This is a genomic window from Rhodococcus sp. NPDC019050 (assembly GCF_055664235.1).
This window is the reverse complement of the sequence record NZ_JBVOON010000008.1, coordinates 1-56432: the sequence shown is the minus strand read 5'-3', so window position 1 is coordinate 56432 and position 56432 is coordinate 1. Positions and strand designations below refer to the sequence as shown.

Here is a 56432-nt window from a genome sequence, read left to right as displayed (position 1 = left end):
GCGGCGGTTCAGGCTGCCGAGCAGATGCCCGGTGCGCGTCGCAAGTCGGCCCACGCCGCCATTTCGTCCGAGCTCGACGGCATCGAAGCCGACCTGCTCGCCCGGCTCGGGGTCCGCTGATACAGAAGTGAACACGAACCCGACCCTCCTCGGCACCACCGCAGGCATCACGACCGCGACGCTGGCGGTGGCTGCGCACGGTGCGGCAGGGGGTGGTGTGCCGTCCGGCCCCGCCTCGGCGCTGCTCGTCGCCGTTGCCGCGGGGGTCGGGGTCGTGGGCGCGCATGTTCCTGCCCTGCCGCCTGTGGTGCTTCTCGTCCTCGGGCAACTCGGCACACATGCCGTTCTCTCCGCCCTGACGGAAGGCCATCCGCACACGTCGGGGTCGATGTTCGTCGCACACCTTGTCGCAGTCGCCGGTTGCGCGATGCTGCTGGTGGCCGCCTCGCGGCTCTTCGGCGCGTGCAGCACCGCAATTCGGGCTGTGACGCTACGACTTGGGGCTGTCCGGGCCCCGGCGTCCCTCGTCCCGACGAGGACCACCGACCCGCTGATCTGGGGTCGCGCTCCCCCGGCCATTTCCCGGAGGGGGCCTCCGGTCGCGGCGTGAGGCCCGACCGAATTCCCCTCTCGAGAAAGCTCTACCTATGAAGAATTCCTTCACCCGCGCCCTCGTCGGCGCGGGCGACACTCCTGCACTCATGCGACGCACGCTCGTGCTGCTCGCAGCGTTCGTTGCCGCGCTGACGCTGTCGGCAGGTCCCGCAGCCGCGCATTCCGTGGTGCTGTCGAGTTCCCCGGAGGACGGCGAACAGATCGCGCAGGCACCCGAGCGGGTCACCGTGACGTTCAACGAGACCATCCAGGAGCAGTTCGCGAGCATGACCGTCGTCGGCCCCGACGGCAACCTGTGGTCCGAAGGCGACCCCGTCGTCGACGGTGCCACGGTGAGCGTCGCCGTGGACGGCCTCGGGCCCGTCGGCGAGTACACGATCGCATTCCGGGTGACGTCCACCGACGGCCATCCCGTCAGCGGCACCCGCGTCTTCACCCTCACGCAGGAAGGGACCGGGAACGCCGGTGAACCTGCCGCGGGCGTCTCGGAGACCGTAGACGAGAACGAGGGTGACACGAGCGGACCCGCAGTGTGGTGGTTCGTCGTCGCCGGTGCGGTGGTGATCGCCGCCGGTCTGGGCTTCGCGCTGCGCAAGCCGAAGGCCTGATCGCATGATCTCGGTACGCCGGCGATGGCTCCTGGGGGCCGTCGCCGGCGTTCTCGTCGGCGCCGTCGCCGGGGTGGCGTGCGGTTGGGCGCTCGCGGCACCGGAAGCGTCGAGCTGGGTTCGGGCGCTGTCGGTGGCGGCGGGGTCGGCCGTGCTCGGTATCGCGGTCCTCGCCGCGATGGTCCGCGACGAGCGCCGCCCCGGATTCACCTCCGACGACGTGTGGCGCGCGACGGCCGCGCTGAGCGGAGTGTGGCTCGTACTCGAATCCGTCCACCTCGTACGGGAGGCAGCGTCGGCGGTCGACGTTCCGGTGGCGGGCCTGCGCGCCGGTCTGTTCGCCGAATACGTCTCGACTCCGGGTTCCGGACGGGTCGAAGCGGCGGCGTGGTTGTGCATCGCGGTCTGCGTCATCGTCGCGATGGTCTCGTACCGGCGATCGGCGACGTGGTCCACCGCGCCGGTGCTGGTGTGCGCGGCGCTCGCCTTGATCGCACGACCGGCGACCGGGCACATGGCTCAGCAGACGCTCGGATCGCTGCTCGATGCGATTCACGTCCTGGCAGCGGCCGTCTGGTTCGGCGTGCTGGCGGCGCTGGCGCTCCTCGTGCGCGGGCGCGGCACGTGGGCGCAACTGCTTCCGCGTTACTCCACTCTCGCCCTGCGGTGTGTGGTCGTCCTCGCGACGACCGGCGTGATCGATGCCGCCGTCCGGATGGGCTCGCTCGATGCCCTGTTCGGCACGGGTTACGGCCGCATCGTGCTGGCGAAGGCCGCAGTGCTCGGTCTATTGCTGGTGCTGGCGTGGACCTGGCGTCGCACCTGGGTGCCGCGCGCTGCGGCCCATCGCGTCACGGCCGACGAGTCGCTGCGCAACGCGGTCGTGGAGGTGTGTGGCATCGCCGTGGCGTTCGGACTGGCCGCCGCACTCGCCACCGCGCCGTGATCCGGGACGGATCACATCTTCGGCGTCACCCTCCCCGCGCCAGACCGGCGGCCCGTCGCAGGTCGCCGACGAGCGAGCGCAGGGCATCGTCACGACCCGACCGCGCGCGGAGCACCGCAGACGGATGGATGGTCACGACCACCGCCGGATCGTGGCCGTCGCGGTACTCGTCGGGTAGGCGCAGGATCTCGCCGCGGTGTGCGGTGAGCCGGAAGTCGGTGCCCAGCAACGCTTGCGCGGCGCTCGCACCCAGGCACACGATCACGTCGGGGCGTATCGCGTCGAGTTCGGCGAGCAACCAGGGCCGGCACGCCGCGATCTGACCACCGGACGGCTTCTTGTGGATCCGGCGTTTGCCGTTCGTGGACCGATCGAAGCGAAAGTGTTTGACGGCGTTGGTGGTGTAGACCGAACCGCGATCGACTCCGGCCTGCTCCAGTGCCTTGTCGAGCAGGTATCCGGCGGGTCCGACGAAGGGCTCTCCGGCGCGGTCCTCCTGGTCGCCGGGTTGTTCGCCGACGAGGAGCATCCGTGCGCTCTCGGGTCCGGCACCGAAGACGGTGCGGTCGGCCGCTTTGTACAGGTCGCACCCGCGGCAACTGCGTGCCGCCGCCGCGAGAGCAGGCACGTCACGCGCCTCGGGAAGGTACTCCTGGGCACCGGGATAGATCACCACGACGACGGGATACCCCCGCCCGGTGCCGATCCACGTCCGCGGCGCGCTTCGAGTGGGACGGGCCGCCCATCCGGCGAGTTCGTCACCCGGGCACCACCGGTCGCTGCCGGACGGTCCGGCCCAGGCCGAGGACGACGAGTACGGCGGTGATCGATCCCGCCGCCATGATGGCGGCGAGCACCACCACCTGGAAGCGCCCTGCCTCCACCGGGGGACAGTCCCCCGAAGATCGCGCCGACGAAGGCGCCCGGCAAGGTCACCAGGCCGGTCGTCTTGGTCTGATCGGTCGGCGGGATCATCGCCGCGTGCACCGCGAGCCGGGCATGCTCCTCTGTCGCCTGCCGCATCGTCGCGCCCAGTGCGAGCCACCCTTCGACGTCGAGCCATCGGTCGTCGACGATCTCGTGGAAACGGCGGCCCGCGAGACTCGCGACGGTCATCGCGTTGCCGATGACGATGCCGCCGAGCGCCAGCGCGTACCGCGGCGTCGCCTCCACCGCGCCGCTCACGAAGATCACCACGAGGGCCACGCCGACGCCCAGCACCATCGCACCGGCGACGATGGCCCCGACGCGCGCACTCGTCCCGACGCGGCGGGCAGCGGTCCAACCTGCGACCGAGAACATGACGACCAGGACGACGCCGACCCATCTCGCGTCGGCGATGACTCCGGTGAGCACGACGCTGATGACGGCGAGTTGGAGTCCGCCCCGCGCCAGGGCGTACAGGGACGCAAACCTGTGCGGGACCCCGAACACCCACAGCACCGACGTGGCCACCGCGGCGAGCGCGAGGACACCGATCAGCGTGCGGAGCAGCAACTCGGGGTCGTCCATCATCGGAACGAGCGTATCGACCCGGGCATGCCAGAGGGGCACCGTGCGCGATACGGTCGAAGCATGGCACGCAAGACCGCTGTCCGCCGTCAGGAACCCGAGTCCGACGACTATCTCTTCGAGCCCACCGAACGCAGGATCCGGGGAGAATGGTTCGACCGGACGATCGTCGACAGCGATCGAGCATGGCTGGTCTGGGCGCCGGGCAAGCCGGTGCCTTTCTACGCGTTTCCCCGTGACGACGTCCGACTCGACCTGATCGGTGCGTCGCTGTCCCCGAGTCGTAGCCGGCCGGACGTGTGGCAGTGGTACGACGTCACGGTCGGTGACCGGCGCGCGTATGCGGCGATCTACCAACTCGACGTCGAGGGCCTCGAAGACCGTCTGGTGTTCCAGTGGTTCCGCCACGGCGAGACCGGACCGGGCGACGAGGTGGACGAGGGCGAGCGCTGGTTCGAGGAGGAAACCGAAGTGTTCACTCATCCACGCGACCCGCATCATCGGGTCGATGCTCTGCGCAGCGGGCGCCATGTACACGTCGAGATCGACGGCACCGCAGTCGGCGACACCCGCAATCCGGTGCTCGTCTTCGAGACGGGATTGCCGACCCGCTACTACCTGCCACCGGACGACGTCGACTTCTCGGTCCTCGAGGAATCCGAATGGCGGACGAGTTGCCCCTACAAGGGGACCGCGCGGTACTGGTCGTTCAACGGTCAGCCACCGACGGAGAACGTCGCGTGGTCGTATCCCGAACCGTTCGCCGAGGTCGCGGACATCGCCGGTTACCTGTGCTTCTACGACGACGCGGCCGACATCACCGTCGAGGACTGAACCCCTGCGACGCGACGGGTAACAACGTTCTCATTCGGAGAGAACTGCATTTGCATCGGAAGATTTCTGCACTAATGTAAAACTTCATGACTGCAGTGGGGCCCCGGGCCGCGGACGCGAAAGGTTCCCATCGCGAGCGCAAGCGGGCACGTACCTGGGCGACCATCCACCTCGCCGCAGCCGAAGCCGCTGCCGCGCACGACCGCCTCGCGGACGTCACCGTGGAAGCCGTGGCCGAGCAGGCCGAGATCTCCCCGCGCACCTTCTTCAACTATTTCAGGTCCAAGGAGGACGCCGTCCTCGGTCAGCAGTCACCGGTCATCCACGAGGAGATTGCCGACGCCTTCCACATCGAGGCAGGCGACGATCTCGTCGAGAAGGTCGCGTTTCTGTTGCTCGCGGTGTTCCGGACCTCGGTCCACCGGCTCATCGGCTACGGCGAGTACGTCACGCTGCTCGACCGCCATCCGGAACTGGCGCGCCGGCGACTACAGCACATCGATGCCGTCGAGGCTCTCGTCGCCGATCTCGTCACCGCGCGCCTCGCCGATTCGCAGACGCGGGGCATCTCCCGAACCGGACCCTCCGGCCACACGACCGAGGAGACCGCACTCCTGATCGTGACGGTCGCCGGAGCCGTGATGCGCACCGCGATGCGACCCGTGCTCGACCTGAAGGACGGGACGGAAGACGACGCCGATTCGATCCTGCGGCGCACCTGCGCACTGTTCAGGGAGGTCTCGCGCCCATGAAAAACGGAACCGAATCATCGCACAACGGACTCGAGTTCGACCGCCGCACAATCACATTCATCTTCGCCGGACTGATGGCGACGATGCTGGTCGCCTCACTCAACCAGACCGTCCTCAACCCCGCCCTACCCACCATCGTCGGCGAACTCCACGGGGTGGACAAGATGCTGTGGATCGTCACGGCATACATCCTCGCGTCCACCGTCACGATGCCGATCTACGGAAAGCTCGGCGATCTGTACGGCCGCAAGCCGCTGCTGATGACCGCCCTGACCATCTTCATGGTGGGGTCGACCATCAGCGCGTTCGCCGGAGACATCACCTGGCTGATCGTCGGCCGGGCCGCGCAGGGCGCAGGCGGCGGTGGACTGATGGTGTTGTCGCAGGCGACGGTAGCCGACGTGATTCCCGCCCGGCAGCGCGGAAAATACCTGGGCGTCATGAGCAGCGTCTTCGCGGTGTCCTCGGTCGCCGGTCCCCTGCTCGGCGGGTGGTTCACGGAGGGGCCGGGATGGCGCTGGGTGTTCTACATCAACCTCCCGCTGGGCATACTCGCCCTCATCGCGGTCGCGCTGTTCCTCCGGTTACCCCGCACGCGCAGTTCGCGACCCCGCATCGACGTCGCCGGAATGACGGTGCTCTCGCTCGCCACGACGCTTCTCGTCCTCGTCGCGACCTGGGGCGGATCCCGCTACCCGTGGACCTCGCCCGCGGTGCTTGGCCTCATCGCGGCGACACTGGCCGCCGCGGTGCTGTTTCTGTTCATCGAAAGCCGTGCAGCGGAACCCATCCTGCCGCTGCATCTGTTCCGCGACCGCAACTTCGACGTGAGCACCCTCGCCGGACTGCTCAACAGCGTCGCGCTGTTCGGCGTCGCGGCATACATGCCGACCTACCTGCAGATGGTCGCGGGACGCAGCGCGACGGTCGCGGGCCTGCTGATGTTCCCGATGATGGGTTCGATGCTGGTCACGTCGACTCTGTCGGGGCGACTGGTGAGCCGGACCGGACGCTACAAGGTGACGCCCATCGTCGGCTCGGTGCTCGTCGCGGTGGCGATGCTGCTGCTGTCGCTGCTCACCGTCGACACCCCGATCTGGGTCCTCTGCTGCTTCCTCGCCGTGCTGGGAATCGGGTTGGGCGCGTCCATGCAGATCATGGTGCTCGTCGTGCAGAACTCCTTCCCGGTGGAAGAAGTCGGCACCGCGACGGCCGGCAACAACTACTTCCGGCAGATCGGGGCGACCCTCGGCTCGGCCGTGGTCGGCAGCGTGTTCGCGAGCCGACTGAGCCTTCTTCTCCTCGAGCGGGTCCCGGAAGGACAGTTGCCGGGAGACGGCGCCAATTCCCTCACGCCGACCGCGGTGCGCGCATTGCCCGACGCCGTGCAGCAGCCGATCGTGGAGTCCTACAACGACGCTCTCACACCGATCTACCTGGTGATCAGTCCGCTGGCGATGGTCGCGGCGATACTGCTGTGCTTCGTCGTCGAGAAGCCACTCGCGACGACCATCGCGCGGCGTACGGACCGGGCACTCAGCGACCCGGCAGCCACGCCATCGCCTTGACGAGCGGGGGCAGCATCTTGGCCCAGACCTGCCTCGGAAGGCCACGCGGGCCGTCGAGGTTCAGCACCCGGGTGACGGCGACGGTCTGCGACTCGGTGTACTTGAGAAGCCCTTCGGCGCCGTGCCGGCGGCCCACGCCGGAGATCCCCACGCCGCCCATCGGAGCATCCATGCTGCCCCACGCCGGCGCGTAGCCCTCGTCGACGTTGACGGTGCCCGCGCGGACCTTCGCTGCGATCTCCTCGCCCTGCGCCTTGGTCGCCGCCCAGACGGACGCATTGAGCCCGTACTCGGTGTCGTTCGCGCGCCGGATCGCCTCGTCGACGTTGTCGACGGGGTACACCGACACGACGGGGCCGAAGGTTTCGTCGCGGTAGCACTCGGCGTCTTCGGGAACGTCGGTGAGCACGGTCGGTTCGTAGAACAGCGGACCGAGATCGGGACGGGCCTTGCCGCCCGCCACCAGAGTCGCGCCCTTCGCCACCGCGTCGTCGACGTGGCCCGACACCGTCTTGACCTGGGTCTCGTTGACGAGGGATCCCATCTCGGTGTCGAAGTCGTAGGAGGGTCCGAGCTTGATCGCGCGCACCCGGTCGCCGAACATCCGCAGGAACTCCGGAGCGATCGACTTCTCGACGTAGATGCGTTCGATGGAGATGCACAACTGCCCGGAGTTCGAGTAGCACGCGCGCACCGCCGCGTCGGTGACCTTGCGCAGGTCCGCGCCCGCCGTGACGATCATCGGATTCTTGCCGCCGAGTTCGGCGGAGAAGCCGATCAGTCGCCGACCGGCCTGCTCGGCGAGCAGTCGGCCCGTCTGCGAGGAACCCGTGAACATCAGGTAGTCGGAGTTCTCGACGATCGCCGTGCCCACCACCGATCCGGGACCGGGCACGACCGCGAACACGTCGCGCGGCACACCTGCCTCGTACAGCAGTTCGGCGACTGCCAGTGCGCAGTACGGAGTCTGGCTGTCGGGCTTGAGCACGACCGCGTTGCCCGCGAGCAGTGCGGGGATCGCGTCGGACACCGCAAGGGTCATCGGGTAGTTCCACGGCGCGATGACACCGACGACACCCTTCGGATGGTGCAGCACCGTGGTCTTCGTCAAGCCGGGAAGCATGCCGGTCGCACGACGGGGCTCGAGCAGTTTCGGGGCGACCCGCGCGTAGTGGCGCGCCGTCATCGAGATGTCGAGCACCTCCTCCTGCGCGGACGTACGGGACTTACCCGTTTCCGCCTGAGCCATGTCCATCAGGCTGTTGCGCCGCGCGAACACCAGTTCGCGGTACCGGAGGATGATCGCTGCGCGCTCGGCGACGGGCATCCGCGCCCACGCCGCCTGTGCTGTGCGCGCGCGGGCGATGGCGGCCTTGGCGTCGTCGGCCGTCCCGACGGGAACGGTCGCGATTTCCCGTCCCGTGAACGCCTCCACGACAGGCCGGGTGGGCCGGTCCGCCGCATCGGGAATGGCGATCAGGTCGGCGAGTCGCGCAAAGGTCGCAGCGCTCGGAGCAGGCATAAAACACCCCTACCGGTGAGTAGTTCTCGGAGTTACACCAAACGTACCCCGGCTCGGTGGCCCCTGTCACAACCGCCACCCCGCGCGGGGACGGGCGGTGGTACCGCGAAATCGGGCATGTCGACCGGGCCGGCTTCCTAAACTGACACATATGACCACATCACAGGGGCTATCCGATGAGAAGGTCGATTGGAGCAAGATCGAGAACCGGGCACCGTCCATCGCCCAGTTGTTTCTCGACCGCGTCACCTCCACACCCGAGTCCGAGGCGTTCCGGTTCCCGATGGGAGCGGAGGAGTGGATCGGGGTCACGTGGGAAGAGACCTACGATCGTGTGCGCCTGCTGGCCGCCGGTCTCGTAGCCCTCGGCATCGAACCCGAGGACCGTGTCGCCCTCGCCTCGTCGACTCGGTACGAATGGGTGCTCGCAGATCTCGCCGTGATGTGCGCCGGCGCCGCCACGACCACGGTGTACCCCACGACGAGGGCACCGGATGTCGCCTTCATCGTCGCGGATTCGGGCAGCCGCATCGTGATCGCGGAGGACGCCGCGCAGGTCGACAAACTGGTACGACACCGGGACGAGTTGCCCGACGTATCCAAGGTGGTCGTCGTCGACGGCCACGGGGACGGTGACTGGATCATCGGTTACGACGATCTGGAGGATCTCGGCCGGTCGCTGCTCGCCGACAACCCGGAGGCGGTGTCCGACCGTATCCGGCAGATCGAGCCGGACCACCTCGCGACGCTCATCTATACGTCGGGCACCACGGGGAAACCCAAGGGTGTGCGTCTGCCGCATTCCGCCTGGACGTACGAGGCCGCCGCGATCGACGCCATCGGCCTCCTCGGTCCCGACGATCTCCAATATCTGTGGCTTCCGCTCTCCCACGTCTTCGGGAAGGTGTTGCTCACTCTTCCACTGCAACTCGGTTTTCCGACCGCGGTGGACGGCAGGCCCGACAAGATCGTCGAGAACCTGGCGGTCGTGCATCCCACCTTCATGGGTGCGGCACCGCGGATCTTCGAAAAGGCCTACGCCCGAATCCAATCGATGATGGATCAGGAGGGCGGCGCGAAGAAGAGGATCTTCGATTGGGCCGTCGGGGTCGGGAAGAAGGCGACACAGGCGCGCCAGGACGGCCGTGCGCCGGGAAGACTCGACAAGGTCGTGCTTCCGCTGGCCGATCGACTGGTCTTCTCGACCGTCCGTGAGCGGTTCGGCGGCAGGTTGCGGTTCTTCATCTCGGGATCGGCTCCGCTCGACCCCGCCATCGGAAAGTGGTTCGACGCGATCGGCATTCCGGTCCTCGAGGGGTACGGCCTCACCGAGACCTCGGCCGCGTCGTGCGTCAACCGGCCGGATTCCAACCGGATCGGCACCGTGGGCCGTCCGGTGCCGGGCACCGAAGTCACCATCGCCGAGGACGGGGAGGTGCTCATCAAGGGCCCCGGAGTCATGACCGGGTATCACAACCGCCCCGACGCGACAGCCGAGTCGCTGACCGACGACGGCTGGTTCCGCACCGGCGATATCGGCAACCTCGACGACGGTTACCTGACGATCACCGACCGCAAGAAGGACATCTTCAAGACGTCGCAGGGCAAATACGTCGCTCCGTCAGCGACCGCGGCGACGTTCAAGGGAATCTGCCCGTACGCGTCCGAGATCGTCGTGTACGGCGAAGGGCGTCCGTATTGCGTAGCGCTGGTGGGTCTCGACCCGGAGACGATCACCGAATGGGCCGGCAGAAACGGTCTCGACGGCGCGAGTTTCGCCGAGATCTCGCAGCACCGGAAGACTCACGGCCTGATCTCGACGTACATCGAAGAACTCAATCTGCAACTCAATCGCTGGGAACAGGTCAAGAAGTTCACGATCATCGACCGCGAACTGTCGGTCGCGTCCGGCGACCTGACGCCGAGTATGAAGTTGCGCCGGAAGGTGGTGATGGACACGTTCTCGGACAGCCTGGTGGGTCTCTACGACTGAAGGCATATGCTGTCGATATGAGTAGCGCACGACCTAATTTGTTGCAGCGTCTCGGATACATGGTCGGTCGCACGCTGCCGCCCGAGATGCGCGAGTGGGTACGCGACGACATCCTCGGCCCCGGAGGTTCGCGTCGCTACCTCCTCCGCTGGAATCTGCCGGTCATTCCGCCCCTGATGCTGTTCCTGCTCATCCCGGGACCGGTGTGGATCCCCTTCGCGATGATGCTGCTGCTCTACCTGCCGTGGATCTACTTCTCGGCGGCCCTCATGCCCGTGTGGCAGCGCCATCGCCTGCAGCAACACGGAATCGACCCCGAACTGCTGAGCGCGAAGGCCCGCGACCGGGCCGCCCGGGAGCGCGAGGACTACGAGCGCCGTATGGGCCGCGCCGTCTGACGTTCGCCCCGGCGACCCTCGCCGGGAAGTCAGGACAGAATCTCGACCAGCGTGGTCTCGCTGTCCCCCGTCATGAATTTCTCGACGCTGTCGAGATGACGCCGCCAGAACGCTTGCGCTGCACCCGGTTCACCCGTGCGCAGCAATCCGACGAGTTTGCGGCTCGCGCGCAGCGCGGTCGACGCTCCGGGACGTTCGGGCTCGTTGCGCGTGGAGATGTACAGGGCCGCGTGCGCATCCATGATGTCGAGGAGCATCCCGGCCAGCGTCTCCAGCGTTTCGTTGCCGCCGAGTTCCATGACCGTGCGGTGCACCTCGGTGTTCGCCTTCGCGAAGGCGTGGGGGTCGTCGAAGACAGCCTCAGCCTCCTCGACGACGGCTGCGAGCCGATCGACCTTCCCCTCGGGATCTGCAGCGATCAGACCCACCGCCGCGACCTCGAGTTCGGTGCGGGCGCGGTAGACGTCGGCAAGGGGAACGCCTCGGTACTGCAGCAGCAGACCGGCGTAACGGGCGGCGACGGACCTGTCGGGCGCCTGGACACGGGCCCCGCCGTGGGCACCGCGCAGGACGGTGATGATGCCCTCCGACTCGAGGATCCTGAACGCTTCCCGCAACGTCGGGCGCGATACTCCGAAGCGCTCCATGAGCGCGGCCTCGTTGGGGAGCGGTTCGCCGGCCTTCAGTTCGCCGGTGATGATCTGGCGGCGAAGATTCCCCGCGATCAGTTCACCTGCCTTGGGCACCCGCACGATCGTCGAACGTCCGTCGAGTGGCATGTCCCCGTCCTGTACTCCTGTAGGCGTGTTCACCGGCAACCGTGAACCTTTGTGAAGGATACAAGGATCTACCGCTTTGCCTCTTTCAAGAGATCAATAATCCACCTGTATCGGTTTTCGGGTGTCGTCCATCCCGTCCGGACGCGGACCGGGGTGCCAATTATCCTCAGCACATGAGCGAAGCCACTGCACACGCATTCACCGCAACCGCCGACCTCGCAGACGAGATCGGCCCGGACATCCGTAGCTGCGACACGCAGTTCATCCAGTTCGGTGGACGCACCGAGTTTGCGGGACCCATCACCACGATTCGGTGCTTCCAGGACAATCTGCTCGTCAAGCAGACGCTGTCCGAGCCCGGAAACGGCGGGGTGCTCGTCGTCGACGGTGGCGCAAGCATCCACACGGCACTCGTCGGCGACATCATCGCGGGCCGGGGAGTCGACAACGGGTGGGCCGGGGTCATCGTCAACGGTGCCGTCCGCGACTCCGCGATCCTGCGCACCCTCGACATCGGGGTCAAGGCGCTCGGCACCAACCCCCGCAAGAGCACCCAGACCGGATCCGGCGAGAAGAACGTGCCGGTCGAGATCGGCGGGGTGACCTTCAACCCCGGCGAGATCGTCTACAGCGACCACGACGGCGTCGTCGTGCGCGCCGAGAACTGACGGCGCCCGGCGGCGGTCGTCAGGCGTCGCGCGCGACCCGCGCGCTCGTCCCGCCGATCTCCACCACGTCGCCGGGGTGCAACTGACGGCCACGTCGCACGTCGACCTCGCCGTTCACCGACACCAGGCCGTCTGCGATGACCTCCTTCGCCTCGGCACCCGACTCGATCAGGCTCGCCAGCTTGAGGAACTGGCCGAGCCTGATCGTCTCGTCACGGATCGGTACTTCGAAGACATCGGACATGCCGACCATTGTCCCGCACACTGGTTCGATGAGCCGCTCCGCCATCCTCTGGTTCCGACGCGACCTCCGGCTGGGTGACCTGCCGGCCCTTCTTTCCGCCGCCGCCACCGCCCCGCAAGCGGTGGCGTTGTTCGTTCTGGACGACGCTCTACTCCGTCCTGCGGGGCCTCGGCGGCGTGCCTTCCTCATGCGTTGCCTGCGCGCCCTCGACGACGACCTGTCGGGGCGTCTTCTCGTCGTCCGGGGCGACCCAGCGGACGTGGTGCCCGCGGTGGTGCGCGAGTTCGACGCACCCGAGGTGCACATAAGCGAAGATTTCGGTCCGTACGGCGTGCAGCGCGACGCGCGTGTGGCCGAGGCTCTCGGGGACGTGACACTGGTTGCCGGTGGCTCTCCGTACGCCGTGTCGCCCGGCCGCATCGTCAAGGCCGACGGGAGGCCCTACAAGGTGTTCTCCGCGTACCGGCGCGCCTGGCTCGACCACGGCGCACGTCCTCCCGCTGACACCGGTGCCGGAACGGTGGAATGGCTCGACGTGGCAGGTGTCCGCTCCCGCGTGCCTATCCCCGAACCCGAAGACGTCACGCTGCCGCCGGCGGGTGAACAGGCCGCTCTCGCGCGCTGGCGGGAATTCGCCGCGGACGCCCTCGAACGCTATGCGACCGACCGGGACCGCCCCGCCCTCGACGGCACGAGCCGATTGTCGGCGCACCTGAAGTTCGGGTGTATCCATCCCCGCACACTGCTCCACGACCTGCACGATCACCCGGGCGACGGAGCAACCACCTTTCGCAGCGAACTCGCCTGGCGCGACTTCTACGCCGACGTCCTGTACCACCGTCCCGACACCGCACGCCGGAATTACAACCGGGCGTTCGACGCAATCCGCTACGACACCGGTCGCGAGGCCGACGCACTGTACTCCGCATGGTGCGAGGGCCGGACCGGGTTTCCGATCGTCGACGCCGGAATGCGCCAATTACTCGCCGAAGGCATGATTCCCAACCGGGTGCGGATGATCGTCGCCTCGTTTCTCACCAAGGATTTGCACATTCCGTGGTGGCGCGGCGCCCGGCACTTCATGAGGTACCTCGTGGACGGGGATCTTGCCTCCAATCAGCACAATTGGCAGTGGACCGCGGGGAGCGGTACCGATGCCGCACCGTACTTGCGGATATTCAATCCGACATCGCAGGGCGAAAGATTCGATCCGGAGGGTGATTACGTCCGTCGTTGGGTACCCGAACTCCGGAGTGTCGTGGGCAGCCGGGTTCATTCGCTGCCGGACGGCCCACCGGAGGGATATCCCGCGCCCGTGGTGGACCACGCTCACGAACGCCGGGTAGCGCTCGAACGGTACGGGAAAATTCGATCTGTGAATGGACCCATCCGCCGGTCGGGTCGCGCCGAATAAGAACGGGCGGATCGTCCGCCTCCGACAATAAGGAGTCACTGTGCGCGCACTTCTCGAAGCTGCATTCATGGCCATCCACACCCCGCTGGTCGAGGGATATCTGTTCCTCTTCAGCGTGATTCCCGCCTGACCGGAATGCGGCGCCGGGAATGCCGGCGCCGCACACCGGATCCCGACAATTGCGGCGCCACAACGGCGGACACGGCCAGGAGGAACCATGGGCATCGAGTACAGCAGCATCGTCGACGCCCCTCGCGACGAGGTGTTCGCGTGGCACGCCCGTCCCGGCGCGGTCCACCGTCTGATCCCGCCGTGGCAACCGATGAGCGTGGAGTCCGAAGCCGATTCGCTCGCCGACGGACGTGCCGTCCTCCGTCTGCCCGGCGGCCTGCGCTGGGTCTCCGATCACCAGCCCGATTCGTACGATCCCCCTGCCCGTTTCGTCGACGCCCTCGGACACGACGGGCTCAAGTCTCTGCCGCCCACTCTGATTCGGTCGTGGAGGCACGAGCACCGCTTCGACGTCGTCGACGAATTCCGGACCCGCGTCACCGACCGGGTGGACACCCCGGTCCCGGAACGCGCCCTCACCCAGACATTTCGGTACCGGCACCGGCAACTCGCCGACGACCTCGCGAGCCACCGCAGGGCCCACACCGAGGGCGTCTGTCCCCGAACGGTCGCGGTGACCGGGTCCCACGGCATCGTGGGCAGCGCCCTCACCGCATTCCTGAGCGCCGGTGGTTACCGGGTGGTCCGTCTCGTCCGGCGACCCGTCCGCAGCCTCCTCGAAAAGCAACTGGACCAGGAAAGATACTGGGATCCGATGGATCCCGCCCCCGACCTGCTCGAAGGGGTCGACGCTGTCATCCATCTCGCAGGCGCCTCGATCGCCGGCCGGTTCACCGAAGCTCACAAAGCGGGAATCCGCGACAGCAGGGTCGCGCCGACCTGGCGCCTCGCCGAACTCGCCGCCGGAACCAGCAACGGTCCGGCAAGTTTCGTGTGCGCCTCCGCCATCGGTCTCTACGGTTACGATCGCGGGGATGCCGCACTCGACGAACACTCGTCGCGCGGTGCGGGTTTCCTCGCCGGTGTCGTGGCGGACTGGGAAGCGGCAACCCAACCGGCCGAAAAGGGCGGCATCCGAGTCGTGCAGGTGCGCACCGGAATCGTCCAGACACCGCGAGGCGGCACCCTGCAATTGATGCGACCGCTCTTCGCCGCCGGACTCGGCGGAAAACTGGGTAACGGGCGGCAGTGGCTGTCGTGGATAGACATCGACGATCTGCTCGACGTCTACCATCGCGCGCTGACCGATCCGTCCCTTTCCGGTCCCGTGAATGCGGTGGCCCCGCAACCGGTCCGGAACGACGAGTACACCCGGGTTCTCGCGAGCGTGCTCCACCGCCCCGCACTGCTCTCCGTGCCCGGCTTCGGACCGCGGGCTCTGCTCGGCGACGAAGGTGCCCGCGAAATCGCCGAAGCGAGTCAGTTCGTCGTACCCAAGGTGCTCCTCGACGCCGGGCACCGCTTCCGCCGGCCCGAACTCGAGTCGTCGCTGAGACATCAACTCGGACATATCGTGAACGGGAAGTGACGACGGACATGACCGGGGCCCGCGTCCTCGTCACCGGCGCCACCGGATACATCGGCGGACGTCTCGCACCGCGACTGCTCGAGGCCGGCTACCGGGTCCGGGTGCTCGCACGCAGTCCCGACAAACTGCGGGACGTGCCGTGGGCGGACGACGTCGAGATCGTGCGCGGTGATCTCGCCGACGTCGAATCGCTTCGCACAGCCTGCCGGGACATCGATGTCCTCTACTACCTGGTCCATTCGATGGGTGGTCGTGACGAATTCGTCGAAGCGGAACGGCGGGCCGCGGAGAATGTAGCGACCGTCGCGCGGGAGTCCGGAGTCGCACGACTGGTCTACCTCGGAGGGCTGCACCCCGAATCCGGCCGACTGTCACCGCATCTCGGTTCACGTGCGCAGGTCGGGCAAATTCTTCTCGAATCGGGCGTTCCCACTCTGGTTCTCCAGGCCGGCGTCGTGATCGGTTCGGGCTCGGCGTCGTTCGAGATGATCCGGCACCTGAGCAACCGGCTTCCCGTCATGACCACACCTCGGTGGGTGAACAACCGCATCCAGCCGATCGCCGTCCGCGATGTCCTGCACTATCTCGTCGCCGCAGCCGACGCACCCCTCCCCCACAGCGGTGCCTACGACATCGGTGGTCCCGACGTGCTCCGCTACGGCGAGATGATGCAGGTGTATTCGGAGGTCGCCGGGCTGTCCAAGCGTCGTATCGTCGTGCTGCCCGTGCTGACCCCGCGACTCGCCGGGCTGTGGATCGGCCTCGTCACGCCCATTCCCCCGGGGCTCGGAAGGGCCCTCATCGAATCGCTCGGTTCGGACGCCGTGATGCGCAATCACGACATCGACGCCGTGATCCCTCCCCCGGCGGAGGGACTCACCGGTTATCGAGATGCCGTGCGCCTGGCCCTGAACCGGCTCGAACACGGAGAAGTCGAAACCACCTGGTCGAGCGCATCCCCCGTCGGTGCTCCGGCCGAGGCGCTGCCGTCCGACCCCGATTGGGCAGGCGAGGTGGTGTACATCGACGAGCGTTCGATTGAGTCCGATACGTCGGCCGACCGTGTGTTCGCCGTCGTCGAGAGCATCGGCGGCGAAAACGGTTGGTATTCCTTTCCGCTCGCATGGACGGTGCGCGGCTGGCTCGACCGGTTCGCCGGCGGCGTGGGATTGAATCGGGGGCGCCGCGATCCGCGGAGGCTCCACACCGGCGACGCCCTCGACTTCTGGCGGGTCGAACGCATAGAGCGACCTGAACTGCTCCGGTTGCGCGCCGAGATGCGGGCACCGGGCGGAGCGTGGCTGGAATGGCGGATCGAGCGGCTCGCAGCCGACCGGACGAAACTGACGCAACGAGCGATCTTCTTCCCCAAGGGAATTGCCGGGCGACTCTATTGGTACTCACTGTTGCCGTTCCACGGCATCATCTTCCGCGGCATGCTCGAAAACATCGCCGGCGCGGCGTCACGATCCGCCGCCTGACCCTTCGGTGGGCGAGGAAAGCGGTGGGCAGGGAAAGCAGTGCGCACGGAAAGAGGGCCCGCCGTGACGGCGGGCCCTCTTCCTCCCCGACAGGAATCAGACCGTGCAGAGCGGCCTGATGTCCTGCATCCCCTCGGTGGTCGGCGAGGTCAGCATGAGGCACGCGTTGTACCCGCTGTTCTCGACGACACGTCGGATTTCCTGCCACCCAGCAGGATCGACGACCGGCGACCGTGACAGGACGAAACCGGACAAGCGAGTCGAATCACCGACGAACGCCAGCGAGTAGTCGTCTGCCAGGTAGGTGACGATGTAGTTGCTCGGCCCGTCCAGCGAGTCCTGGGTCGGAATCCCCGGGAACGACACATGGAGTTGCGCAGTGTCGTTCACCCTGGCATTGCCCACGATGCCGCGACGCTGACCGGTGAACGTGGTGCAATTGTTCTCCACCCGGACATTGCGTTCGTCGAGCAACGTGTAGTTCGCCGTCGTGTCACGTGCGCAGTCGAGGTTGAACGGCGCCGGATTGGCGGCGAGCTGATACCACTGCCCGACATACTGGTTCACGTCCAATTGTGGAACGGGCGTGAGCGGCGCGGCCTGCGCCGGTGCTGCGAAAGCGAACGCACCCGCGGCGGCGATGAAAGCCGCCGCGAGTCCCCGAACGCTGTTTCGAATCTTCCGCATCGATACCTGACCTTCCCGAGACGTGTTGGAGTGGTGCTTACTGCGGGGTCAGCACGCTGTCGATCAGGTAGACGACGCCGTTCTCGGTCTCGATGCCGCCGCAAATGACGTTGGCGCCGTTGACCGTCCACATATCGCCTTCGCCGGTGACCTCGACGGTCTCACCCTGCACGGTGGTCTGGGTGCCCGCGACATCGTCGATGGTGAGCTCACCCGGGACCACGTGGTAGGTGAGGATGTCCGTGAGCATCCCGGAGTCGGTCTGGAGGGTTTCCACCGTGGCGGGATCGAGTGCCGCGAAAGCATCGTCGACCGGCGCGAATACGGTGAATTCGCCACCGTCGAGCGTTTCGACGAGGTTGACGTCCGGGTTGAGCTGGCCGGAGAGCGCCTGCGTCAGCGTGGTCAGGATCGGCACGTTGCCCGCGGCCTCGGTAATCGTCTGTGTCGACAGTTCTTCGACGGATGCGGGACCGGTGGGGTTCGCCTCGACGTAAGCGGCACAACCGGGACCGACCGGGCCCGCTGCTGCGGCCTGCGCGGAGGTGCTTCCCATGCTTCCCGTGGTGGTCTCCATGGCCGAACTGGTGGTCGTCGTGGTCGACGACGAATCCGAATCCGATCCGGAGTCGTCCGAGCAGGCTGCGACACCGAAAGCGGACATCGCACCGATTCCGATGACCGCCAGGCTCTTACGTGTAGCGATGTTCATGACTGAAATTCCCTTCGTAAGCCGTGGCCTGGACGACCACGCCGATCGATGTGTCAGGGGTCATTCGGTACCAGTGTGAAGGCGGATTGGTCGGGGCGTGGAGTTTTTCCTCCGACGCCCCCGACCAATCCGCAGTGCGGGCTGCAACGAAGAACGGTCATGGAGACTCCTCCGGGCCTTTCGCGGGCTCACGTGCTGGTACTACCGGGTGGCAGGCCCGTCGGTGCCGAACAGGCACGCCCGTGGCACCTTCCGCAGATCCGGATGTCCGCTTTCACGAGCACGCTGCGTTCGCGCCTTCGGCCGCACGACATCACCGTGGAGCAGGTCCACTACCGGTATCGCGGCTGGAACGGCACTCACATGAGCCCCGTCCGCGACGCGCTGGAGGCTCTCGACCGCGCGAACAAGCGAGGGCAGACCCGGATCGGCCTCGTGGGCCATTCGATGGGCGGCCGGGTCGCGGCGCATCTCGCTTCGCAGGAGGGTGTGGAGTCCGTCGTCGCGCTCGCGCCGTGGTGGCCCGAGAACGACGCCGAACACATCCCGGCGGGCCGGCATCTGCTGGTCGCCCACGGCACCGACGACCGTTCGACCGACCCCCGCGCCACGCAGAGTCAGACGATGGCCGCCCGCGACCGTGGTGTGAAGGCGCGCTGGCGTCCGCTGCCCGGAGCCGGACATTTCATGCTTACCGACCCCCGTTGGTGGGCGACCACCACCACCGACTTCCTGGTCTGCACTCTCGCCACCGAACCGTCGACCAGGCCCGGAGACGATCGTGTTTCCTGATATCCCGAAATTCCTCCGTCCCCACGGCGGCGATATCGGCTTTCCGAATGGCGTCGTTGCGAAGGATCGTCGTTCCCGTAATTCCCGGAGGTGACCGTGGTGCTGTACGCCGATGTCTTGAGCCGCCGGTTTCGTCCGGCTAGGCTCACGTTCGATGAGCGGACTGAGCCGATGACCGGCGTCGGTAGGGATACCGACACTCTGGGGGCGCTACTCACGCGTGTCGCCGCGCAGGATCAGGCCGCGTTCGCGGAACTCTACGACGCCACGCGCGCCCGCGTATTCGGCATGGTCCTGCGAGTTCTCCGCGATCCCGGTTACAGCGAAGAGACGACGCAAGAGGTCTACCTCCAGGTGTGGCGGTCGGCCGGCAATTTCGACGAGAACCAGGGATCGGCGTTGTCGTGGATCATCACGCTCGCGCACCGGCGCGCGGTCGATCGGGTACGAAGCGAACAATCCGGGGCCGACCGCGAGTCGCGCTACGGGTCGTCGAGCGTGGATTCCGCGTTCGACTCGGTCAGTGAAGAGGTCACCCAGCGCGACGATCGCCGGCGGATCACCGACTGTCTGGGCTCGCTCACCGACCTCCAGCGCAAATCCGTCGAACTCGCCTATTACGGTGGATACACGTATCGCGAAGTGGCGGAAGAACTTTCATCCTCTCTACCTACTGTCAAGTCGCGGATCCGCGACGGACTACTCCGACTGAAGACCTGCTTGGGGGTGACTTCCGATGGCGCTTGAAAACGATCGTGACCTGCTCGAGATGGCGCCGGTGATCGCTCTCGACGCGGTTGCGCCCGACGAGCGGGACGAAGTTTCCGCACAACTGGACGATGCCACGCCCGACACAGCGGCGCGTTTCGCTGCCGACGTCCGTGAGATCCGCGAGACTCTCGCCGCGATGTCCGCCGCCACTGCGACCGAGCCGCCGGCCGGACTGCGAAACCGGTTGCTCGATCTGGTCGCAGCGGACGCGCCCGGCGGCCGTTCCGCGGAGCCCACGGCTCCGGAGGACACCGATCGCGCCGGAGGGGGCTCGTCCGACGTCGTCTCTCTCGAAGAACGTCGCAGGCAGAACAGGCGGCGGAACTTCCTGTTCGCCGCGGCCGTGGCTGTCGTCATCGCACTCGGCGGTGTCGTGGTGGCGAACCAGTGGTCGCAGACGACCGAGAGTCCACTCGCCGAGCGAGTGCTCGCTGCCGATGATGTGCGCACCACCACCGGCACCCTCGAAGGTGGCGGCGCGGTGACGGTCGTCTTCTCCCAGGAAGCCGGCGCCGGTGTGCTCGTGATGAACAACGTGGCGCCACCTGCCGACGGGACCGTCTACCAGATGTGGCTGATCGGACCGGAGGGTCCGCAGTCCGCGGGCACCATGGCCCCGGCGGATGTGGCACCGTCGACGACCGCGCTGCTCGAAGACATCTCCGGCGCCACCGCCCTCGGGTTCAGCGTGGAACCCACGGGTGGATCCACCGCGCCGTCGTCGATCTTCGCCGAACTGCCATTGGGCTGACGAGATGTCACCTACGGTCACCGACGACGACCGTGGCGTCGAACTCGTCCGAGAAATGTGTTCGCGCGTGGAATTCCGCGCGCTCCAACACCTTTTCCGCGACGGGTGCCTGACGCGCCGCAGTCTCGATCAGCAGCCGGCCTCCGGGCGCAAGCCATCGGCCCGCCTCGGTGACGAGGCGGCGGTGGATGTCGAGTCCGTCCTCGCCGCCGTCCAGTGCGACACGCGGTTCGGAACACCGCGCCTCGCGCGGCATCGACTCGATCGCGTCCGACGGTACGTACGGAGCGTTCGCGACGAGCACGTCGACGCGCCCGCGCAGCGAATCGGGCAGGGACGCGCACAGGTCGCTCTCGAACACCCGCTCGGGCGGCAGGTTGAGCCGCGCGCATCGCACGGCGACGGGATCGACATCGGACGCGTACACCTCGCACCCGGAAAGAGTCGCGGCGAGCACCGCCGCCACCGCGCCGCACCCGCAGCACACGTCCACGACGACCGGATCGGGTGGCGCGGCCTGCGCGGCGCACCTCGTCAGGAACTCCGTGCGGCGCCGCGGGACGAACACACCGGGTGTCACCGCGATACGCATGTCGCAGAACTCCACCCAGCCGAGGAGATGTTCGAGTAGCTCCCCGGCGATCCGCCGCGCAACGAGAAGGTCGAGTTCACGCCCGGAGCCTGCGGCGTCGGTGAGCAGGCGCGCTTCGTCCTCGGCGAAGACGCATCCGCCGCGACGCAGCGCCGCGACGACGGCGGACGACGGTTCGGGCCCGGGCAGGTGTGCCCCAGGCTGATCCGACTGCGCGAAAGCCATGGTGAACCCTATCGCGCGGCGTCAATCCGTTTCGGGGGATGGATGGTCGCCGCTCTGGGTACTCCCGGTCGCGTGAGGAGACGTGTCGTGATGCGCGCGGACGATTTCGATGAGCAGGCTACGCAGCGTTTCGGGGTCGGATACCGGCACCGGCGGCACGGCATCCTCGTCGGCGCCGGGGAGTCCGTCCCGCTCGAGATCGAGGACCCTCCGGTAAGCGGTCGCGCCCGCGGCGGTGATCGTCACCCGCATTCGCCGCTCGTCGTCCGGATCGACGGCGCGGGTGGCGAATCCGCCGCGCACGAGATGGTCGACGGTGCGGCTCATCGTCTGATCGGTCACGCGGCACGTCCGTGCCATCTCCCTCTGCGACATCGGTTGAGCCGCAATCGAATGCAGCGCAATAACGCCTGCGTGGGTGAGTCCCCGCCGGCGAAGCCGCTGTTCCCACGCTCGCTCGACGAGGCGGGCAGCGGTGGACAGCAATCGTCCGGTGGGCCATGCCTCGAGATCGTCGCGTCCTCCATCGTTCAGCACGCTGAATAATTTAGTATTCGATTATTCGTTCACGCCAGGAGGAATCTTGAGCACTGCAACCGCACCCCCGCGCAAGACCGGCCGTTGGAGATGGCTGCTACCGGCACTCCTCCTCATAGCGTGGCTCGTAGCCGCGGGTGGAGGCGGGCCGTTCGCCGGCAAGCTCAGCGAGGTCGCGTCGACCGACGCGAGTTCGTTCCTCCCGGCGTCCGCCGAGTCCACCCAGGCCGACGAACTGTACGCGCAGTTCAGCAGCAGCAGCTTCATCCCGGCAATCGTGGTGGCAGAACGCGACGGCGCGATCACCCCCCAGGACATCGAGTTCATCGCGACCCAATCGGCCGGACCGCCGCCGATCCCGTCCGAGGACGGCAGCGCGGTTCAGATGATCGTCCCGATCGATTCCACGGGTGAGATCGGGGACGCCGTCGAGGACCTCCGCGGAGCCCTCGAGAACGCTCCCGAGGGTCTGAATGTCTACGTGACGGGACCGGCCGGTCAGGCCGCCGACCTGTCCTCGGCCTTCGCCGGGATCGACGGTCTGCTGCTGCTCGTCGCAGGTGGCGTCGTGCTGGTCATCCTCGTGGTGGTCTACCGGAGTCCGATCCTGCCGTTCGTCGTCATCATCTCGGCGGTCTTCGCGCTGGCTCTTGCGAGCCTGGTGGTGTATCTGCTCGCCGATGCCGACATCATCGCGCTCAACGGGCAGAGCCAGGGCATCATGTTCATCCTGGTGTTCGGCGCCGCGACGGACTACGCGCTACTGCTCGTCTCCCGCTATCGCGAAGAACTGCGGATGGAGCAGGACAAGTACACGGCCATGCGGATCGCACTCCGAGGGGCGATCGAACCCATCGCCGCGTCGGCGGGCACCGTCATCCTCGGCGTGCTGTGCCTCCTGCTGTCGGATCTCAACTCCAATCGCGGTCTCGGCCCGGTCGCGGCGATCGGCATCGCCGCGTCGTTCCTCGCCTCGATCACCTTCCTTCCCGCCGCCCTGGTCCTGCTCGGGCGCGTCGCTTTCTGGCCCACCCGGCCCAAGTACGAGCCCGGCCTCAACCAGAACGACATCGAGAGCGGTCACCGCTTCTGGGGTCGCGTCGCGCAGTGGGTCGGGTCCAAGCCTCGGCCCATCTGGATCGTGTGCACGCTCGTACTCGTGGTCTTCGCAATCTTCGCGCCCCAGTTCAAGGCAAGCGGCGTCGCGTCGTCCGAGGTGTTCCTGCTGCAAACCGATTCGAAGACGGGCCAGGAAGTCCTCGGCGAGCACTTCGACGCGGGCACCGGTTCTCCCACGACCATTGTCGCGCGTGAAGAGTCGCTGGACGCGGTCGTCGACGGCGCCGCCGGCGTCGAGGGTGTCACCGAAGCCCGGCCCGTCACCGGTCAAGGCGACGCACCGCTCGTGGTCGACGGTCGCGTTGCTGTGCAGGCCACCCTCTCGAATCCCGCGGATTCGCTTGCCGCAGAGCAGACCGTCGAACGGATCCGCGAGGCGACACACGCCGTGCCGGGCGCCGAGGCGCTCGTCGGTGGTCCGACGGCCGTCGACCTCGACACCAAGGACACCGCAACCCGCGACCGCACCCTCATCATTCCCGTGGTGACACTCGTGGTGCTGCTGGTGCTCATCGTGCTGTTGCGGGCCCTCGTGGTGCCGATCCTGCTGATGCTCACCGTCATCCTCTCGTTCGCAGCAACTCTCGGCGTCTCGTCGCTGCTGTTCAACCACGTATTCGGTTTCCCCGGTGCAGATCCGGTGGTGCCGTTGTTCGGCTTCGTGTTCCTCGTGGCGTTGGGTATCGACTACAACATCTTCCTGATGACCCGAGTCCGCGAGGAGACCAGGAAGGTCGGTACCCGGCAGGGCGTGTTGCGCGCACTGACCGTCACCGGCGGCGTCATCACGTCGGCGGGTGTCGTTCTGGCCGCGACGTTCTCGGCGCTCGCGGTGATTCCGTTGCTGTTCCTCGCGCAGTTGGCATTCATCGTCGCGTTCGGCGTCCTGCTCGACGCCCTGCTGGTGCGAGCGCTCCTCGTGCCCGCACTGTCCATCGACATCGGCAAGAAGATCTGGTGGCCCAGCGCGCTCGCCAAGCACGAAGCGAACGAGCACACCGATACCGGCACCGATACGCCCGGAGTCACAACCACACCCGATTCCGGGGGAACCCGATAGGGATTCACTCCAAGTGGCCGACCCTCCGGTCGGTCACTTGGAGGGGTTCCGCCGACGGACCCGCACCGTAGCGTTACGGTCGGTGCATGTCTGCGGATCCCACCGCGCCGCCCTCGCCGTCGCCTGTCGCGACCGAGGTGCGGCGCCCCCAGGAGCCCCATCCTTCGCTGTCGGCGCGCGTGAGCAGTCACCTCGCCGCCGTCCCGCACATCGCCGGTCTGGTCCTCGGTGTGTACGCGACAGCGATGGCGCTGTGGTCGATCTCGCCCACGCTCCGCTTTCTGATCCGCACGCCGCGTGAGTACATCGACCAGTACTACTTCGATGCTCCCGACACCAGCCTCTCGCTCGCGCTGGTCATCGGTCTGCTCGCCGGTGCGATCGCGGGACGCAAACGAATCGCCTGGTGGATCCTCACGATCTACCTCGGCGGCTTCATGATCACCAATCTCGTCACGGCGATCGTCGACGGCGACGCAGCCCATCTCGTTGCCATGGTTGTGCATCTCGCGGCCGTGGCGGTACTGCTCCTCGCGTACCCCGAGTTCTACACGAGGGTGCGACGGGGCGCGGTGTGGACTTCTCTCGCCGTCCTCGTCGGTGGACTCGCCGCCGGCACCCTCGCCGGATGGGGACTGGTCGAACTCTTCCCGGGCACGCTTCCACCCGCCGACCGATTCCTCTGGGCGCTGAACCGCGTCGTCGCATTCAGTTTCATCGACAACGATCAATTCGCCGGTCGCCCGCACGGATTCGTCAACACTGTCCTGGGATTGTTCGGTGCCCTGGCACTGCTTGTCGCTCTCGTGGTGTTGTTCCGGTCGCAGCGATCCGCCAACGCACTCACCGGGACCGACGAATCCGCGATCCGGGGTCTGCTGTCGCACAGCGACGATTCGCTCGGCTACTTCGCGACTCGGCGCGACAAGGCGGTCGAGTTCGCCCCGAGCGGCAAGGCTGCGGTGACGTACCGGGTCGAACTCGGGGTGTGCCTCGCGAGCGGTGATCCCGTCGGCAACCCGGAAGCGTGGCCCCACGCGATCGACGAATGGCTCGACCTGGCGCGCGCCTACGGCTGGACTCCCGCTGTGCTCGGTGCGAGCGAAGAAGGGGCGACGGCGTATCACCGTGCGGGACTGACCGTTCTGGAACTCGGCGACGAGGCAGTGCTGTCCACGGACGGTTTCACCCTCTCGGGACGAGAAATGCGCCCGGTCCGCCAGGCCGTGAGCCGAGCCCGCAAACACGGTGCCACCGTGCGCATCACACGCCACCGCGATCTGTCACCGATCGAGATGTCCGCCGTCGCACGACGTGCCGACGCGTGGCGTGACACCGAGACCGAGCGTGGATTCTCCATGGCACTCGGACGTCTCGGTGATCCGCTCGACGGTGACTGCCTGCTCGTCGAAGCCGTGGTCGACGGATCTGTCGTCGCAATGCTGTCACTCGTGCCGTGGGGATCCGACGGAGTCTCCCTCGATCTCATGCGGCGCGACCCGCACGCGCCCAACGGTGTGGTGGAAATGATGGTGTCCGAGTTGTGCTCGCGTTCGGCAGAATTCGGGGTGCACCGGGTTTCGTTGAATTTCGCGGTGTTCCGGTCGGCGTTCGAAGAGGGTGCCCGGCTCGGCGCCGGACCGATCATGCGCCTGTGGCGCTCGATCCTCCTGTTCTTCTCGCGCTGGTGGCAACTCGAAGCCCTGTACCGCTCCAACGTGAAGTATCGGCCCGAGTGGGTTCCGCGGTATCTGTGCTTCCGCGAGACCCGGGAGATCCCGCGGGTGGCACTCGCCGCTGCGGTCGCAGAAGGATTCCTCACCCTTCCGAGCTTCGGACGGCGCACGAAACGCACTCACACCGGCACACATTCGTCGTTCCCGCCGGGCGTGGATTCGGTAGAGGCACTGCACGACGACGGAAGCGCGCCCGACTCCGCCCCGGAACGCGAGCACGCCGACGACGCCTCGGTGAAGCGTCCCGAGCAGGACCGGGTTCGGATGGCGACGCTCGAACGCATCATCGAGCACGGGGTGGATCCGTATCCCGTCGCGATCGCCCCGACCCACACGGCGGTGGAAGCCCACGATGCTCGCAGTGGCACCTCCGTCGTCGTCGCCGGGCGCCTGATGCGCATCCGGGATTTCGGCGACGTGCTGTTCGCGGTTCTGCGGGATTGGTCGGGCGACATCCAGATCCTCGTCGACAACCAACGCGTCGGTGGCCAGCGGTTCCTGTTCGACCTCGGTGACCTCGTGGAGGTGACCGGCCGGATGGGACGCAGCCGCAGCGGGGAGATCTCGGTGCTCGCCGACTCCTGGCGGATCGACGGCAAGTGCCTGCACCCGCTGCCCGACAAGTGGCGAGGGCTCGTCGATCCCGAAACCAAAGTGCGACAACGTTATCTCGATCTCGCGATCGACACGCACGCGCGTGGGCAGCTCGCCGCGCGCAGTGCGATCGTGCGGTCGCTGCGGGAGGAGTTCCAGGCCCGCGGGTACCTCGAAGTCGAGACGCCCATCCTGCAGGCGGTGCACGGCGGTGCCAACGCGGCGCCGTTCGTCACGCACATCAACGCCTACGACACCGATCTGTACCTCCGGATCGCCCCGGAGCTGTATCTCAAACGCTTGTGTGTGGCGGGCATGACGAAGGTGTTCGAGATCGGGCGTGTGTTCCGCAACGAGGGCGCCGACTTCAAGCACAATCCCGAGTTCACGATCCTCGAGGCCTACGAGGCGCACAGCGATTACGAGAAGATGCGCGTCGTGGCCCGGGAACTCGTCCAGGCCGCCGCGCGCGCCGCGCACGGACGCGACATCATCCTGCGCCCGGGTCCGGACGGCACACCCGTGGAAGTCGACATCTCCGGGGAGTGGCCGGTCAAAACGTTCCACGACGCCCTCTCCGAAGCGCTCGGTACGTTCGTCGACGCCCAGACACCCGTCGACGTACTCCGGCGTCTCTGCGACGAACACGGCATCTCCTACAGCACGGCCTGGGACGAGGGGCAAACCGCTCAGGAGATGTACGAGCACCTCGTGGAGGCGCGTACCGAGTTCCCGACGTTCTACACCGACTTCCCGGCGTCGGTCTCGCCCCTGACCCGGCCTCACCCGCGGAAACCGGGCGTTGCCGCGAAGTGGGACCTCGTGGCGTGGGGCGTCGAACTCGGCACGGCCTACAGCGAACTCACCGACCCGGTCGACCAGCGTGCCCGGCTCACCCGGCAATCGTTGCTCGCGGCCGGCGGTGACGAAGAGGCGATGGAACTCGACGAGGACTTTCTCGAAGCCCTCGAATACGCGATGCCCCCCACCGGCGGACTGGGGATGGGTGTCGACCGCATCGTGATGCTCGTCCTGGGCGGCGGCATCCGCGAGTCGCTGGCGTTCCCGTTCGTCAAGCCGAGGCGGTCCTGACAGGCGGTTTCACGTGAAACGGCTGCACCTGGCATCGTGAGGCCGTGCAGCTACTCCTGATCCGCCATGCCGAGCCCGACAACGCCCGCTCGGACACGGGACTCCCGGTCGATCCGGCGCTCACCGAAGAGGGACGACGGCAAGCCGATCGCCTGCCGGACGCACTTGCTCCGTACCGGATCACGCGTCTGTTCTCGAGTCCGCAGCGTCGCGCCGCACAGACCGCCGAACCGGTCGCGGCCACGCGTCGGCTCGAGGTCGAATCGGTGGAGGACCTCGCCGAGTACGACTACGGGCTCGACCACTACGTCACCATCGAGACGGCGAAGACCGTCGCGTCCGACGCCTACGAGCGCATCCGGGCGGGTCTGTTTCCGGAATTCGTCGACGCGGAACTTTTCCGCACGCGTGTGTTGCGTGGGCTCGACCACGTCGTGGCGTCGTGCGAGCACTCCGACACCGCAGCCGTCTTCGTGCACGGTGGAGTCGTCAACGTGGTGCTCGAACACCTGCTCGGTCTTCCCCGGCCGCTGACGTTCCCCATCGAATACACCTCGGTGACCCGCATCCTGGTCTCCCGTAACGGCGCGCGTCGTGTCGCGTCCGTCAACGAGACCGGTCACGTGAGGGACACGCTCCGGGTGTGAAGGCTCCCGGTGAGAAAGGCTCCGGCCGGTCGACGCTACTGCCGGGTACCGCCCGTCTCCAGGCGCATGACCACCCGAGGTGCCCCACCGAGTTGTCCCCGGACGGCTGCCACTTCGGCGAATCCGGCCTTCTCGAACATCGACCGCAGCGCCGCGTCGTCCGTACCCGGGCCGTCCACCACCGGGTAGGTGTCGGTGTTCCGAAGTTCGGCGACCTCGGAGCGGGGCGCGACTCCCGCCCACCCGACCACTTCACCGTCGAGGTAACCGAGGATTCCCGGGGCCGGACGGTGGCCGCACATCTCGAATACCCGGTCTCGTCGCGCCTCCGCGTCGAGTCCGGTCGCCTCCGCACCGAGGCGATAGGTGAGGCACCAGCACGCCAGGGCGTCCGGGCGTCGTTTGGGACCGAGCATCTCCACGACGTCGCCGAAGCGGTGCCGGTCGGCCGGCCGGAACTCCATGCTCACGGCCTCGCCGTGCGTGGGCGCGGCGTTCACGGGACGAGTGGGATCGTTGTGACTGCCATCTCCATGGGTCTCATGGTAAACGCGTAACCCGACACGCCGGTGTCGGTGTTTACACTCCGTTATGGACAACCGTGGTGCGCGCGCCGGCGCCTCCCGCGAGGGCTATCTGGCACTGCGCCGGGTGGAACGGCAACAACAGCTCATCGAGCACCTCACGCACGCCGGCACCTCGACCGTCCGCGCTCTCGGTGAACTCCTCGGGGTGTCGACGCGGACCGTGGAACGAGACATCGAACGACTTCGCGACGCCGGGGTGCCGTTCGTTTCCCGGCCCGGCCGCACAGGGGGCATCTCCCTCACGCTGCCGCGCGCGGCGGCCCCGTCGAACTGGACGGCGCCGAGATCGCCGCGATCCTCTCCGCCCTCGTCGCCGTCGGCGCGAACTCGAGTGCCTCGGCGTCGTCGGCAACGGTCAAACTGGTCGCCGCTCTCCAACCCCGCACCGCCCTGCAACCCCACGCCGAGCGAGAGTCGAGTCTTTCCCCGGCGACCGGCATCACACCGCCGGGGCGGCGGCACTGACGAACCCCGTTCCGGGTGCGGTCACCTCGAACCCGGTTGGTACGGTCACCGCCGGAGGTGCCACCGGATGGATGCGGACAGAATCGACGAGCTCGTGCAGAACGGGCTCAGTACACAGGCCGAGCTCGAAGCGGTCCTCGGGATCCCGCATCCCGCGATCGTCGACAAGGCCCGCCCACATCTGACGCCGCTCATCCGGAACTTCCTGTCCCTCGCGCGCTTCTTCACACTCGCGACCGCCGACGCCGCGGGCAACTGCGACTGCTCACCGCGCGGTGACCTCACATCGTCGGTTCTGGTCGTCGACGATCACACGATCGTCCTGCCCGACCGGCCCGGCAACAGGCGTGCCGACTCCTACCGCAACATTCTGGAGAACCCCCACGTCGGCTTGCTGTTCTTCGTTCCCGGTGACGAAGAGGTCCTCCGGGTGAACGGCCGTGCCACGCTCTCCACCGATGCCGAACTCCTGGAGAAGTTGTCGCTGCACGGGAAACCGGCCCAGCTCGCAGTGATCGTCCGGGTCGACGAAGTCTTCCTGCACTGCGCCCGCGCACTGTTGCGGGCGAGGCTCTGGGACTCGGCAACATACCCGAGCCGCGAGGTCGTCCCGAGCATGCGCGACATGCACGCCGAACTCGTCTCCATCGAGGTCGCCGCCGACGCCGAGCCCGGAAAAGGCGAGCTCTACCGCGAATACCTGTACTGATCCCGGACTCGGTGCGAACGCATCGCGCGCCGGAGCGGGGTCAGGTGGCGGGTTCGTCGTCAACGGACGACGGTGACGCGCCCTCCGCCGATATTGGTCACGAAGACGTTGCTCGTCCCGTAGTCCACGGTGGCGCCCTCCACCGAACGATCCACCACCCTCGCTCCGGTGCCCGCCGGGGGATCGACCACAGTGATGTCGGGGCCGAAAAGGTTGGTGACGTAGACGTTTCCGGTGATCGGATCGGTGACGACCGCGCCGGGTGCCGGAGGGATCGGCGGAGGCAGAGGTCCGGGATCGCCGTCGGTGACGGTGACCGTGCCGGTACCGACGTTCGTCACGAACACACCGTCGGTGCCTGCATCGACCGATATCTCCCCCATCCCGGGTTCGGATGGCACCTTGTCCGCGGCGACGGGTTCCTGCGTGACCGACCCACGGTCGACGGCCACCGTGCCCGTCCCGAAGTTCGTCACCGCCACATTGCCGACTCCGCCGTCGACCCGCATCTCCGCGAAGGCGGTCGACACGTCGGTGCGGCCCGGTGTCCGGCCGTCGGGGTGGTGGACGCTCACCGTGCCGGGACCCACGTTGGTGATGCACGCGTTGCCGGTACCGCCCTCGACGCCGAGCAGCCGGGGTCCGTCGAACCCGAAAACCGCTGGGACGGGGTCGGCTCCGTCCACCGAGACGACTCCGCCGGCGTTCTGGATGCACACCCCACCCGGGTCGGCCGCGGCGCTCGGTGCCGCCGCGAGGCCGACACCGACGATGCACGCACCGATCCCGAGAAGCGCGGAACCCCGTCGCGACACTGTCATGGGCAGAACGTTAACCGTTCCGTCTCCGACCGGCCGGAGAACGGCGGTAACTCAGAGACCCACCGCGTCTTCGGGGCGGTCGGCGGTGTGCCACCCGGGGATCTCCGCACCCGACGCCCACGTGGAGTGCGTGCCGGAGCTGACTCGCTCCGGCAGGCGGATCCGGGCGACCGGGCCGTCGGCGAGGCGCTGCGCGTCGAACACGAGGCATTCGGACAGATCCCGGTTCATGTCGACGGTCATGGTGACGAGGTAACCGTCGTCCTCACTCGACGACCCGATCCGCGGTGCCATCACTGTCTCACTGCCGAACACCCCGTCGCCGAGTCGGTAGTGCTCTTCCGCGCCGGTCAGCGAATCGTGCTTCACGAGACCGTCGAACAGGAACCAGCCCGGCAGCCCGGTCGCCGCGTACGTGTAGCGGTGCGGCACTCCTGTGCGCGCGGAGTTGATCATGCCGAATTCCGTGATGGTGTCGGACAGACGCTCTTCCGTCACGCCCCCGGTGCGGAGGTTCAGGCGCCACCGGTGGAGATGCGTTCCCATGCGATCGAGGGCGAGGAACCTGAACATCCGCTCGTACAGCGAACCGTTTCCGGTGTCCTCGGGTTCCGGCGTTTCCTGATGGAACCCTTCCAGGACGATCTCGTCGCCCTCCTCGTAGGCGTTCGTCCAGTGCAGGACGTAGGTGGGAGCCGCGTCGAACCACATGATCTCGGCTCCCGCGCCGCGCCGGGGTAGAACGCCGAGACGCATGGGCAGATCCGGATGGAACCTCGAAACGTACTTGCCGGCGGCCAGTGCCTCCGGAACCCAGAACAGCGGGCAGTCGTTGAGGATGGCGTAGTTCTCGGTGAACGCCATGTCGTGGGGCAGACGGGCGCCGGGCAATTCGATGTCGGTGTAGTGGACGAGCTTGTCGGACGAATCGACGACGCCGTAATGCATGTACGGTGCGTCCGTCCCGTAGTTGAAGAAGAGCATCTCACCGGTGCGGTGATCGACCTTGGGATGCGCCGACACTCCGAGGCTCGACGGAAAGTCGCCGCCCCACTCGGCTTTTCCGAGGGTCTCGAGCGACATCGGGTCGACCCGGTACAGGTCTCCGCACTGCCAGAAACTCGTGAGGGCAACCCCGTTGTGCAAGGTGACGTCGGTGCTCGAGCCGTCCTTCATCCTCCTGCGCGCACCCCAGCCGTCCGTGCGCTCCGACTTCGCCGGATTCTCGGCGATGCCCGCCCACAGGGCGCGACCGGCTTCCTGCTCGGCGACGAACCCGTCGGTCTTGACGAAGCGGTTGCGGTAGAACGCTTTCCCGTCCCGGAACCCGACGACGTGCACCATGCCGTCACCGTCGAACGGGTGGTAGCGGCCCTGCTGCGCCGGGTGTACAGGGTTCTCGGTGTTCCGGATGTAGACGCCGTCGAGGTCGGTGGGCAGGTCCCCGATGATCTCGAGGTCGTCGGCACGGTGCTCGGTGGTCTGGGGCCGCCACGGACCGGTGCGGTACGGGTGGTCGTCGTCGGTGGGCAGCGTCGACAACGCGCGGCCGAGAATTTCGAGGTCCATCGATGCTCCTTCGGCTCAGCCGATGATGAGGGAAACGGAGGTGGTGGTGCTTCCACCGAAGTTGAACGTGGCGGCCCGCCGGGCGCCCTCGACCTGATAGGCGCCGGCAGTGCCGGTGACCTGGCGATGGCAATCCAGCGCCATGCGTACGCCCGTGGCTCCTACCGGATGTCCTCCGCCGAGAAGTCCGCCGACGATGCTGCTCCAGAACGACGTCCTGCGTGAGAAGTTCGATCTGTCGTCGCTCGAGCGCGTCGGGGCGGGAGGCGCGCCGCTTCCGCCGTCGGTCGTGGCCGCGTGGCAGAACGACCACGGAGTCGAAGTGATCAACTTCTTCGGTTCCAACGAGGGTGTGTGTCTTCTCGGCGCGCCGGGCGACATGCCGGACCCGACGATCCGGGCACAGCACCTCCCGAACTACGCCGCACCCGACCAGTCGTGGGTGGTGCGCCTGAGCCGCAGCACCTCGGTGCGCTTGATCGATCCCATTACCGGTGCACTGGTCGACACCGTCGGCGGTCGCGGGGAACTCCGGCTCAAGGGCCCCACCGTCTTCGGTGGTTATCTCGAAGGCACCACCACGTCGTCGCCTTTCGACGAGGACGGATACCTCTGCAGTGGAGACGTTTTCGAGTTGTGCGGTGAACACGGCGAGTACCTGCGTTTCGTCGACCGGATCAAGGAGATCATCATCCGCGGCGGCATGAACATCGCCCCGGCAGAGATCGAAGGGCTTCTGCAGGACCATCCGGCGGTCGCCGAAGTGGCGATCGTCGGTATCCCCGACGAGGTCCTCGGCGAAAAGTGCTGCGCCGTCGTGGTTCCGAGCGCCGACGCAACACCCACACTCGACGACCTGACGGCGCATCTTCGCGCCCGGGACATCGCGTCGTTCAAACTGCCCGAACGCATCGAAATCGTCGACACCCTGCCGCGCAATGCGGTCGGCAAACTGTTGCGGCGCCACATCCGCACCGAAATTCTGGAGTCACTGTGAGCACAACCGCAACAGCCGAGGCGACGGCTGCGCATCCCCTTCCCGCACGGCTTCGCGTTCCTGTGGTCGCGGCCCCGATGTTCCTGGTGTCCGGACCGGAACTGGTCGTGGCGGCGAGCGCGGCGGGCATCGTCGGTTCGTTCCCGACGCCCAACTGCCGCACCTCCGCCGACCTCGACCGATGGATGGGGACGATCACCGACGGTGTCGCGGCCGCAGGTCCCGACACCGCACCCTGGGCGGTGAATCTGGTGACGCACCGGTCCAATCAGCGTCTCGAGGAGGATCTGCGCCTCGTCGCGGAACACCGTCCTCCCGTGGTCATCACGGCTCTCGGGTCCCCGGAGCCGGTGATGGAGACGGTCAAGGGTTACGGCGGAATCGTGCTCGCGGACGTGGTCTCGATCCGGCTCGCCCGTAAGGCGGCCGGGTTCGGTGTCGACGGACTCGCCTGCATCTCCGCCGGCGCCGGTGGGCACACCGGTCACCTGTCTCCGTTCGCCTTCGTCTCCGCGGTCCGTCAGTTCTTCGACGGTCTCCTCGTGGTCGGTGGCGGCATCGCCGACGGGTGGGGGGTGGCGGGAGCGGTCGCGGCCGGTGCCGACCTCGTCTACATGGGCACCCGGTTCCTCGCGGCGACGGAGAGCATGGCGTCCCCTGACTACAAGCGGATGGTCGTCGAGCACGGGCCGGACGACCTGATCGTCAGTTCGGGAGTCACCGGGACCGACGCGTCGTGGTTGCGTCCCAGCCTGGTCGCGAACGGACTCGATCCCGATGCCCTCACCGCGCCGGCGACACGCAACTACAACGCGGGTGGCGACGTGCAGGGCCGTTGGAAGGACATCTGGGCCGCAGGTCAGGGGCTGGGTCTCATCGACGAGGTGACGCCGGTGCAGACGATCGTCGACGACCTCGCGGGCGAATACGCAGCCGCTTCGGGCCGTTTCGCAGGTCTGCAGGTTCGGTAGAACCCCGGAATCGACCAAGCGGGGCCCCCCCCCCGTCGGGGGGGGGGCCCCGGGGGTTTGGGGGTAGGGCGCGGTGGGGGCGCGGGGGGGTGGGGGTGGGGGCAGCTACCGCCGGGGGGCCCCCGCGGGCACCCGCCCCCCCCCCCCCCGGCGGGCCCACCCCCCCCGGGGGGGGGGGGTTTGCGGCGGTGGTGGGGCCCCCCCCCCCCCCCCCACCCCCCCCACCCCCCCCCCCCCGGGGGGGGGGGGCCCCCCCGCTCGTTTCGGCTTACGTCAGCGTTGCGGCATCGTGGTCGTGGTGATCGGCGAAGGAAGCGCCGTTGCTCCCTCGAGGAACCGGTCCACCGCCGCCGCGCACGCGCGGCCCTCCGCGATGGCCCACACGATCAGCGACTGACCGCGTCCCATATCACCGGCGACGAAGACGCCGTCGACGTTGGTGGACCATTCCTCCGAGCGGGCCACGTTGCCACGCTCGTTGAGGTCCACGCCGAGATCCGTGAGCAGACCCGGCTTCTCGGGTCCGACGAAGCCCATCGCGAGGAGGACGAGATCGGCTTCGAGTTCGAAGTCGCTTCCCTCGACCTTCTCGAAACGGCCGTTCACCATGCGCACCTCGTGCGCCTTGAGAGCGGTGACCTTGCCGTCCTTACCGACGAATTCTTCGGTGTTGACCGAGAACACGCGGTCGCCGCCCTCTTCGTGCGCCGACGACACGCGGTACATCAAGGGATACGTCGGCCACGGCGTCGACTCGGCGCGCTGCTCCGGCGGACGCGGCATGATCTCGAACTGGTGGACGCTCGCCGCACCCTGACGATGCGAGGTACCGAGGCAGTCGGCACCGGTGTCGCCGCCGCCGATGATGACGACCTTCTTGCCTTCCGCCGTGATGGTCGGCGCGGGAAGGTCACCGAACTGCACGCGGTTGGCGATCGGCAGGAACTCCATCGCCTGATGGATCCCGTCGAGTTCCCGCCCGGGGATGGGCAGGTCGCGGGCCAGCGTCGCACCGCCGGCGAGGACCACGGCATCGAACTGCTCGCGCAGTTGGTCTGCAGTGATGTCGACACCGACGTTCACGCCCGTCTTGAAGACGGTGCCCTCGGCCTCCATCTGCGCAAGACGGCGGTCGATGAAGCGCTTCTCCATCTTGAACTCGGGAATGCCGTAGCGGAGCAGGCCACCGATGCGGTCGGCCCGCTCGAAGACCGTCACGGTGTGACCGGCTCGCGTGAGCTGCTGCGCTGCAGCAAGTCCCGCCGGACCCGAGCCGACGACGGCCACCTTACGGCCGGTGAGCTTCGACGGCGGAACCGGCCTGACGCGGTTGTCCTCGAAGGCCTTCTCGATCAGCTCGACCTCGACCTGCTTGATCGTCACCGGATCCTGGTTGATACCCAGGACGCACGACGCCTCGCAGGGGGCCGGGCACAGCCGCCCCGTGAACTCGGGGAAGTTGTTGGTGGCGTGGAGACGTTCGATGCCGTCCTCCCACTTGCCCTTGTACGCCAGGTCGTTCCACTCGGGAATCAGGTTCCCGAGCGGGCAACCGTTGTGGCAGAAGGGAATACCGCAGTCCATGCAGCGGCTCGCCTGGGTCTTCAGGGTCTCGAGCGGGAACGGCTCGTAGACCTCTTTCCAGTCGAGCAGCCGGAGTGGGACGGGGCGGCGGACCGGCGTCTCGCGCGACCCGTGCTTGAGGAAGCCGCTCGGATCACCCACGTGCTGCCTCCATGATCGCCTCGTCCACGTTCGCACCACGAATGGTGGCGTCCTTGATTGCCATGAGTACCTTCTTGTAATCGCGAGGCATGACCTTCGCGAAGTGGCTGACCTGTTGTGACCAGTCGGCCAGGATGCGGGCTGCGACCTCGGAGCCCGTTTCGTCACGATGCCGTTCGACTGCGCCCTTGAGCCAGACGAAGTCCTCGCCCTCGAGATCCTCGAGGTCGACCAGTTCGGTGTTGAGGTTGTCCTCGAAGTCCTTGTCCGGGTTGTACACGAACGCGACGCCACCGGACATACCCGCACCGAAGTTGCGGCCGGTCTTGCCGAGGATGACGACCTTGCCACCCGTCATGTACTCGCAGCCGTGGTCGCCGACGCCTTCGACGACGGCCGTGGCTCCGGAGTTGCGGACTGCGAACCGCTCACCGGCGACACCGCGGATGAGAACCTCACCGCCGGTGGCACCGAACAGGATCACGTTGCCGGCGATGATGTTGTCCTCCGGCACGAATCCCGGTGCGGCGTCGAGCGGGGGACGCACGACGATGTGCCCACCCGACAAGCCCTTGCCGACGAAGTCGTTCGCGTCACCGTACAGACGAAGCGTGATGCCCCGAGGTACGAAGGCGCCGAAGCTGTTACCCGCCGAACCCGTCAACGTGATGTCGATCGTGTCGTCGGGCAGGCCGTCCTTGCCGTACTTCTTGGTGACCTCGTGGCCGAGCATCGTGCCGACGGTGCGGTTGACGTTCGTGATCGCCGTGTCGATCTTGACCGAGGCGCCGGTCTCGAGAGCCGACTGCGCCTGTGCGATCAGGTCGTTGTCGAGCGCCTTGTCGAGAGCGTGGTCCTGTTGCTTGGTGCAGTGCATGTCCTGCTCGCCGAAGATCGGCGAGGTGATCTTCTGCAGCAGCGGCGACAGATCCAGCTTCGACGCCCGGTAGTGCTCCACGGCCTTGCGGGTGTCGAGGCAGTCGACCTGTCCGATCGCCTCGTCGAGGCTGCGGAAACCGAGTTCGGCGAGGTACTCGCGGACCTCCTCGGCGATGTAGAGCATGAAGTTCTCCACGAACTCCGGCTTGCCGGTGAAGCGCTTGCGCAGCACCGGATTCTGCGTCGCGACGCCCACCGGGCAGGTGTCGAGATGGCAGACGCGCATCATCACGCAACCCGAGACGACGAGCGGCGCGGTGGCGAAACCGAACTCCTCGCCGCCGAGCAGCGCAGCGACGACGACGTCGCGGCCCGTCTTCATCTGACCGTCGACCTGCACGACGATGCGGTCACGCAGACCGTTGAGCATCAGGGTCTGCTGGGTCTCGGCCAGGCCGATCTCCCAGGGTGCGCCCGCGTGCTTGAGCGAGGTGAGCGGGGACGCGCCCGTGCCACCGTCGTGACCCGAGATGAGCACCACGTCGGCGTGCGCCTTCGACACACCTGCCGCAACGGTGCCGACGCCCAGTTCCGAAACCAGCTTCACGTGGATGCGGGCAGCGGGATTGGCGTTCTTCAGGTCGTGGATCAGCTGCGCGAGATCCTCGATGGAGTAGATGTCGTGGTGCGGCGGCGGCGAGATCAGGCCGACGCCGGGCGTGGAACCACGCACCTCGGCGACCCACGGGTACACCTTGTGCGGCGGAAGCTGGCCGCCCTCGCCGGGCTTGGCACCCTGCGCCATCTTGATCTGGATGTCGGTGCAGTTCGTCAGGTAGTGCGACGACACACCGAACCGGCCGGACGCGACCTGCTTGATCGCGGAGCGACGCCAGTCACCGTTCTCGTCCGGCGTGAAGCGGTCGGGATGTTCGCCGCCCTCACCGGAGTTCGACCGGCCGCCGAGACGGTTCATCGCGATGGCCAGGGTCTCGTGGGCCTCCGACGAGATGGAGCCGTAGCTCATCGCGCCCGTGGAGAACCGCTTGACGATCTCGCTCGCCGGTTCGACCTCGTCGATCGGCACGGCGGGCCGCAGACCGGTCTTGAACTCGAACAGGCCGCGCAGGGACGCGAGCTGCTTCGACTGATCGTCGACGAGCTGCGTGTACTCCTTGAAGACCTTGTACTGGCCGGTGCGGGTCGCGTGCTGGAGCTTGAACACCGTGTCCGGGTTGAACAAGTGGTACTCACCCTCACGGCGCCACTGGTATTCGCCGCCCACCTCGAGTTCGCGGTGCGCGTGCTCGGACGGACGGTCGAGGAACGCCGAGCTGTGACGGGCCGCCACGTCGCGGGCGATCTCGTCGAGCCCGACCCCGCCGAGCTGCGACTGCAGGCCGGTGAAGTACTCGTCGAGGAGGTCCTGCGACAGGCCGATGACCTGGAACAGCTGGGCGCCGGTGTAGGAGGCGAGGGTGGAGATGCCCATCTTGGACATCACCTTGAGAACGCCCTTCGACGCGGCCTTGATGTAGTTGGCGATGGCCTTCTCGAGGGTGATGCCCTCGGGCAGGTCGCCGTTCTGCAACAGCTCGTCGATGCTCTCGAACGCCATGTACGGGTTGACCACAGCAGCACCGAATCCACAGAGCGCGGCGATGTGGTGCACCTCGCGGGCGTCTCCGGCCTCGACCAGCAGCCCGACCTGAGTGCGCGTCTTCTCCCGCACGAGGTGGTGGTGCACCGCGGAGGTGAGCAGCAGCGACGGGATCGGGGCGAGCTTCTCGTCGGACTCCCGGTCCGACAACACGATCAGGCGTGCGCCCTTCTCGATGGCCTGCGACACCTGCGCGCGGATGCTCTCGAGCGCGCGCTCGAGGCCCGCACCGCCTTCCGCGACCGGGTACAGGCCGCGGATGATGACGCTGTTGAAGCCGGGGAACTGCTTCTCGTCGTTGACGTGGATGAGCTTCTGCAGATCGTCGTTGTCGATCACGGGCGCAGAGAGCAGGATCCGCCGGCACGAAGCCGCCGTCGGGTCGAGGAGGTCGCCCTCGGGGCCGAGCATCCCGCCCATGCTGGTGACGATCTCTTCACGGATCGCGTCCAGCGGCGGGTTCGTCACCTGGGCGAACAACTGCGAGAAGAAGTCGAACAGCATGCGCGGGCGCGACGACAGCACGGCGATCGGGGTGTCGGTGCCCATGGAGCCGAGCGCCTCACCACCGGTGGCGGCCATCGGCTTGATGAGGAGGTCGACCTCTTCGTTGGTGTAGCCGAACACCTGCTGGCGCAGCACGACACGCTCGTGCGACATGTAGGTGTACTTCGACTGCGGCAGATCCTCGAGCCGGGTGACGCCGTTCTCGACCCACTCCTGGTAGGGCAGTTCGGCGGCGAGTTCGCGCTTGATCTCCTCGTCTTCGACGATGCGGCCCTGGGCCGTGTCGACGAGGAACATCCGGCCCGGCTGCAGGCGCCGCTTGCTCACAATCTTCTCGGCGGGGATGTCGAGCACACCCACCTCGGAGGCCATGACGACGAGACCGTCGTCGGTGACCCATGCGCGCGACGGACGCAGACCGTTGCGGTCGAGCACCGCGCCGATGACGACGCCGTCGGTGAAGCACACGGACGCGGGGCCGTCCCACGGTTCCATGAGCGCCGAGTGGTACTCGTAGAACGCGCGGCGGGCCGGGTCCATGGCGGCGTGCCGCTCCCAGGCCTCCGGGATCATCATGAGCACCGCATGCGGCAGGCTGCGGCCACCGAGGTGCAGGAGTTCGAGCACCTCGTCGAAGCGTGCGGTGTCCGACGCGCCCGGTGTGCAGACGGGGAAGATCTTCTCGAGCTTGTCGCGGCCACCGAAGATGTCGCTGTCGATCAGTGCCTCACGCGCCCGCATCCAGTTGGCGTTGCCGGTGACGGTGTTGATCTCACCGTTGTGGGCGACGCGACGGAAGGGATGGGCGAGGGGCCACGACGGGAAGGTGTTGGTAGAGAAGCGCGAGTGGACCAGGCCGAGAGCCGATTCGACGCGCTCGTCCTGGAGGTCGACGTAGAAGCCCTTGAGCTGCGGCGTCGTGAGCATGCCCTTGTAGACGAAGGTCGACGCCGACAGGCTCGGGAAGTAGACGGTCTCGCGACCGGGTCCGTCTTCACCGGGGCCTTCGTGGCCGAGTTCGTGCTCTGTGCGCTTGCGCACCACGTAGGCGCGACGCTCGAGTTCGATGCCGGTCAGCGCACGAGCGCCGGACGCGACGAAGATCTGCCGGAACGTGGGCATGGCGTCGATCGCCATCGAGCCGAGTTCCGACTCGTCCACGGGCACTTCGCGCCAGCCGAGGACTTCGAGTCCCTCTTCTTCGACGATGCGGTCGACCTGGGCGGCTGCCTCGTCTGCGGCTTCCTTGCCCTTGGGCAGGAAGGCGATACCGGTCGCGTAGGCGCCTTCGGCGGGCAGGTCGAAGTCCACGACCGCGCGGAAGTAGGCGTCGGGGATCTGGATGAGGATGCCGGCGCCGTCACCGGTGTTCTGCTCGGCTCCCGCGGCACCGCGATGCTCGAGATTGACGAGCGCGGTGATCGCCTTTTCGACGATGTCCCGGCTTCGGCGGCCGTGCATGTCGACGACGAACGCGACGCCACAGGAGTCGTGCTCGTTCGAGGGGTGGTAGAGCCCTTGAGGCCCGGGGAGAAGAGTCATACCTAGCCTTCGTTGCGTGCGATAGCACCGACGACCAGCAGCGCTGATGGCCATCTACTGCCGTAGACGGGTATCGGCCGGGTGTCCGATACCTTCGACATCGCCAGTATCCGCTCATCCGCGACGGTGCGGGTGCCTTTTTTTGGCAACACGAGCCGGGTCTGACGACCGGTGGGACATCGTGGGCCCACCGTTCTGCGAGAAACGATATGCCAGGTCACCGGGGGTAATGCAACATAGGCTGCCCTACTTTCCCCCTGACCTGCGTAAATAACCCGGTGACACGGCTGTTATGTCCCGTTCACATTGCCGAGGATCGCGGCAGAACGGCGTCGAGGACCCGGCTGATACCGACCTGCGGGTCTGTCCCGTCCTCCTCGGAGGTGAGCCGGTGGAGGATGACCCCGTCGAGATAGTCCACAACGATCTGCGCGGCCGCGGCGGGGTCGTCGGCACCGAGTGCTGCGAGGATCTCCGCGCCCCAGGCGCGCAGTTCGCCGCGTCGCGCTCCGACCGACGCGCGCAATGCGGGGACCGTCGTGGATTCGACGAAGAGTGCAAGCCGGGCGCGGGTTCTCGGCGCTTCCGGCCCGGTCGAATAGAGGACATAGTCCCGCAGCAGCGCTTCGAGGTCCTGGCGCTGCGGTACCTGGCCGCCCGTCGTGAGTGCGGCCAGGTCCTGCCGGTCGCTCTCGAGCAGGTGGTCGAGCACGCCCTCGACGAGGGCTCCCCTGGTCCGGAAGTAGTTGGACGTGGACCCCGCAGGCACGCCGGCCCGAGCGTCGACCCGGCGATGGGTCAGGGCGCGTACGCCTTCCGTCCCGAGGACGTCGATCGCGGCATCGAGTACCGCCGCACGCTTGTCGGTCACGGCACCAGCATAAGTAGTTACTACGGATGTAGTGACATGGCACTACATCCGTAGTAGTTTTCGGGTATGTCCACGAACCGGTATGCAGCGAAGGCGGCGATCCTCGGCGGCGGCATCGGCGGCCTCACCGCAGCGAACGCGCTCGTCCGCCTCGGCTGGCACGTCGACGTGTTCGAGCGCGCCGACGCCCTGCCGCACACCGGAACCGCGCTGGGACTGTGGCCCGCGGCCCTCACCGCCCTCCGGGCCGCCGGTCTCGGAGGCGAGGCCGAGAAACTCGGCGTGGTGCAGGACTCGGCGGCCGTCCTCCGGTGGGACGGCACGCCAATCGCCCGCCTCGACAAGCCCCGGCAACCCCCGGTACTCCTGTCCCGTCCACCGCTGCTGAGCCTGCTGGCCGGCGGGTTACCCGACGGCACAGTGCAATTCGGCCGGGCCGCACCTCCGGTGCGGGATCTGTCGGGCTACGACGTCGTGATCGGAGCCGACGGCATCGGCAGCGCAACACGCGACGCGGTGTTCGGTCCCCGGTTCCGCCCCGTCTACACCGGCTTCACCGCATGGCGGGGATGGGTCGACGGTTCCACGGACTCACTGAGCGAAAGCTGGGGGCCGAAGGCCCTGTTCGGGATCACCCCCCGCGACGGGGAACTCACCAACTGGTTCGCGGCCGTGCGGGCACCGGCCGACTCGACCGGCGGTGTCGCGGAACTACGCGAGCGGTTCCACCACTGGCATCCGGCGGTCGTCGGCGTGCTGGACCGGATCGATCCCGCGGAAGTGCTGCATCACGACCTGTATCAGTCTCCGCCGGTGCCGTCGTACGTCCGCGGAAACGTGGCCCTCATCGGGGACGCCGCGCATGCCATGGCTCCCAACCTCGGCCGCGGTGCCTGCGAGGCGATCGTGGATGCGTCCGCGCTCGCGGGCCTGCTCGGTGTGTATCCCGTCACCGAAGCACTGCGGCGCTACGACCGTGCGCGACGACATCGCACGCAGCTACTCGTGCGGGCGTCCCGGATGCTCGCCGGCGTTGCGACCGCGACACGCTTCACCTCCGTCCGCAACGTCCTGGTCGGCACCGCCTCGAAACTCGCGTGAGGCCCGTTCCCCCGAACCGAACCCGCGGGCCGTCGGGGCGTCGTAGCGTTCGGGCGCATGAACCCCGAGTTGGAAGGGCACGGCGGTGACCATGCCGCAGCCGTAGCCCGCGCCCACGGCGTCGAGACGATGTTCACCCTCTCCGGCGCCCACGTCTTCCCGCTGTACGACGCTGTGGTGAAGGGCGAGTCGCGGATGCGCCTCGTCGACGTCCGGCACGAACAGACGGCCGTGTTCGCGGCCGAGGCGACGGGCAAACTCGACCGGCATCCGGGGCTGGCGGTCCTCACGGCCGGACCTGGCGTCACCAACGGGATCAGCGCGGTCACGCAGGCGCACTTCGCGGGGTCGCCGCTGGTCGTGCTCGGGGGCCGCGCACCCAACGCGCGCTGGGGTACGGGCAGCCTCCAGGAACTGGACCAGCCCCCGCTGATGCGGACCGTCACCAAGATGTCGGAGACGGCTCGTTCCGTGGAGCAGATCGCCCCGACCGTCGACGCGGCCTTCACCGCAGCCGAATCCTCCCATCGCGGACCGGCTTTCGTCGACGTCCCGATGGACGAGCTGTACGGCCGCGCCAGTGCGCCGCGGCCCGAGCCGCCGGTGCGGGTCCGGCTCGAGCCCGATGCGGAGACGCTCGCCGAGATCGCGCGACTGCTGACCGCGGCGGAGAGGCCACTGCTCGTCCTGGGCACCGATGTGTGGGCGGACGGCGCGGAGAACGCTGCGCTGTGGTTCGTCGAGGAACTCGGTGTTCCGGTGATCGCCAACGGGATGGGCCGCGGCATCGTTCCGGGCGGTCATCGACTGCTCGTCACCAAAGCACGTAGTACGGCGGTCGGCACGTGCGATCTGGCGGTGGTCGTGGGTACGCCGCTCGATTTCCGGCTCGGGTACGGACGGTTCGGTGGCCGCGACGGCGCGCCGCCCGCTCAGGTGGTCCACATTGCGGATTCGCCCGGCCAGGTGGCGGCACATACCGAACTCGCGGCGTCCGCGTCCGGAGACCTCACGGCGTGCTTCGACGGGATTCTCTCGGCGCTGACCGCCCGTCCCGATGTGCGCGCGTGGGCGGAGCGACTGCGAGATCTCGCGCTCGAGGCCGCGGCGCGGGACTCGGCACTGCTCGCCGCCGACTCCGATCCCATCCACCCGGCCCGCATCTACGGCGAACTTCTGCCGCGACTGGCCGACGACGCCGTGGTCATCGGCGACGGCGGTGATTTCGTGTCGTTCGCGGGGAAGTTCGTGGAGCCGCGGAAACCGGGTCTCTGGCTCGATCCCGGGCCGTACGGATGCCTCGGCGCCGGACTGGGTGCGGCCATTGCGGCGCGGATCGCACGGCCCGCGAGTCAGGTCGTGCTGTTGCTCGGCGACGGCGCGGCCGGCATGTCGCTGATGGATGTGGACACACTCGTGCGGCACCGTCTGCCGGTGGTGATCGTGATCGGAAACAACTCGGCCTGGGGCCTCGAGAAAGGTCCGATGCAGATGCTCTACGGATACGACGTCGCTGCAGACCTCACCCCCGGCACCCGTTACGACCGAGTAGCGGTCGCATTGGGCGCCGGGGGTGAGTCGGTCGACGACCCCCGCGCGATCGGACCTGCCTTGGACAGGGCCTTCGCATCGGGGATTGCCTATGTGGTGAACGTGCTCACCGACAAAGAGGCGACCTACCCTCGCACGACTACGGGAATCTGAAACGCCCGTAAACAACAACTGGCCGCAGCGATGACATCAGCTGCGACCAGAGGTAACGAAAGAATAACGCGGCGCTTTCGAAACCGTAAGTCGCACTCGGGTGAACTCGATCACATTGCGGTTCGCTCCCACACTCGGTGGGTACCGAGCAGCTCCAGAACCGCGCTGACGGCGTCCGACGCACCGGATGCAGAGACCACGCCCGGTGCCGAGGCGCCCTCGAACAACACCGCGCCGTCGCCCCACGCAGCGACTGCCTTGTGGTGCCGCAAAAGCTCGTCGGCGAGGATGCGGGCGCGCGGATCGGGTGCCGGGCTCGCGAACAGCGCCGCGTCGAACTCCACCGAGCGAGCGGTGAGGAACGTGCGGGAGATCGGGACCATGCCCCCGAGCTTTCCGCCGTGCGGAGCGATGACCAGCGGTACGCAGTCCGCCCCGTCGATCGCCTGGACGGCAGCCTGGACCTCACCGAGGTCGCTGGTGTCGTCGGCGACGATACCGATGATCCGGCCCTGCACCGGCCAGGTCTTACCGACCTGCGACAGCGCGGGGCTCGGGGCCGGATCGACGAGTTCGATCGTCGGCGCGGGAGCCTCCAGACCGAGTCCCGCCGCTACCGTCGCGCACAGATCCGCGTCGATGTTGGCCAGGATCTGGAGCTGGCGCTCCTTGATCGTCTGCTCGTAGCACTTGCCCAGCTCGAAGGTGTACGCCTCCGCCACGTGCTCCTTCTCTACCTCCGACAGGCTCTTGTAGAACTGGCGGACCTGCGAGAAGTGATCGTCGAAGCTCCGCGCTGCGGCGCGTTCCTTCCGCGCCGCCGGAAGCTCGACGGGGAAGTCGATGAACGCGTCCTCGTCGGCACCGGCGAAGAACGGGCAACCACCGTCCAGCGAATTCGGCTTGTACGGCGCCACACCCTTGTGGACCGCGTGCTGATGGAAACCGTCGCGCAGCATGTCGTTGACGGGAGCGTGCGGCCGGTTGATCGGAATCTGGCCGAAGTTCGGGCCACCGAGCCGGGTGAGCTGCGTATCCAGGTACGAGAAGAGACGGCCCTGCAACAGCGGGTCGTCGGTGACGTCGATGCCGGGTACGAGGTGCCCGGGATGGAACGCGACCTGTTCGGTTTCGGCGAAGAAGTTCGTCGGATTCGCGTTGAGGACCATCGTGCCGATGATCTGTACGGGCGCGAGTTCCTCGGGCACGATCTTCGTCGGGTCGAGCAGGTCGATGCCCTCGAAGGTCTGCTCCGGGTTGTCGGGGAACACCTGAACTCCGAGATCCCACTCCGGGTACGCGCCGGCCTCGATGGCGTCTGCGAGATCGCGCCGGTGGTAGTCCGGATCGAAGCCGTTGATCATCTGGGCTTCTTCCCAGACCAGCGAATGGACGCCCAGTCGCGGCTTCCAGTGGAACTTCACGAGGGAGGTCTCACCGGCATCGTTGATGAGCCGGAAGGTGTGGACGCCGAAGCCCTCCATCATCCGGTACGAACGCGGGATACCGCGGTCGGACATGTTCCACATCGTGTGCGCGGTCGCCTCGGTGTGGAGCGAGACGAAATCCCAGAACGTGTCGTGGGCACTCTGCGCCTGCGGAATTTCCCTGTCCGGGTGCGGCTTTCCGGCGTGAATGATATCCGGGAATTTGATGGCGTCCTGAATGAAGAACACCGGAATGTTGTTGCCTACGAGATCGAAGGTGCCTTCTTCGGTGTAGAACTTGGTCGCGAAACCACGGGTGTCACGAACCGCATCGGCAGAACCGCGGGAACCCAGCACCGTCGAGAAGCGCACGAAAACAGGTGTTTCCGCGCCCTTCTTCAGGAAGCCGGCCTTGGTGACCGTGGTCGCCGCGCCGTTGGCCTTGAACACGCCGTGGGCCGCAGCGCCGCGCGCGTGCACCACGCGCTCCGGAATCCGCTCGTGGTCGAAGTGGGTGATCTTTTCGCGAAAATGGTGATCCTGCAACAGGGTAGGACCGCGCGGACCAGCCTTGAGCGAGTGGTCCGAATCGGTGAGACGCGCGCCCTGCGCCGTAGTGAGGAACGCCCCGCTCTGCGCGCGGGCCCCGTCGACATCCACTGCGTTGCCCGTAGCGGTCAGGCCAGCGGGCGCCCGCTGGTCGGGCTTCGCTTCGGGTGGATCCACGGGCGTGGTCGGCTCGGCCAACTGCGGCTCGAGGGCCGCGGGCGTGCCTGGAATCATGGGAGGTTTCCCTGCCATTTCGACAACTCCGATCGGTTGAGCGCATTGGTCCTCCCCGAGTACCCGGACACGCCCGCGACAAACCCGATCGGGTGCCTTCTCAATCCTGTGCGGTCCTCGGGGTCTCGCTCAGCATCTTCAGTATCTCCACTTCCGTGCGGGTCTTGTTCAGGCCGGTGGCCGAGAGCACGCCGGAACCGTTCTCCACTTCGAGCATGGCGAGAAGGATGTGCTCGGTGCCGACGTAGTTGTGCCCCAGGCGCAATGCTTCCCGGAAGCTCAGTTCGAGCGTCTTCCGGACGTGTGCGTCGTACGGGATCAGTTCGGGCAGCGCCTCACTCGACGGGGCAGGCAGCGTGGCTGCGATCGAGGTGCGCAGCGCCTCGAGATCGACCCCCTGGGCAATGAGCGCCTGCGCGGCGAACGAGTCGGTCTCGGTGAGGAGACCGAGGGCGAGGTGCCCCGGAGCGATCTCGGGGTTGCCCGCTGCCCGGGCTGCGTTCATCGACGCCATGACGACGTTCTTGGCGCGTGGCGTGAACCGGGAGAATCCTTGCTCGGGATCCAGGTCGTTCTCGCGCTTCGGAACGAAGCGCTTCTGGGCCGCCTGTTTGGAAACGCCCATGCTGGCACCGATCTCGGACCACGACGCACCCGAACGTCGCGCCTGGTCGACGAAGTGGCCGATGAGGTGATCCGCGATGTCGCCCAGGTGATCTGCGGCGATCACGGCGTCGGAGAGTTGGTCGAGGACGTCGGGATGGACTTGCTTGATTCCTTCGATGAGGTCGTCGAGCCGAATGGGATGGGTCGGTCGTATGGGTTCCATGCGTCAACCCTTGGTTGACGACCGTTCCGGCTCAGGTACCGGGCTCAGACGCCTCCCTCCGGTTATCGTCGAGTGCATGACGCGACGAGTGAGTGTGTGGGGCGGCGGGTTCTGGCTCGGCGGAAAGACCCGGGAGGCCGCGCTCGACGCGGCGCGTGAACTCGAAGACCTGGGCTACGCACGACTGTGGACGTCGGGAGGATTCGGCGAGGGCGTTCCCCCCCGTGTACGGCGAAGTGCTCGACGCGACGACACGTCTCGGCGTCGCGAGCGGCATCGTCAGCATCTGGCATGCCCAACCGGCCGACGTCGCCGCGACCCTCGAACGATTCGAGCAGGATCATCCGGGCAGGTTCCTACTCGGGGTGGGCACCAGCCACGCGCCCGTCGTCGACGCGAAGGCAGCACACACCTACACCAAGCCGTACAGCCACATGGTCGAGTACCTCGACGCGCTCGACGCCGCACAGCCGCCGGTTCCCGCCGATCGCCGTGTCCTCGCGGCTCTCGGTCCGCGCATGCTCGCCCTGTCGGCGACACGATCGGCCGGTGCTCATCCGTACTTCGTTCCTGCGGAACACACCGCCCAGGCACGCGAGATCCTCGGAACCGGGCCGTTGCTCGCCCCGGAGGTCGCCGTCGTGCTCGAGAGCGACGAGGCCGCCGCTCGTGGCATCGCCCGCGAATACATGCGCGGCTACCTGTCACTGCCGAACTACTCGAACAACCTTCGCCGCATCGGGTACTCCGAAGAGGACGTGGCGGGTGGAGGCAGCGACCGACTCATGGACGCGCTGATTCCGTGGGGAGATCTCGACCGGGTCGTCGCCGGCATCGAAAAGCATTACAGCGCGGGCGCCGACGAGGTTGCCATCCAGGTGCTGACGGCCGATTCCAACGCATTCCCGGCCGCCGAATACCGCGAACTGGCGTCGGCGCTCATCAGCTGAACGCCGTCCCGCGGCTTCTCGGAGAGCGTCAGTCCGTGCGACCGAATCGGTCCGGGAGCCGGAGGTAGAGACGGTCGACGAGGGGAAGCAGCGCAACCGTGATGCCCGTGACCACGAGCACGCCCAGCGCGAAACCCGAGAGCACGTCGTGCACATAGTGCACACCCACACCGACCCGCGAGAACCCCAGCAGCAGCGCCACGGGCGCAACGAACCAGATGATGCGCGGGACGGCCAGAACGCAGGCGGTCGCCAGCGACGCTGCGATCACCGAGTGATTCGACGGCCAGGACCAGTCCCCCACTTCGGGGCACTCCAGGACCGTCACCACGTCGTGCGCCCGACACGGCCGGGGCTCGGTGATCACCAGCTTGACGAGCTCACTGGTCACGTACGCGACCACCGCGCCCACGCCACCGGCCACGAGGATCCGGAGCGCTCGATGGTCGTGCAACCAGGACCGGATCGCCAGCACCCCGAAGGTCGCCACGAGGACGAGCGGGCCCTTCTCCGCGACGAACCCCGCGACCGACGCCAACGGTGACGCTTCGATCGCCCGGGCGATCGCGGTGTAGAGCTCTTCGTGTACGGGAACGGCCGCCAGCGCCAGGAAGGCCACGGCGACAGCGAAGAGCAACGCAGGCCGGAGCGTCGACCGGGACAAGCGCGTACGAACGACGGGTGAAGCCTCGACCAAACTCATGGCACGACGCTATCGCGGCGCCGCACCGAGTCGTAGACCGGCAGCCGACCGCGATGCGGGCGTTGCCCGGCCGATCTCTACTCGACCGTCTCCAAGGAGTCCTCCTGCGCGTAGTGCGCGAGAAGCTCCTTTTCCCCGTCGCGCTTCGGGTACACGAAGAACACCAGTAGAGCGCCGAGCACGACGATCACGATCGCTGCGGCGTATGCACGATCGTCACCGTCGAGAAAGGCGGTGCGCGCCGCGGACATGATCTGCTCTGCATATTGCGGGTTGCTCTCCGCGATGTGAAGCGCGCCCGCGAACGACTTCTCGAGAGCGGCCTGCGTTTGCTCGCTGACGGACCGAGCGTCCGGTGCGCTTGCGATTGTCGCCGCCCACGACGCGGTGTAGCCGGCAGTCAGCAGTGCCCCGAGCGTCGACTGCATGATGGCGCCACCCAGATCCCGCTGCAGATCCGAGGTACCCGACGCCATTCCTGCCCGTGAGACCGGAACCGAACTCGTGAGCGAGTGGGACGCGGGTGTCCCTGCGAGGCCGATGCCGGCACCGATCAACATGAATACGAGGGCAATCGACCAGTAGCGGGCGTTCTCGTCCCACAGCACCAGTGCCAGAACCAACGCGAGCGCGATCGGCACGTAGCCCGACAACAACGTGAACCGCGAACCGTACGCCTCCACGAGCTTCGCGGACTGCGGCGCCACGAGCACCATCACCGCTGCGGCCGGCAAGGCAGCCGATCCCGCCGCCAGCGTCGAGTATCCGAGAACGTTCTGCAGATACTGCTGGCTGACGTACATCGATCCCATCAACGACCCGAACACGATGATGCCCGCCACCGCCGCGACCCAGAAGATTCGGCGACGCGCGACCCGCAGGTCGAACAGCGGGTTCGGCGCCCGAAGTTGGCGGATGACGAACACGGCCCCGGCTGCCACTGCGATCGCGCCCGCGGAGATGGCGGTGGTCTGCATACCGCTCACCGGCGCGAAGGTGATGCCGAGAACGAGCGACCCCACCATCACGACAGACACGACCCCGCCGAGGTGGTCGACCGGAGTGGTGGACTCGTTGACGTGCCTCGGGACGAAAACGACCGTCAGGACGAGGGCAGCCACCGCCAGCGGAATCGTCACCAGGAACACCGATCCCCAGTAGAACCACTCGAGCAGTGCTCCTGCCACGAGCGGACCGAGCGACGTGAGACCACCGCCGATGGCGGACCACAATGCGATCGCCCGGGTCCGCGCCGCACCCGACCACAACGCAGTGATCAATGCCAGCGTCGTCGGGAATGCCAGCCCCGCGGATATGCCGCCGAGCACCCGCGCCAGAAACAGCACCTCGGTGGTCGGTGCCAAACCGGCGAGTAGCGAGATCGGCACCGACAACGTCATACCGAGCACCAGCATCGTTTTGCGGCCGTAGCGGTCGCCGACCGCACCGAGATAGAGCACCGACCCCGCCAAACCCAGCGAATACCCGACCGCGATGAGATTCAGGTCGGTTTGGCTGGTGTCGAATGCTCTCCCGATGTCGGGCAGGGCCACATTGGCGACGGCGAGATTGAGATTCGCCACCGCCGCGACGAGAATGAGCGTTCCCAGCACCAGTGGCGCCCGGGTGGGCTTATCCGTCGCGGATGGGAGCACGAGAAACAGTGTGCGCCCTGCGACTCCGCGTTCGTGCTTTGTTCGGGGTAGTGGCCCTCTCCACGCCCAAAACTCCGCCCGGGAGAGTCACCGGAACGAACGATTTTGCGCACCGGCGGTTTGATCGTGACGAAACGGGTATAACCACCTCGGCAAAGAAGCAGTATGGGCTAGTCAATCTCTCGACCAAAGTCTCAAGGAAGGACCCGCGCAATGCTCGGACTCGGAATCCTCGGCTGGATCATCATCGGTGGTTTGGCCGGTTGGATCGGCAGTAAGTTCATGGGCACTGACGCCCAGCAGGGCATTCTCCTCAACGTTGTCGTCGGTGTGATCGGTGGCCTGATCGGCGGCTTCCTCCTGAAGCTGTTCGGTGTCGATGTCGAAGGCGGTGGCCTGATCTTCAGCTTCCTGACCTGCCTCCTCGGCGCAGTGATCCTGCTGTTCCTGGTCAAGGCCGTCACCGGCCGTGGCGTTCGCCGCTAAAGACTGAGATAGCTCTTCCGGGGCCCGCCGACGACGCCGGCCCTCGAAGGCTCCACAACTCACCGACAAGGAAATGCCGGGCCCCGCACGGGCCCGGCATTTTCGTTGTGTCCGCCACAGTCCGCTTCGTTTCGGGGCCCGCCGGCTCGGGTATTTCCTGCCGTATGAGCATCGAAGATGGACCCGGCGACACCCTCAGCCCTAGCGAGGGTCTCGACGCGGACGAAGTACGCAATGACGACGGCGACGAAGTAGTGGATCCGCCCGAAGGATGGAGCGAAGCCGATAAGTTCGGCACCACACAGCGCGAAGAGCAGGAAGGCGAATCGCTCGACCAGCGGCTTGCCGAAGAAGAACCGGATATCGAGCCCGAAACACCGCCGGAAGTGCCGGTCGCGGTGATGCCGGACGACGAACTCACCGAAGACCTCGTGGACGAGGTCATCGATGAAGATGCGGATGAGGACGACGGCACCGTCAAACATGCGGAAGCAGTCGACGGGGTCATCGTCGAGGATTCCCGCATGGACCGCGGCCAGGTCGACGGTAGCCCCGAAGACGGGGACTCGATCTTCCCGATCGTGGAATAGCCCGAGAGCAAGACGGCAGGCCCGCAAACTCCAGCGAGGCCGTACCGTCCGGGACCGTGACCGAACCGGTCAACGTAGCCGACTGATTCCGATTATCCTGCGGTAACAGCCTCTTCCCGGGGGGGAACTCAGATGATCGTCGAAGCTGCCGCAGCAGGGGGTGTAGCCCTCGTCGCGCTGGGCATGGTGCTCACCCCCGGACCGAACATGGTCTACCTGACGTCCCGCGCGATCGGGCAGGGCCGGCGAGCCGGCCTGGTGTCGTTGGCGGGCACGGGGGTGGGATTCCTCTGCTACCTGCTGATGGCGGTAGCCGGTCTGTCTGTCGTGTTCGGTGCGGTCCCTGCGGCATTCACCGTGCTGAAACTGGCCGGCGCTGCGTATCTCGCATATCTGGCGTGGGGAATGATCCGCCCCGGCGGACACGGCCTGTTCTCGCCCCGCGAACTGGATCCGGTAAGCGATGGCCGGCTCTTCGGGATGGGCCTTCTGACCAACCTGCTCAACCCGAAGATCGCGTTGATGTACGCCGCACTCCTCCCCCAGTTCGTGTCTCCCGAGTCGGGCCCGGTGTGGCTGCAACTCCTCCAACTCGGCGCGGTGCAGATCGTGATCGCAGTCGCTGTCAACGGGATGATCGTGCTCGGAGCGGCGAAGATCGCGGGCTTCCTGTTCGCCCGGCCGCGCGTGATACTCGCCCAGCGATGGGCTGCCGGGACACTGCTGACGGGTTTCGCAGTGAAGACTGCGCTCGGCAAAGGACCTGCACCCGCCTGAGACGTGCGCCCATTCGTGTCCGAGGTTATTTCCTGCGAGCGAACGCCACCGTCGGACGCTCGATCAGGACGTAACTGAGCACCGCCGCGCCGATTGTCGACGTGAGGGTGAGGACCAGCAGGACGGGAGTCCCGTCGACCACTCCCCAGTCGTCAGCTCCCACCGAATGAAGCCAGAGTGCTATCGGCTCGTTCCAGAGAAAGATCCCGTAGGAGATGATCCCCAGCCCTGCCATGACGGGAAGGGCCAGTAGCCGCCCGGCACGGCCGGACGCCGGGTCGCCGAACACTGCGGGCGCGACGAGGAGCAGCGCGATGACGGTGCCCGCAACGTGCAGGATGTCACCGGGGTTTCCGACCACGAACCCCAGCAGCAGAAACAGAGCTGTTGCCGTCGCCCAGCAGGTGCCCGCGCGGCATTCGACGAGGCGCACGAGCCGGGGACGCTCCGGATTGTCGGCCCAGAAGATGCTCGCCAGCGCGAGTGCCATGCCGACCGCGAACCAATCGAGATGACCCAGCAACGACCAGGCCAGAAACCCTGTCGGGCCTTCCCCACCCCCGAACAGGTAACGGCGGGCGACGAGACTGAAAATCCCGGCGGCGCACAGTATCGCCACCTCGACCTTCAGTTGCGTCGACCGGGAGCATCGCCCGATGGCGTGGTGGAGCGCGAAGGCGTAGAACGGCAGCAGTAGGTAGAACGCGGCCTCGACGGACAGACTCCACGCGGGTGAAAGCCCTGCGAACGTCTGGCCCAAGATCCACGTCTGCGCGAGCCCGTAATAGATCCAGGCATCGCGGTTGAGCACGTCCACCCATGCGGGTACCAACAGCGCGCAGGCGGTCAGTGCAACCCAATAACCGGGGACGACCCGAAAGAAGCGGCGCTTCGCATAACGTCCGATGTTAGGCATGGGCCGTCCGTCGAGCCGCGCCGATGCGAAGGGCCGGTACAACAGGAACCCGGAGAGCACGAAGAAGACCGGAACTCCCAGATTCAGCAATCGTGCGATATCCCAGGTGTTTTCAGGATCGGGCGTGCTTCTGAGATAGACGTGATAACCGAGCACCATCAGTGCCGCGATCGCCCGCAACGGCTCGAGGAGGACATATCGACCGGCGCGCGGAGCCGTCGTCGCTGCTTCGGAGCTTGCCTGAGGCGGCGCCACCGCAGCCGGTAGCGGTGGAGAACCGTCGATACTCACGAGTTCGAACCCATCGCAGCCGCCCTCACATACTGTAGGTTTGAATAAGACGATATATCAATCTTCCAGTTTGTTTTTGTTTCCGCGGAGTAGCCCTGCGGATACGCGCCTCGGCTCACTACGCTGAAGAAACCGGATCCACATCGGCCGGAAGGAATCGCTGATGTCCGATACTCCGAATCCAGGCAACACCGGATCACCCGGCCCCGGCTATTACCGCGACCCATCGGGCGTGATGCGCTGGTGGGACGGAGCCCGGTGGACCGATCGCGTACAGAACAGCGGTCCGTCCCCGTCGGCGCCCTAGCCACCACCCCCACTGCCGCCGAAGAAGTCACACACGTTGCGCAATCTCCTGCTGGCGCTGCTCGCGGTGTTCGTGCTGGCAATCGGCGGGTGCATCGCCGTCCTGGCGGTCGCGGGAAACGAGGTCAACGAGGCGATCGAATCAGCAGAGGTGGACGACGCTGCTCCGGGTGGTCCCGACAACCCTCTGACTATTGCGGAGGGACAGCCGTTCGAGGTCTCCGGATTTCAATATGCACCAGGGTGGTCCGTCACCCAGGACACACTCGGTGACGTGCAGGTGGAGGGTCTTCGAGTCACGAATGCGCGGGACGAGACGGACGGCGCGATCGTAGAGATCAAGTTCATGAACGGAAACGAAGTGGTGGCCTTGGTCAACTGCACGACGGAACAGATTCAGGTGGGGCAAACCACGTCCCTGAACTGCATTGGGGCCGAAGACTTCCCGGCGACGTACGACCGGATCACCATCAACGACGCCTTCTGATCCCGAACACCACTCACCACTAGGGCAATCGATTCTCCACCGATCCGGTCGGAGACGGGCGACCGAACCGGCTGGCAGTCGATCAGCTGCCCGCTACCCAACTTCATGGGAGAAGGCGAGAGTCCGTGCGAGCCACGCGGTGCGTACTCGTCGCGCGGCAGTGGACAGACGCGCGCGGGGGAACAGGGCATCGAAACCGTGGAATCCGCCGGCCCAGACGTGCAGTTCGGCGTGGCCGCCGGCTGCCCAGATCCCAGCGGCGTAATCGACGACCTCGTCGCGGAAAAACTTCGGCGGAACCGACGTCGATGTAGGCGGGAGGGAGGCCGGCAAGTTCGCGAGCTCGACTGGGCGAGATGTAGGCGGGGATCTCCTCATCGGAAAGGTCGGCCACGAGGGCGTTCCAGGCGAACTCGTTGGTCTCACGAGTCCAGACCCCGGGTCGGCCCGAGTACTGTCGGCTGGAAGTTGTGGTGTTGCGGTGGTCCAACATCGGGCAACTCAGGACTTGCGCGGCGATCGCGGGCCCACCCAGGTCACGGGCCATCAAGGCGAGACCGGCGGCAAGGCCTCCTCCTGCGCTCGTACCCGCGACCACGGTGCGATCGGGATCGATGCCGAGATCGTCGGCGTGCTCGGCAATCCAGTGCAGCCCTCTGTAGCAGTCCTGAACGGGGGTGAGGCCTCCGTACTCGGGTGCGAGCCGATAGTCGACGGTGACCACAACAGCACCCATGGTATCGAGCCATTCCAACGGAATATCCAACTGGGAGAATCGGTCTCCCAGGATCATGCCACCGCCGCGCATCCAATAGAGGCAGGGCGCCGCAGGTGCACGGTCTACAGGCATCAGGACGGTCATCGGGATCCCGCTGCCATTATCAGCAGGGACAGTGACCTCACGTCTCTCTACCTCACGGCCCACGAGCACGGCCTCGAGCGGTGGAGTCGGCATCGCGCGGAGTTGGACCAGAATTTCGGGCGTGATCCGTGGGAGGAGCGGGAAATCGAGGAGTAGCGCATCTAGTTCGGGATCGAGCGCCGGGTAGGTCACAGGTGACATGTCGTTCCTCTGCTGGTTGTGTGACGGGATGGGTCGATCACAAGTCGGCCTTTCCGCCTATCGGTGTGTAATCGGTGCGGGGGGTCTCGCCGGTGACGAGGTCTTGGATCCTGGCGACGATTGCCTGCGCCGCCTCGCCCGCGAACAGACGGTGATGATCTGCCTCACTAGTCCAGCCTTCTGTGACATGGATGAGATCGGGGCGAGACGCGGAGCGACACACCAGATAAACCAGGCAGTGCTCGCTGGAAGCGGGGTTGCCGTCGTCCATGCCTGTCAGCAGGACATCGACCAACCGATCCGCCATCCCCGGTTTCGCAGTCAAAAGGGCAATTGAATCCGTATCCGACGGTCATGTCTTCTCCTCGGTTTCGAGTGCGATACTCCCGATCGGCTCCGGGTCGGTGGCCGATCAATCTCGGGCGATGCCTCTATTTGACGCGGTGAAGTGCAAGAACAGTAGACAAATCCTCCCGCTTGCTTGCCTGATCCTCCATGGGTAGGGACTATCGGTTCGGAACCGTGGTGAAATCGTGCACGTGAGGTTCGACGAACTGCGCGCCCTGCTCGACAGGCATGCGCAACCAACCGGAACGACCGCAATCGAAGGCCTGCACATCGCGAAGGTCGAACACTCCGGGCGGGTAAGTCCCGGGGAGTGGTGGGAATCGGCTGAGCGCATCCGGCCAGGTCCGCGGCGTGTCGCTCCCTCGCCGAGGGTGGGCCATCGCGTAGTGATCAACGAGTTACCTCTCACAGTGACTCACAGAAAGCAGCTACGCGATGACCCACGATCATTCTGCACTGCTCAC

The 56432-nt window shown here is 66.9% G+C and carries 51 protein-coding genes and 3 pseudogenes (1 of these 54 running past the window's edge); 31 read left to right on the top strand and 23 right to left on the bottom strand.

Annotated features, from left to right (window positions below):
- From AC0B44_RS10965 to AC0B44_RS10950, 4 genes are all read left to right on the top strand, one after another.
- A protein-coding gene (locus AC0B44_RS10965; protein WP_471902912.1) for a DUF6474 family protein crosses the window boundary here: on the top strand, positions 1–120 show its 3' end. 564 nt of this gene lie to the left of the window's left edge; 120 of the gene's 684 nt are visible here — the last part of the coding sequence; its start codon lies beyond the left edge, outside the window; it ends in the stop codon at positions 118–120.
- A 7-nt stretch (positions 121–127) separates the two neighbouring features.
- Entirely contained in the window at positions 128–610 is a 483-nt protein-coding gene (locus tag AC0B44_RS10960; RefSeq protein ID WP_471902911.1) for a hypothetical protein, read from the top strand.
- A 91-nt stretch (positions 611–701) separates the two neighbouring features.
- Entirely contained in the window at positions 702–1223 is a 522-nt protein-coding gene (locus AC0B44_RS10955) for a copper resistance CopC family protein (protein ID WP_471903004.1), read from the top strand.
- Between the two features lie 4 nt (positions 1224–1227).
- A complete protein-coding gene (locus tag AC0B44_RS10950) occupies positions 1228–2169 on the top strand; it encodes a copper resistance D family protein (protein WP_471902910.1) in 942 nt (313 codons plus the stop codon).
- Between the two features lie 25 nt (positions 2170–2194).
- Here the strand turns inward: AC0B44_RS10950 and AC0B44_RS10945 are convergent, their stop codons facing one another.
- Positions 2195–2845 carry a UdgX family uracil-DNA binding protein gene (locus AC0B44_RS10945; RefSeq protein WP_471902909.1) on the bottom strand — a complete coding sequence of 217 codons (651 nt, stop codon included), beginning with the start codon at positions 2843–2845 and terminating at the stop codon, positions 2195–2197.
- Positions 2846–2927: 82 nt separating this feature from the next.
- Positions 2928–3681 (bottom strand): annotated as a pseudogene (locus AC0B44_RS10940) (ABC transporter permease).
- Positions 3682–3744: 63 nt separating this feature from the next.
- On the opposite strand from AC0B44_RS10940, the gene AC0B44_RS10935 reads away from it, so the two are divergent.
- The 3 genes from AC0B44_RS10935 to AC0B44_RS10925 all read left to right on the top strand — a co-directional run bounded on the left by AC0B44_RS10935 (position 3745) and on the right by AC0B44_RS10925 (position 6835).
- On the top strand, positions 3745–4515 hold the full coding sequence (locus tag AC0B44_RS10935) for a DUF427 domain-containing protein (protein ID WP_471902908.1): 771 nt from the start codon (positions 3745–3747) through the stop codon (positions 4513–4515).
- Positions 4516–4601: 86 nt separating this feature from the next.
- The gene (locus AC0B44_RS10930) at positions 4602–5267 is read left to right on the top strand and encodes a TetR/AcrR family transcriptional regulator (RefSeq protein WP_471902907.1); all 666 of its coding nucleotides are present in this window, start codon (positions 4602–4604) and stop codon (positions 5265–5267) included.
- A complete protein-coding gene (locus tag AC0B44_RS10925) occupies positions 5264–6835 on the top strand; it encodes an MDR family MFS transporter (protein ID WP_471902906.1) in 1572 nt (523 codons plus the stop codon). The genes AC0B44_RS10930 and AC0B44_RS10925 overlap by 4 nt, the downstream gene beginning before the upstream one ends.
- On the opposite strand, the gene AC0B44_RS10920 is transcribed toward AC0B44_RS10925, so the two are convergent.
- Positions 6804–8357 (bottom strand): succinic semialdehyde dehydrogenase, encoded by a 1554-nt coding sequence (locus AC0B44_RS10920; RefSeq protein ID WP_471902905.1) that lies wholly within the window; start codon positions 8355–8357, stop codon positions 6804–6806. The genes AC0B44_RS10925 and AC0B44_RS10920 overlap by 32 nt on opposite strands.
- Before the next feature lie 151 nt (positions 8358–8508).
- Here AC0B44_RS10920 and AC0B44_RS10915 point away from each other — a divergent pair, with 151 nt between their 5' ends.
- Together AC0B44_RS10915 and AC0B44_RS10910 are read left to right on the top strand one after the other, a co-directional pair.
- Positions 8509–10350, top strand: a complete 1842-nt coding sequence (locus AC0B44_RS10915; RefSeq protein ID WP_471902904.1) for an AMP-dependent synthetase/ligase — start codon at positions 8509–8511, stop codon at positions 10348–10350.
- A gap of 17 nt (positions 10351–10367) precedes the next feature.
- Complete coding sequence (locus AC0B44_RS10910; RefSeq protein WP_471902903.1) at positions 10368–10748, top strand: DUF5313 family protein; 381 nt, start codon at positions 10368–10370, stop codon at positions 10746–10748.
- A gap of 29 nt (positions 10749–10777) precedes the next feature.
- Here the strand turns inward: AC0B44_RS10910 and AC0B44_RS10905 are convergent, their stop codons facing one another.
- Positions 10778–11527 carry a FadR/GntR family transcriptional regulator gene (locus tag AC0B44_RS10905; RefSeq protein WP_471902902.1) on the bottom strand — a complete coding sequence of 250 codons (750 nt, stop codon included), beginning with the start codon at positions 11525–11527 and terminating at the stop codon, positions 10778–10780.
- Between the two features lie 173 nt (positions 11528–11700).
- Here AC0B44_RS10905 and rraA point away from each other — a divergent pair, with 173 nt between their 5' ends.
- On the top strand, positions 11701–12195 hold the full coding sequence (gene rraA, locus AC0B44_RS10900; protein ID WP_471902901.1) for a ribonuclease E activity regulator RraA: 495 nt from the start codon (positions 11701–11703) through the stop codon (positions 12193–12195).
- Positions 12196–12214: 19 nt separating this feature from the next.
- On the opposite strand, the gene AC0B44_RS10895 is transcribed toward rraA, so the two are convergent.
- Complete coding sequence (locus tag AC0B44_RS10895; protein ID WP_471902900.1) at positions 12215–12439, bottom strand: RNA-binding S4 domain-containing protein; 225 nt, start codon at positions 12437–12439, stop codon at positions 12215–12217.
- 28 nt (positions 12440–12467) lie between these two features.
- On the opposite strand from AC0B44_RS10895, the gene AC0B44_RS10890 reads away from it, so the two are divergent.
- From AC0B44_RS10890 to AC0B44_RS10880, 3 genes are all read left to right on the top strand, one after another.
- Entirely contained in the window at positions 12468–13853 is a 1386-nt protein-coding gene (locus AC0B44_RS10890) for a cryptochrome/photolyase family protein (RefSeq protein ID WP_471902899.1), read from the top strand.
- A 217-nt stretch (positions 13854–14070) separates the two neighbouring features.
- The gene (locus AC0B44_RS10885) at positions 14071–15453 is read left to right on the top strand and encodes a TIGR01777 family oxidoreductase (protein ID WP_471902898.1); all 1383 of its coding nucleotides are present in this window, start codon (positions 14071–14073) and stop codon (positions 15451–15453) included.
- A gap of 8 nt (positions 15454–15461) precedes the next feature.
- On the top strand, positions 15462–16934 hold the full coding sequence (locus AC0B44_RS10880; RefSeq protein ID WP_471903003.1) for an SDR family oxidoreductase: 1473 nt from the start codon (positions 15462–15464) through the stop codon (positions 16932–16934).
- Between the two features lie 96 nt (positions 16935–17030).
- Here the strand turns inward: AC0B44_RS10880 and AC0B44_RS10875 are convergent, their stop codons facing one another.
- Positions 17031–17621 (bottom strand): lipocalin family protein, encoded by a 591-nt coding sequence (locus AC0B44_RS10875; RefSeq protein ID WP_471902897.1) that lies wholly within the window; start codon positions 17619–17621, stop codon positions 17031–17033.
- Positions 17622–17658: 37 nt separating this feature from the next.
- Positions 17659–18333: a fasciclin domain-containing protein gene (locus AC0B44_RS10870; protein ID WP_471902896.1), complete on the bottom strand. Its 675-nt coding sequence runs from the start codon at positions 18331–18333 to the stop codon at positions 17659–17661.
- A gap of 159 nt (positions 18334–18492) precedes the next feature.
- Between AC0B44_RS10870 and AC0B44_RS10865 the strand changes: the two genes are divergently transcribed.
- From AC0B44_RS10865 to AC0B44_RS10855, 3 genes are all read left to right on the top strand, one after another.
- Complete coding sequence (locus AC0B44_RS10865; protein WP_471902895.1) at positions 18493–19125, top strand: alpha/beta hydrolase family protein; 633 nt, start codon at positions 18493–18495, stop codon at positions 19123–19125.
- A 171-nt stretch (positions 19126–19296) separates the two neighbouring features.
- Positions 19297–19872: a sigma-70 family RNA polymerase sigma factor gene (locus AC0B44_RS10860; RefSeq protein ID WP_471902894.1), complete on the top strand. Its 576-nt coding sequence runs from the start codon at positions 19297–19299 to the stop codon at positions 19870–19872.
- Positions 19862–20647, top strand: coding sequence for an anti-sigma factor (locus AC0B44_RS10855; RefSeq protein WP_471902893.1), 786 nt, complete (start codon positions 19862–19864; stop codon positions 20645–20647). Before AC0B44_RS10860 ends, AC0B44_RS10855 begins: the two co-directional genes overlap by 11 nt.
- Positions 20648–20654: 7 nt before the next feature.
- On the opposite strand, the gene AC0B44_RS10850 is transcribed toward AC0B44_RS10855, so the two are convergent.
- Both AC0B44_RS10850 and AC0B44_RS10845 read right to left on the bottom strand, forming a co-directional pair.
- A complete protein-coding gene (locus AC0B44_RS10850; protein ID WP_471902892.1) occupies positions 20655–21464 on the bottom strand; it encodes a putative protein N(5)-glutamine methyltransferase in 810 nt (269 codons plus the stop codon).
- 21 nt (positions 21465–21485) lie between these two features.
- Positions 21486–22001, bottom strand: coding sequence for a MarR family winged helix-turn-helix transcriptional regulator (locus AC0B44_RS10845; RefSeq protein ID WP_471902891.1), 516 nt, complete (start codon positions 21999–22001; stop codon positions 21486–21488).
- A 46-nt stretch (positions 22002–22047) separates the two neighbouring features.
- On the opposite strand from AC0B44_RS10845, the gene AC0B44_RS10840 reads away from it, so the two are divergent.
- The 3 genes from AC0B44_RS10840 (at position 22048) to AC0B44_RS10830 (ending at position 28249) form a co-directional block, all read left to right on the top strand.
- Positions 22048–24180, top strand: a complete 2133-nt coding sequence (locus tag AC0B44_RS10840; RefSeq protein WP_471902890.1) for an MMPL family transporter — start codon at positions 22048–22050, stop codon at positions 24178–24180.
- 86 nt (positions 24181–24266) lie between these two features.
- Positions 24267–27602, top strand: coding sequence for a bifunctional lysylphosphatidylglycerol synthetase/lysine--tRNA ligase LysX (gene lysX, locus AC0B44_RS10835; RefSeq protein WP_471902889.1), 3336 nt, complete (start codon positions 24267–24269; stop codon positions 27600–27602).
- A 44-nt stretch (positions 27603–27646) separates the two neighbouring features.
- Positions 27647–28249: a histidine phosphatase family protein gene (locus AC0B44_RS10830; RefSeq protein ID WP_471902888.1), complete on the top strand. Its 603-nt coding sequence runs from the start codon at positions 27647–27649 to the stop codon at positions 28247–28249.
- 35 nt (positions 28250–28284) lie between these two features.
- Here the strand turns inward: AC0B44_RS10830 and AC0B44_RS10825 are convergent, their stop codons facing one another.
- The gene (locus AC0B44_RS10825; protein ID WP_471902887.1) at positions 28285–28749 is read right to left on the bottom strand and encodes a hypothetical protein; all 465 of its coding nucleotides are present in this window, start codon (positions 28747–28749) and stop codon (positions 28285–28287) included.
- Between the two features lie 91 nt (positions 28750–28840).
- Between AC0B44_RS10825 and AC0B44_RS10820 the strand changes: the two are divergent.
- Positions 28841–29056 (top strand): annotated as a pseudogene (locus tag AC0B44_RS10820) (HTH domain-containing protein); the annotation flags it as partial.
- A 312-nt stretch (positions 29057–29368) separates the two neighbouring features.
- The gene (locus AC0B44_RS10815) at positions 29369–30010 is read left to right on the top strand and encodes an MSMEG_1061 family FMN-dependent PPOX-type flavoprotein (protein ID WP_471903002.1); all 642 of its coding nucleotides are present in this window, start codon (positions 29369–29371) and stop codon (positions 30008–30010) included.
- Positions 30011–30069: 59 nt separating this feature from the next.
- Here AC0B44_RS10815 and AC0B44_RS10810 read toward each other — a convergent pair whose 3' ends face one another.
- The 3 genes and pseudogenes from AC0B44_RS10810 to AC0B44_RS10800 form a co-directional block, all read right to left on the bottom strand.
- Positions 30070–30831 carry a YncE family protein gene (locus tag AC0B44_RS10810; RefSeq protein WP_471902886.1) on the bottom strand — a complete coding sequence of 254 codons (762 nt, stop codon included), beginning with the start codon at positions 30829–30831 and terminating at the stop codon, positions 30070–30072.
- 51 nt (positions 30832–30882) lie between these two features.
- Entirely contained in the window at positions 30883–32400 is a 1518-nt protein-coding gene (locus tag AC0B44_RS10805; RefSeq protein WP_471902885.1) for a carotenoid oxygenase family protein, read from the bottom strand.
- A gap of 15 nt (positions 32401–32415) precedes the next feature.
- A pseudogene (locus tag AC0B44_RS10800) lies at positions 32416–32592 on the bottom strand (thiolase C-terminal domain-containing protein); the annotation flags it as partial.
- 4 nt (positions 32593–32596) lie between these two features.
- Here AC0B44_RS10800 and AC0B44_RS10795 point away from each other — a divergent pair.
- Positions 32597–33397 (top strand): class I adenylate-forming enzyme family protein, encoded by an 801-nt coding sequence (locus tag AC0B44_RS10795; RefSeq protein ID WP_471902884.1) that lies wholly within the window; start codon positions 32597–32599, stop codon positions 33395–33397.
- Complete coding sequence (locus tag AC0B44_RS10790) at positions 33394–34368, top strand: NAD(P)H-dependent flavin oxidoreductase (protein WP_471902883.1); 975 nt, start codon at positions 33394–33396, stop codon at positions 34366–34368. Before AC0B44_RS10795 ends, AC0B44_RS10790 begins: the two co-directional genes overlap by 4 nt.
- 273 nt (positions 34369–34641) lie before the next feature.
- Here AC0B44_RS10790 and AC0B44_RS10785 read toward each other — a convergent pair whose 3' ends face one another.
- The 3 genes from AC0B44_RS10785 to AC0B44_RS10775 form a co-directional block, all read right to left on the bottom strand.
- Positions 34642–36093, bottom strand: coding sequence for a glutamate synthase subunit beta (locus tag AC0B44_RS10785; RefSeq protein WP_471902882.1), 1452 nt, complete (start codon positions 36091–36093; stop codon positions 34642–34644).
- On the bottom strand, positions 36086–40681 hold the full coding sequence (gene gltB / locus AC0B44_RS10780; RefSeq protein WP_471902881.1) for a glutamate synthase large subunit: 4596 nt from the start codon (positions 40679–40681) through the stop codon (positions 36086–36088). Before gltB ends, AC0B44_RS10785 begins: the two co-directional genes overlap by 8 nt.
- 301 nt (positions 40682–40982) lie before the next feature.
- Positions 40983–41552 carry a TetR/AcrR family transcriptional regulator gene (locus AC0B44_RS10775; protein WP_471902880.1) on the bottom strand — a complete coding sequence of 190 codons (570 nt, stop codon included), beginning with the start codon at positions 41550–41552 and terminating at the stop codon, positions 40983–40985.
- A 66-nt stretch (positions 41553–41618) separates the two neighbouring features.
- On the opposite strand from AC0B44_RS10775, the gene AC0B44_RS10770 reads away from it, so the two are divergent.
- Both AC0B44_RS10770 and AC0B44_RS10765 read left to right on the top strand, forming a co-directional pair.
- Positions 41619–42653: an FAD-dependent monooxygenase gene (locus tag AC0B44_RS10770; protein WP_471902879.1), complete on the top strand. Its 1035-nt coding sequence runs from the start codon at positions 41619–41621 to the stop codon at positions 42651–42653.
- Between the two features lie 57 nt (positions 42654–42710).
- Positions 42711–44357 carry an acetolactate synthase gene (locus AC0B44_RS10765; RefSeq protein WP_471902878.1) on the top strand — a complete coding sequence of 549 codons (1647 nt, stop codon included), beginning with the start codon at positions 42711–42713 and terminating at the stop codon, positions 44355–44357.
- A gap of 110 nt (positions 44358–44467) precedes the next feature.
- Here AC0B44_RS10765 and AC0B44_RS10760 read toward each other — a convergent pair whose 3' ends face one another.
- Together AC0B44_RS10760 and AC0B44_RS10755 are read right to left on the bottom strand one after the other, a co-directional pair.
- Positions 44468–46585 carry a catalase gene (locus AC0B44_RS10760; protein ID WP_471902877.1) on the bottom strand — a complete coding sequence of 706 codons (2118 nt, stop codon included), beginning with the start codon at positions 46583–46585 and terminating at the stop codon, positions 44468–44470.
- An 82-nt stretch (positions 46586–46667) separates the two neighbouring features.
- Complete coding sequence (locus AC0B44_RS10755) at positions 46668–47396, bottom strand: Clp protease N-terminal domain-containing protein (protein ID WP_471902876.1); 729 nt, start codon at positions 47394–47396, stop codon at positions 46668–46670.
- Positions 47397–47620: 224 nt separating this feature from the next.
- Here AC0B44_RS10755 and AC0B44_RS10750 point away from each other — a divergent pair, with 224 nt between their 5' ends.
- Positions 47621–48346, top strand: a complete 726-nt coding sequence (locus AC0B44_RS10750; protein ID WP_471902875.1) for a TIGR03620 family F420-dependent LLM class oxidoreductase — start codon at positions 47621–47623, stop codon at positions 48344–48346.
- Positions 48347–48374: 28 nt separating this feature from the next.
- Here the strand turns inward: AC0B44_RS10750 and AC0B44_RS10745 are convergent, their stop codons facing one another.
- Positions 48375–49049 (bottom strand): phosphatase PAP2 family protein, encoded by a 675-nt coding sequence (locus AC0B44_RS10745; RefSeq protein WP_471902874.1) that lies wholly within the window; start codon positions 49047–49049, stop codon positions 48375–48377.
- A 77-nt stretch (positions 49050–49126) separates the two neighbouring features.
- Positions 49127–50704 carry an MFS transporter gene (locus AC0B44_RS10740; protein ID WP_471902873.1) on the bottom strand — a complete coding sequence of 526 codons (1578 nt, stop codon included), beginning with the start codon at positions 50702–50704 and terminating at the stop codon, positions 49127–49129.
- A 213-nt stretch (positions 50705–50917) separates the two neighbouring features.
- Between AC0B44_RS10740 and AC0B44_RS10735 the strand changes: the two genes are divergently transcribed.
- From AC0B44_RS10735 to AC0B44_RS10725, 3 genes are all read left to right on the top strand, one after another.
- Entirely contained in the window at positions 50918–51190 is a 273-nt protein-coding gene (locus AC0B44_RS10735) for a GlsB/YeaQ/YmgE family stress response membrane protein (RefSeq protein WP_169620865.1), read from the top strand.
- 164 nt (positions 51191–51354) lie between these two features.
- Entirely contained in the window at positions 51355–51780 is a 426-nt protein-coding gene (locus tag AC0B44_RS10730; RefSeq protein ID WP_471902872.1) for a hypothetical protein, read from the top strand.
- Between the two features lie 135 nt (positions 51781–51915).
- Complete coding sequence (locus tag AC0B44_RS10725) at positions 51916–52557, top strand: LysE family translocator (RefSeq protein WP_471903001.1); 642 nt, start codon at positions 51916–51918, stop codon at positions 52555–52557.
- 25 nt (positions 52558–52582) lie between these two features.
- Here AC0B44_RS10725 and AC0B44_RS10720 read toward each other — a convergent pair whose 3' ends face one another.
- Entirely contained in the window at positions 52583–53764 is a 1182-nt protein-coding gene (locus tag AC0B44_RS10720; RefSeq protein WP_471902871.1) for an acyltransferase family protein, read from the bottom strand.
- Between the two features lie 163 nt (positions 53765–53927).
- Between AC0B44_RS10720 and AC0B44_RS10715 the strand changes: the two genes are divergently transcribed.
- Together AC0B44_RS10715 and AC0B44_RS10710 are read left to right on the top strand one after the other, a co-directional pair.
- Entirely contained in the window at positions 53928–54071 is a 144-nt protein-coding gene (locus AC0B44_RS10715) for a DUF2510 domain-containing protein (RefSeq protein WP_471902870.1), read from the top strand.
- Between the two features lie 36 nt (positions 54072–54107).
- The gene (locus AC0B44_RS10710; protein WP_471902869.1) at positions 54108–54557 is read left to right on the top strand and encodes a hypothetical protein; all 450 of its coding nucleotides are present in this window, start codon (positions 54108–54110) and stop codon (positions 54555–54557) included.
- Between the two features lie 103 nt (positions 54558–54660).
- Here the strand turns inward: AC0B44_RS10710 and AC0B44_RS10705 are convergent, their stop codons facing one another.
- Both AC0B44_RS10705 and AC0B44_RS10700 read right to left on the bottom strand, forming a co-directional pair.
- Positions 54661–55620 carry an alpha/beta hydrolase gene (locus tag AC0B44_RS10705; protein ID WP_471902868.1) on the bottom strand — a complete coding sequence of 320 codons (960 nt, stop codon included), beginning with the start codon at positions 55618–55620 and terminating at the stop codon, positions 54661–54663.
- A 37-nt stretch (positions 55621–55657) separates the two neighbouring features.
- Positions 55658–55945 (bottom strand): putative quinol monooxygenase, encoded by a 288-nt coding sequence (locus tag AC0B44_RS10700; protein WP_471902867.1) that lies wholly within the window; start codon positions 55943–55945, stop codon positions 55658–55660.
- Between the last annotated feature and the right edge of the window lie 487 nt (positions 55946–56432).

What these genes read in the sequence shown, in the direction of transcription:
- AC0B44_RS10955 (WP_471903004.1), top strand. Translation starts at nt 702, where the DNA reads ATGCGACGCACGCTCGTGCTGCTCGCAGCGTTCGTTGCCGCGCTGACG.
- AC0B44_RS10950 (WP_471902910.1), top strand. Translation starts at nt 1,228, where the DNA reads ATGATCTCGGTACGCCGGCGATGGCTCCTGGGGGCCGTCGCCGGCGTT.
- AC0B44_RS10935 (WP_471902908.1), top strand. Translation starts at nt 3,745, where the DNA reads ATGGCACGCAAGACCGCTGTCCGCCGTCAGGAACCCGAGTCCGACGAC.
- AC0B44_RS10930 (WP_471902907.1), top strand. Translation starts at nt 4,602, where the DNA reads ATGACTGCAGTGGGGCCCCGGGCCGCGGACGCGAAAGGTTCCCATCGC.
- AC0B44_RS10925 (WP_471902906.1), top strand. Translation starts at nt 5,264, where the DNA reads ATGAAAAACGGAACCGAATCATCGCACAACGGACTCGAGTTCGACCGC.
- AC0B44_RS10920 (WP_471902905.1), bottom strand. Translation starts at nt 8,357, where the DNA reads ATGCCTGCTCCGAGCGCTGCGACCTTTGCGCGACTCGCCGACCTGATC.
- AC0B44_RS10915 (WP_471902904.1), top strand. Translation starts at nt 8,509, where the DNA reads ATGACCACATCACAGGGGCTATCCGATGAGAAGGTCGATTGGAGCAAG.
- AC0B44_RS10910 (WP_471902903.1), top strand. Translation starts at nt 10,368, where the DNA reads ATGAGTAGCGCACGACCTAATTTGTTGCAGCGTCTCGGATACATGGTC.
- AC0B44_RS10905 (WP_471902902.1), bottom strand. Translation starts at nt 11,527, where the DNA reads ATGCCACTCGACGGACGTTCGACGATCGTGCGGGTGCCCAAGGCAGGT.
- rraA (WP_471902901.1), top strand. Translation starts at nt 11,701, where the DNA reads ATGAGCGAAGCCACTGCACACGCATTCACCGCAACCGCCGACCTCGCA.
- AC0B44_RS10895 (WP_471902900.1), bottom strand. Translation starts at nt 12,439, where the DNA reads ATGTCCGATGTCTTCGAAGTACCGATCCGTGACGAGACGATCAGGCTC.
- AC0B44_RS10890 (WP_471902899.1), top strand. Translation starts at nt 12,468, where the DNA reads ATGAGCCGCTCCGCCATCCTCTGGTTCCGACGCGACCTCCGGCTGGGT.
- AC0B44_RS10885 (WP_471902898.1), top strand. Translation starts at nt 14,071, where the DNA reads ATGGGCATCGAGTACAGCAGCATCGTCGACGCCCCTCGCGACGAGGTG.
- AC0B44_RS10880 (WP_471903003.1), top strand. Translation starts at nt 15,462, where the DNA reads ATGACCGGGGCCCGCGTCCTCGTCACCGGCGCCACCGGATACATCGGC.
- AC0B44_RS10875 (WP_471902897.1), bottom strand. Translation starts at nt 17,621, where the DNA reads ATGCGGAAGATTCGAAACAGCGTTCGGGGACTCGCGGCGGCTTTCATC.
- AC0B44_RS10870 (WP_471902896.1), bottom strand. Translation starts at nt 18,333, where the DNA reads ATGAACATCGCTACACGTAAGAGCCTGGCGGTCATCGGAATCGGTGCG.
- AC0B44_RS10865 (WP_471902895.1), top strand. Translation starts at nt 18,493, where the DNA reads ATGGAGACTCCTCCGGGCCTTTCGCGGGCTCACGTGCTGGTACTACCG.
- AC0B44_RS10860 (WP_471902894.1), top strand. Translation starts at nt 19,297, where the DNA reads ATGACCGGCGTCGGTAGGGATACCGACACTCTGGGGGCGCTACTCACG.
- AC0B44_RS10855 (WP_471902893.1), top strand. Translation starts at nt 19,862, where the DNA reads ATGGCGCTTGAAAACGATCGTGACCTGCTCGAGATGGCGCCGGTGATC.
- AC0B44_RS10850 (WP_471902892.1), bottom strand. Translation starts at nt 21,464, where the DNA reads ATGGCTTTCGCGCAGTCGGATCAGCCTGGGGCACACCTGCCCGGGCCC.
- lysX (WP_471902889.1), top strand. Translation starts at nt 24,267, where the DNA reads ATGTCTGCGGATCCCACCGCGCCGCCCTCGCCGTCGCCTGTCGCGACC.
- AC0B44_RS10815 (WP_471903002.1), top strand. Translation starts at nt 29,369, where the DNA reads ATGGATGCGGACAGAATCGACGAGCTCGTGCAGAACGGGCTCAGTACA.
- AC0B44_RS10810 (WP_471902886.1), bottom strand. Translation starts at nt 30,831, where the DNA reads ATGACAGTGTCGCGACGGGGTTCCGCGCTTCTCGGGATCGGTGCGTGC.
- AC0B44_RS10805 (WP_471902885.1), bottom strand. Translation starts at nt 32,400, where the DNA reads ATGGACCTCGAAATTCTCGGCCGCGCGTTGTCGACGCTGCCCACCGAC.
- AC0B44_RS10795 (WP_471902884.1), top strand. Translation starts at nt 32,597, where the DNA reads ATGCTGCTCCAGAACGACGTCCTGCGTGAGAAGTTCGATCTGTCGTCG.
- gltB (WP_471902881.1), bottom strand. Translation starts at nt 40,681, where the DNA reads ATGACTCTTCTCCCCGGGCCTCAAGGGCTCTACCACCCCTCGAACGAG.
- AC0B44_RS10770 (WP_471902879.1), top strand. Translation starts at nt 41,619, where the DNA reads ATGTCCACGAACCGGTATGCAGCGAAGGCGGCGATCCTCGGCGGCGGC.
- AC0B44_RS10765 (WP_471902878.1), top strand. Translation starts at nt 42,711, where the DNA reads ATGAACCCCGAGTTGGAAGGGCACGGCGGTGACCATGCCGCAGCCGTA.
- AC0B44_RS10760 (WP_471902877.1), bottom strand. Translation starts at nt 46,585, where the DNA reads ATGGCAGGGAAACCTCCCATGATTCCAGGCACGCCCGCGGCCCTCGAG.
- AC0B44_RS10755 (WP_471902876.1), bottom strand. Translation starts at nt 47,396, where the DNA reads ATGGAACCCATACGACCGACCCATCCCATTCGGCTCGACGACCTCATC.
- AC0B44_RS10745 (WP_471902874.1), bottom strand. Translation starts at nt 49,049, where the DNA reads ATGAGTTTGGTCGAGGCTTCACCCGTCGTTCGTACGCGCTTGTCCCGG.
- AC0B44_RS10735 (WP_169620865.1), top strand. Translation starts at nt 50,918, where the DNA reads ATGCTCGGACTCGGAATCCTCGGCTGGATCATCATCGGTGGTTTGGCC.
- AC0B44_RS10730 (WP_471902872.1), top strand. Translation starts at nt 51,355, where the DNA reads ATGAGCATCGAAGATGGACCCGGCGACACCCTCAGCCCTAGCGAGGGT.
- AC0B44_RS10715 (WP_471902870.1), top strand. Translation starts at nt 53,928, where the DNA reads ATGTCCGATACTCCGAATCCAGGCAACACCGGATCACCCGGCCCCGGC.
- AC0B44_RS10705 (WP_471902868.1), bottom strand. Translation starts at nt 55,620, where the DNA reads ATGTCACCTGTGACCTACCCGGCGCTCGATCCCGAACTAGATGCGCTA.